Origin of the sequence: Pseudomonas sp. BN515 (genome assembly GCF_029873155.1) — a bacterium.
Taxonomy (GTDB): Bacteria; Pseudomonadota; Gammaproteobacteria; order Pseudomonadales; family Pseudomonadaceae; genus Metapseudomonas.
Map to the genome: position 1 here is coordinate 114,718 of NZ_SSOH01000093.1, position 56,959 is coordinate 171,676.

Genomic DNA, 56,959 nt, shown 5'->3' on the forward strand with positions numbered 1-56,959 from the left:
CAGGACTACGACATTCTTACCCATAACACTTGTCCTCTTCGCAGAAGCTCGATGCCGGCAGCCGCCGGCGGAAAACACGGAAACTCGTTAGTGGCCGGCAGTCTCACACCGGCCATGAAGCCACTTCCTAGGAAAGCGCTGCCACTTGCCAGCGCCCGTCACGCAGGAGCAGCTGGCGATCGCAACCCGCTTCAGACGCACTTGCAACTTCCTGCCCCGGCAGGGCCTGCACCACGCGCTGCCCATCGGAACGCAGGCGTTTGACCTCGTACCACAGATAAGGGTCGTGGCTGTCCGGCGCCCAGATACCGGGAATCGGCTGGTCCAGCGCCATGTTGCCCAGGGTCACCAGGGTCTTCAGGTCGGTAGAGAAACCGGTGGCCGGACGGGCGCGACCGAAATCAGCGCCGATGTCGTCATAGCGGCCGCCCTGGGCGATGGACTGCCCGACGCCCGGAACGAAGGCGGCGAAGACCACCCCGGTGTGATAGTGGTAGCCGCGCAGCTCGCCCAGATCGAAATAGAGCGGGAGTTCGGGATAGCGCAGTTCCAGGGCGTCGGCGATGGCGATCAGCTCGTCCAGCGCGCGATGCACATCTTCCGGCGCATCCATCAGCACGCCCTGGGCCAGATCCAGCACTTCGCGGCTGCCACAGAGCTCGGCCAGGGAGCGGAGCATGGAAGCCAGCTCGTGCGGCAGGTCTGCGGTCAGCTCGGCAACTTCGTCTACTGCCTTGCGCTGCAGGGCATCGAACAGGCTGCGCTCGACTTCACCGGAAAGACCAGCAGCCCGGGCCAGGCCACGATAGATACCGACGTGACCGAGGTCCATGTGCACGTCCGGCACAGCAGCCAGCTCGAGCATTTCGAGCATCAGGCTGATGACCTCGACGTCGCTCGCCGGACTGGCGTCGCCGTAAAGCTCGGCACCCAGCTGGATCGGGCTGCGCGAAGTGGACAGTGCGCGCGGCTTGGCGTGCAGCACGCTGCCGGCGTAGCACAGGCGGTTCGGGCCTTCACGGCGCAGGGTATGGGCGTCGATACGCGCCACTTGCGGCGTGATGTCGGCACGGAACCCCATCAGGTGGCCCGACTGCGGGTCGGTCACCTTGAAGGTGCGCAGGTCGAGGTCCTGACCGGCGCCGGTCAGCAGGGACTCGAGATATTCGATATGCGGAGTGACTACGAAGTCATAGCCCCAACGCTGGAACAGATCCAGCACCTGGCGGCGGGCTGCCTCGATGCGTGCCGCCTCGGGCGGCAGTACTTCTTCGATACCGTCTGGCAGCAGCCAGCGATCTACCGTTGCCATTTCGCCAATCCCCTCTCAACCGGGCGGCAAGCCATCAGTGAAGCAGATAAAGGAGGCCAGTCCCCAGCAACATGCTGGACAGGCCCATCAGGCGGAGATGGCGGTCCTTGAACTCCGCCAACCCAAGCACCGCGGCGCGCCAACGGCGCGGATAGAGGAAGGGCAGGATGCCTTCCAGCACCAGCATCAGACAAAAGGCAATGCCGAGTTCCTGCCACATGATTCCCGCGGACGCAAAAAAGCCGGGATTTCCCGGCTGACCCATGATAACACGTTTTCCCTGACGGTCACCCCGGCGGACGATGAGCGTCCACCGGGGGCCTTACGTCAGCGTGCAGCCTTGTCCAGATAGCGGAAGAAATCGCTATTGGGGTCCAGGACCATCACGTCGCTCTTGTTGGCAAAGCTTTCGCGATAGGCCTGGAGGCTGCGGTGGAAGGAGTAGAACTCCTGATCCTGACCGTACGCCTTGGCATAGATTGCGGCCGCCTTGGCATCGCCATCACCTCGGGTTTCCTCGGCTTCACGATAGGCCTCGGCCAGCAGCACGCGGCGCTGACGATCGGCGTCGGCACGAATGCCTTCAGCCAGTTCCGAACCCTTGGCACGGTGCTCGCGAGCTTCACGCTCACGCTCGGTGCTCATCCGCTCGAACACGCTGCGGTTCACTTCCTTGGGCAGGTCGATAGCCTTCACCCGCACATCCACCACCTCGATGCCCAGCTCCTTGCTGGCCATGCGATTGAGGGCAGCCGTGATGTCCGCCATCAGCGCATCGCGCTCACCGGATACCACTTCGTGCAGGGTGCGCTTGCCGAACTGGTCGCGCAGACCGGCCTCAAGACGACGGGACAGACGCTCGTCGGCAATCTGCTTCATGCCGGAAGTCGCGGTATAGAAACGCTCGGCATCAGCCACGCGCCACTTGGCGTAGGCATCCACCATCACCGCTTTCTTCTCCAGGGTGAGGAAGCGCTGGGTCGGCGAGTCCAGGGTCAGCAGACGCGCGTCGAACTTGCGCACCTGGTTGACGTACGGAATCTTGAAGTGGATGCCGGGCTGGACGTCAGCCTCAACGATGCGGCCGAACTGCAGGAGCACCGCCTTCTCGGTCTGCGACACGATGTACAGGCTGCTCCAAAGGAGCAGTGCCACCACCACGCCGCCGATCAGGGCAAACAGCGATTTATTGCTCATCAGCGACTCTCCCTGGAACGCAGATTGCGCTGCTGCAAGTCAGTGGCGACGCGCGATCCGAGGTCGCTGCCGCTCGCGGCAGCCGATGCTGCCGGCGCTACCGGCGCCTGGCTGGAGCCACGGTTATCGATCATCTTGTCCAGCGGCAGGTAGAGCAGGTTGCTCTGGCCGTCCTTGCCGGAAACCAGCACCTTGCTGGTATTGGCCAGCACATCCTGCATGGTTTCGAGGTACAGACGCTGGCGAGTGACTTCCGGTGCCTTGTGATACTCGACCAGCAGCTTGCTGAAGCGATCGGCTTCACCCTGGGCACGAGCAATCACTTCATCGCGGTAGCCGTTGGCGTCCTCGATGATGCGCTGGGCCTGGCCACGAGCCTCGGGCACCACGGCATTGGCGTAGGCTTCAGCCTGGTTCTTGGCGCGCTGTTCGTCCTCACGGGCGCGGATCACGTCGTCGAAGGCTTCCTGCACTTCACGCGGTGCTGCCGCGCTCTGCACGTTGACCTGAGTAACGGTGATGCCGGTGCGGTAGGTGTCGAGGAAGCGTTGCAGACGCTCCTTGATCTCGCTCGCCATCAGCTCACGGCCCTCGGTCAGCACCTGGTCCATCTCGGTAGAGCCGACGACGTGACGCAGAGCGCTCTCGGTGGCGTGCTGCAGGCTGACTTCAGGCTGGTCGACGTTAAGGACGAAGTCCTGAAGGTTGCTGATCTTGTATTGGACGGTGAGCGGCACTTCGACGATGTTTTCGTCCTCGGTGAGCATCTGCCCCTGCTTGCTATAGGCACGCTCGCGGGTGACGTTCTCCTGGAACTTGCGATCGATCGGCGGGAAGTAGATGTTCAGGCCGGGGCCGACAGTCTCGTAGTACTTGCCGAAGCGCAGCACCACGGCCTGCTCCTGCTCATCCACCACATAGACCGCGCTGTACAGCCAGACCACGGCAAGCAGGGCCAGGCCGATGCCGAGCAGGCCGAAACCGCCCGATCTGCCGCCGCCATCATCGCCGCCGCCGCCACGTTTCTTGCCGCTGCCGAACAATCCGTTCAGGCTGTCCTGCAGCTTGCGGAAGGCCTCGTCCAGGTCCGGTGGCCCTTTGCGGTCGCCACCACGGCGTCCACCCCAGGGGTCCTGGTTATTCGAGTTGCCACCCGGCTCGTTCCAAGCCATAGCGCTCTCCATACTGATAAAGCAAAGACGCGCCCACGGCGCGCCCGCCCATGCTACCCAAGCCCGCGGCCCGCCGCAAAATCACCTAAACGGGCTTTATTGCAAAGTGTGTTGCTCTAGAAACTCGCTCGGCTGCCAGCCTTCACGACTGACCAATCGATTCAACTCAACGCGCGGCAAACGCACTGCGAGGAGAATCTCACCGGCCTCGTTGTGATCCTCGGTCTGCACCGCGCCAAGGGCAAAGAACTGGGCCCGCAACCGGCCGAAACGCTGCGGCAGGCGCAGGGTACCCACGAACAGGTCCTCACCCAACAACTCGGCTACCGCCTGTTCCAGCAGCTCCAGGCCGCTGCCGTCGCGCGCAGACAGCCAGACCCGTTCGGGTTTGCCATCTCCGTCGCGCTGGATATGCGGCTCGACGCTTTCCAACAGGTCGACCTTGTTATAGACCTCCAGCATAGGCAGGCCTTCAGCGCCGATCTCGCCCAGCACTGCCAGCACCTGCTCGATCTGCGCCATGCGCTCTGGCTCGTGGGCGTCGATCACATGCAGCAGCAGGTCAGCGCTGGCAGACTCTTCAAGGGTAGCCCGGAAGGCCTCCACCAGCTTGTGCGGCAGGTGACGAATGAAGCCTACGGTGTCGGCCAGCACGATCGGACCCAGGTCATCCAGCTCAAGCCGGCGCAGGGTCGGGTCGAGGGTGGCGAACAACTGGTCAGCGGCATAAACCTCGGAAGTGGTCAGCGCATTGAACAGCGTGGACTTGCCAGCGTTCGTGTAGCCGACCAGGGACACGGAGGGAATATCCGCACGCTTGCGCCCACGACGGGCCTGCTCGCGCTGGCTGCGCACCTTCTCGAGACGCTGCTTGATCTGGCGAATACGAATTCGCAGCAAGCGACGGTCGGTTTCCAACTGGGTTTCACCCGGACCACGCAAGCCGATACCACCTTTCTGGCGCTCAAGGTGAGTCCAGCCACGCACCAGGCGCGTGCTCATATGGTTGAGCTGGGCCAGTTCGACTTGCAGCTTGCCCTCATGGGTACGGGCACGCTGGGCGAAGATGTCGAGAATCAGACCGGTACGGTCAAGCACCCGGCACTCGAAGGCGCGCTCGAGGTTGCGCTCCTGGCTGGGTGTGAGGGTGTGATTGAAGATGACCAGTTCAGCCTTCTCGGCCCTCACCAGGTCATGCAATTCATCAACTTTGCCGCTGCCGATCAGGTACTTGGCCGTTGGCTGGTGACGGGTAACGGAGACAAATGCCACCGTGTCCGCACCGGCCGAACGTGCAAGTTCCAGGAATTCCTGCGGGTCTTCGCGCGCCTCGGGATCTTGACCTTCCAGATGAACCAGGATGGCCCGTTCACCACCACCAGGGCGTTCGAAAAACAAAGCAGTCTCCTATCAGGCGTTACCCGGCTCAGGCTGCTCCTGCTCGGAGGCGCTGGGCAGGCGTACCGGACGACTCGGTACAACGGTGGAAATGGCGTGTTTGTAGACCATCTGGCTGACAGTGTTCTTCAGCAGAATCACGAACTGGTCGAAGGATTCGATCTGGCCTTGCAGCTTGATGCCGTTTACCAGATAGATGGAAACCGGTACGCGTTCCTTACGCAGGGTATTGAGGTAAGGGTCTTGTAGCGAATGCCCTTTTGACATGTGCCGCTCTCCTTTAGGGATCAATCGTTTTAGTTTTCAAATGACAAGAAAAGATGACTGGTATCCGCCCTACCCCCAAGGATAGACGGTAACCGGTGAGGTCTCAGCTCAATATGGAGACCGACCTCAGGTATTTCAAGGTACGCGGCAGATTGTCGCAAGCCAGGCTGTCCAACCAGTACAGATCGGACCAACTGCGTAACCAGGTGAACTGTCGCTTGGCGAGTTGACGAGTGGCGATGATGCCTCGCTCCTCCATCTCGTCCCGGGTCAGCACGCCATCCAGGTAATCCCAGGCCTGGCGATAACCGACCGCCCTTATAGACGGCAGTCCCGCATGCAAGTCACTTCTGCGGCGCAGCGCTTCGACCTCTTCGATGAAGCCCTGTTCCAGCATCAAGCGAAAACGTTGCGCAATTCTTTCGTGCAGTACCTGGCGATTCGCCGGCGCAATGGCCAAGTGCGCGACAGTATACGGCAAATGCGCCGTTCCTGGCGTGTTCCCGGCCGTATTTTGCGCAGCCTGGCGCTGTCGATGGGCGGTCATGGTGAGCCCGCTGACCTTGTAGACCTCAAGTGCGCGGGTCAGCCTCTGGGGGTCGTTGGGATGGATACGCGCGGCAGATTCCGGGTCGACCGCTGCCAGCTCCCGATGCAGAGCATCCCAGCCTTCGCGGGCGGCACGGGCTTCCAGCTCGGCGCGCACCTCAGGGTCGGCGCTGGGCATATCCGCCAACCCCTCCAGCAACGCCTTGTAATACAACATGGTGCCACCCACCAGCAGCGGAATCCTCCCCCGGGCGGTGATTTCCGCCATGGCAGCCAGTGCATCGGCGCGGAACTCAGCGGCGGAGTAGCTTTCGGCCGGATCGCGGATATCGATCAGCCGATGGGGAAATTCGGCCAGGGTGGCCTTGTCCGGCTTGGCGGTGCCGATGTCCATGTCGCGGTAGATCAATGCCGAATCGACACTGATCAATTCGCAAGGCAGCGTGCGCGCCAACTCCAGCGCCAGGTCAGTCTTGCCGGCGGCAGTGGGCCCCATGAGAAAAATTGCCGGCGGCAGCCGTTCAGTCATGATCAGCGACCGCGCAGGAACAGCTTGTCCAGGTCATCCATGCCCAGCTGCGTCCAGGTCGGACGCCCGTGGTTGCACTGGCCGCTGCGTTCGGTGTGTTCCATATCTCGCAGCAGGGCATTCATTTCCGGCTGGGTCAGACGGCGATTGGCACGCACGGCGCCATGGCAGGCCATGGTGCCCAGCAATTCATTCAGGTGCGCCTGGATACGGTCACTGGTGCCGTATTCCAATAGATCGGACAGGACGTCGCGCACCAATTGCGAGGCCTCTGCCTGTCTCAGGAGGGCCGGAATCTGGCGAATAGCCAGGGTTTCCGGACCAAGGCGCTGCAATTCGAAGCCCAGGCGGCGGAACCACTCGCCGTGCTCCTCGGCGCAATCGGCTTCGCGCTGGCTGACGGCGATGGATTCCGGCACCAGCAACGGCTGCCCCTTGAGCCCTTCACTGGCCATCGCGACCTTCAGCCGCTCGTATGTGATGCGTTCATGGGCCGCGTGCATATCTACCAGCACCAGCCCCTGGGCATTCTCGGCCAGGATGTAGATGCCCTTGAGCTGAGCCAGGGCGTAGCCCAGCGGCGGCACATCACCCTGGGCTTCCGGCAGCGCGGCAGGTGCGGAGGCGGCGGGCAGCGGCGCGAAGTATTCGCGATAGGCGCCCTGGGCCTCGGCGATCGGTACGGCAGGTTGCGGACGCGGCGCCTGGTAACCCCCTGTCGGCGGGCGCCAGGCCGGCTCGGCGGCAGGCCGTTCCAGCACATTGGCCGCGAGACTCATCTCACCCTGGGGACCAAACTCGCCAGCGGCAAGGCCGGTCGGACGCACGACGGCATCGGTGGCAGCCGGCGCAGCCAGTTGGTCTTCAGGACGCACCTCGCCCAAGGCGCGGTGCAGAGTGCCATAGAGGAAGTCGTGGACCATGCGACTGTCACGGAAGCGCACTTCGTGCTTGGTCGGGTGCACGTTGACGTCGACGACCGCAGGATCGACTTCGAAGAACAGCACGAAGGTCGGGTGCCGGCCGTTGTACAGCACGTCGCGATAAGCCTGGCGCACCGCGTGGGCGACCAGTTTGTCGCGCACCATGCGTCCATTCACATAGAAGTACTGCAGATCCGCCTGGCTGCGGGAAAAAGTCGGCAGGCCAACCCAGCCCCAGAGATGCAGGCCGTTACGCTCCACCTCGATGGGCAGTGCCTGCTCCAGGAACGCCGGCCCACAGACCGTGGCAACGCGGCGGGCGCGGGCAATGGCGTCGCGCGCCTCATGGAGGGCGAAGATGGTCTTGCCGTTATGGCGCAGGTGGAACGCCACATCGAAGCGGGCCAGGGCCAGGCGCTTGATGACTTCCTGCAGGTGATCGAATTCGGTCTTCTCCGCACGCAGGAACTTGCGCCGCGCCGGCGTATTGAAGAACAGGTCTCGCACTTCCACCGAGGTACCGACGGGGTGGGCGGCAGGCTGCACCCGCGCCTCCATGTCACGACCTTCGGTCTCCACCTGCCAGGCCTGGTCGGCGTCGGCGGTACGCGAGGTCATGGTCAGGCGCGCAACGGAGCTGATGGAGGCCAGCGCTTCGCCACGGAAGCCCAGGCTCATCACCCGTTCGAGGTCTTCAAGGTCGCGAATCTTGCTGGTGGCGTGACGCGCCAGGGCCAGCGGCAGGTCCTCGGGCGGAATACCGCCGCCATCGTCGCGCACCCGCAACAACTTGACGCCGCCCTGCTCCACCTCGACGTCAATGCGCCGGGCACCGGCATCCAGGCTGTTCTCCAACAGTTCCTTGATGACCGAGGCGGGACGCTCGACCACCTCACCGGCGGCGATCTGGTTCGCCAGCCGCGGAGTGAGCAGCTGGATACGCGGCAAGTTGCTCATGGCTGGGCCGCCAAGGTCGCGGCGGGAATGTTGAGGACCTGGCCGACCTTGACGTTGTCGCTGGACAGCGAGTTGGCTTTGCGCAGTGTCGCGACGCTCACCTCGTAGCGCTGGGCAATCAGCGCCAGGCTCTCGCCGGAGGTCACGACATGCTCGCGCGGGCCAATGGCGATCTTGCCCTGGTCACGCAGCCAGGCGATGTAGGTGCCGGGCGGCGGGTTCTGCTGGAAGAACTGTTTGACGCCAGCCTTGATCGAGCGCGCCAGTGCCTGTTGGTGGCCCGGCGAAGCCAGCTTCTGTGATTCGTTATGGTTGGAGATGAAGCCGGTCTCCACCAGGATCGAGGGGATGTCCGGCGACTTCAGCACCATGAAGCCGGCCTGCTCCACCCGGCGCTTATGCAGCGGGGTGACCTTGCTGACGTTGGACAGCACCTTCTGGCCAACATTGAGGCTGGAGGACATGGTCGCGGTCATCGACAAGTCGAGCAGAACGCCGGCGAGCATGCGGTCCTTGTCGTCAAGGCTGACACTGCCATCTCCGCCAATCAGGTCGGAGCGGTTTTCGTTGTCAGCCAGCCAGCGCGCGGTTTCCGAGGTTGCACCGCGATCGGACAGGGCGAATACCGAAGCACCGAACGCGCTGCGACTGGGCGCGGCATCGGCGTGAATGGAAACGAACAGGTCAGCACCCTTCTTGCGGGCGATCTCGGTGCGCTTGCGCAACGGGATGAAGTAATCGCCGGTACGTACCAGCTCGCCACGGAAGCCCTTCTCCTGGCTGATCTGGCGCTGCAGTTCCTTGGCGATGGCCAGGGTCACGTTCTTCTCGTGCTGGCCCTTGGGCCCAAGGGCGCCCGGGTCTTCACCGCCGTGGCCGGCGTCGATGGCGACCACGATGTCACGCTTGCCGCCCGGCACCGGCGGCAGCTTGCTGGGCGCCGGCTGGGTCGGCGTAACCGGCGGCTGCGGCGTGCTCGGCGCGGTGGCCACCTGGGGCGCACTGGCTTCGCTGGCGGCCGCTTCCGGGTCGAACAGGTCCACCACCAGGCGGTTGCCGTACTGCTGGTTGGGCGCCAGGGAGAAGCTCTTCGGCGTCACGGCGGACGACACGTCGATCACCACGCGCAAGTCGGTAGGGCTGCGCTGGGCGGAGCGGACACTGGTAATCGGGGTGTTGCTGAGGGACAACTGCTCCAGCTTGGTAGCCAGCTGGGCGCCATTGATATCGATGACGATGCGGTTGGGAGCCGTCAGGGTGAAGACGGAATGCTGCACCGGTCCGGATAAATCGAAGACCAGGCGGGTATTGTCAGGCGCGCGCCAAAGCCGCACCCCGCGGACCTCCGCGGCAGCCAGGACATCAGCGGCGAACGCCGCAAGTAGAACCCCAATCCCGGCAAACAGTGCGCGCGAGCGCATACCCCACCCCATCTTTATTTTCATGCTCCCAAGGCCAGGGCGGCACACCATGCTTCGCCACGTTTGGTATGTGGCGAAAAACGCAGCGAACGGCCGCCCGCTTGCGGCGTAATGTTAATGTCCAGGTCGGCCTTTGGCAAAATGCCGGCGCCCCGCTGGGGCCACTCGATCAGGCACAACGCATCGCCTTCGAAGTAGTCGCGGATACCCAGAAATTCCAGTTCTTCCGGGTCGGCCAGACGGTATAGATCGAAATGGAAGGCGCGCTTGTCACCTATTTCATAAGGCTCGACCAGGGTGAAGGTGGGGCTTTTCACCGCACCGGCATGACCCAACCCCCGCAGGAGGCCGCGAGATAGCGTGGTCTTGCCCGCTCCAAGATCCCCGTGCAGATAGAGAATGCCGTGCCCTTCGGTCAGGGTCGCGAGACGAGCGCCGAGGGCCATCATGGCGTCCTCGCCTTCGGCATACAGGATCACTTCAGGCACGGTGCAAACTCCTCGAGCAACTGACGAATGGTCGGAATGAGATCACTGGCTGCCAGCCCCCGGCCGCCCCGGGCCAGGCTCTCGCCCGCGCAGGCGTGTAGCCAAACGGCCAGGCAGGTGGCCGAATAGGCGTCCATCCCCTGGGCGAGCAAGGCACCTATCAACCCGGCAAGTACATCGCCGAGCCCGGCTCCGGCCATTACCGGATGGCCACGATCACAGAGTGCGAGACGGCCATCGGGGGCCGCCACCAGACTGCCGGCGCCCTTGAGCAGGACAACGGCATCGAATTTCTGCGCCAGCGCAAGCACTGCGCGCGGCCGGTCAACCTGAACCTCGGCAGTGGAAATTCCCAGCAGGCGCGCAGCCTCGCCCGGATGAGGCGTGATCACGCTGCCCGCAGGCAGGCGGACGTGCTCGCCCGCCAGCAGATTGAGCGCATCGGCGTCCCACACCTGGAACGATTCCAGGCCTGCGAGGACGCTGAGCAGGCTGCGGCCCCAGGCGTCCTGCCCCAGGCCGGGCCCCGCCACCAGCACATCAGCCCGGTCCGCCAGGGCCAACAGCTGGTTGGCCGAACTCACGCCGGTACACATCACTTCCGGACGCCGCGACAGCGCGGCCATCACGTGCTCCGGCCGGGTCGCCAGCGACACCAGCCCGGCCCCGCTTCGCAGCGCACTCTCCGCCGCAAGCAGCGCCGCGCCACCCAGCCCACGGTCGCCGCCGACCACCAGCAGGTGGCCGAACTGCCCCTTGTGCGCGGTGCGCGGACGCGGCGCCAGGCGCCTCAGGCTGCCGGCCGCCATACGTTCGGCGATGCGGGGCGTCACCGCGACCAGGGCGGGATCGGCCTGCAGATCGTCGAATACCAGCTCGCCCACCTGGTTCGGAGCATCGGCGGTAAACAAACCCAGCTTGAGTCCGATGAAGGTCACCGTCAGGTCCGCACGCACTGCCACGCCAAGCACGCGACCGGTGTCGGCGCAGACGCCGGATGGGATGTCCACGGCCAGTACCGGCAGGCCACTGGCGTTGAGCAGGCGGATGGCCTGGGCGTAGGGTTCACGCACATCGCCAGACAGCCCAGTGCCCAGCAGGGCGTCCACCACCACGCCCTCAAGGACGGTGCATTCGCTCCAGGGCTGAATGGTGACGCCTACGGCGGCGGCCTCATCTCGCGCCAGCGCCGCGTCGCCGGTCAGCGCATCGGCAGCGCCCACAGCCAGCACCTTCACCTGCCAACCGGCACGCTGGGCCAGGGCCGCAACCAGATAGCCATCGCCGGCATTGTTACCCCGCCCGGCCAGCACGCTGAGGCAGCCGGCTTCCGGCCAACGCCGACGCAGGGCGCGCCAGGTCGCGTGGGCGGCACGCTGCATCAACTCGAAGCCGGGCGTGCCGGCGGCGATAAGGCGCGCATCGAGGTCCCGCACCTGGGCGGCAGAATGGAGCGAAATGGGCAGGTCGTCGCGGTAAGAAAGCATGGGATTCGGTTGCAGCAGCGAGGTCTGGCAGAATTATATCCACCTCGACACCGGTTGCTCGCACCAGCATGACCCTTTCCACGCAAGATCTCGCCACGCTCGCCCAATCCATCAAGGAGTGGGGCCGCGAACTGGGCTTCCAGCAGGTGGGCATCACCGGCGTGGACCTCGGCGAGCATGAAGGCCACCTGCAACGCTGGCTGGAGGCCGGCTATCAGGGCGAGATGGACTACATGGCCGCCCACGGCAGCAAGCGTTCTCACCCGGACGAACTGGTACCCGGCACGCTGCGGGTGATCTCCCTGCGCATGGACTACCTGCCCGGCGACACGCGCATGGCCAAGGTGCTGGGGCAACCGGAGAAGGCCTATGTCTCGCGCTACGCCCTGGGCCGCGACTACCACAAGCTGATCCGCAAACGCCTGCAGCACCTGGCCGAGCGCATCGAGCAGGCCATAGGTCCGTTCAGCTACCGCGCCTTCGTCGACAGCGCGCCGGTACTGGAGAAGGCCATCGCCGAGCAGGCGGGCCTCGGCTGGATCGGCAAGAACACCCTGGTACTCAACCGCAAGGCCGGCAGCTACTTCTTCCTCGGCGAACTGTTCGTCGACGCCCCGCTGCCGGTGGACGATCCCCATGGCAGTGAGCACTGCGGCCGCTGTTCGGCCTGCATGGACATCTGCCCGACTGCCGCGTTCGTCGGCCCCTACCAACTGGATGCGCGGCGCTGCATTTCCTACCTGACCATCGAGTACAAGGGCAGCATTCCCGAAGACCTGCGTCCGCTGATCGGCAATCGCGTGTTCGGCTGCGATGACTGTCAGATGGTCTGCCCCTGGAACCGCTTCGCCCGTCCTTCCGGCGAAGGCGACTTCCAGCCGCGCCATGGCCTGGACAATGCAGAACTGGCGGAACTGTTCCGCTGGAGCGAAGAAGAGTTCCTCAGCCGCACCGAAGGCTCACCCCTGCGCCGCGCAGGTTATGAGCGCTGGTTGCGCAACCTGGCAGTGGGACTTGGCAATGCGCCTTCGAGCATTCCGGTGCTGGATGCCCTGCGGCTGCGCCGCGAGCATCCGTCGGCGCTGGTGCGCGAGCATGTGGAGTGGGCGCTCGCCCGCCATGGGGTAAGCGCGGCCTGAATCAGATCTTGAAGAAGTGTTCCCGGTAATGCTGCAGCTCCGCGATCGAGTCGCGGATGTCATCCAGCGCCAGGTGGCTGCTGCTCTTCTTCACCCCGTCACGCACTTTCGGCGCCCAGCGTGCAGCCAACTCCTTCACGGTGGACACATCGAGGTTGCGGTAGTGGAAATAGGCTTCCAGCTGCGGCATGTGGCGGTAGAGGAAGCGGCGGTCCTGGCAGATGCTGTTGCCGCAGATCGGCGACTTGCCCTTGGGCACCCACTGCTCGAGGAAGGTCAGGGTCTGAGCCTCGGCTTCCGCCATGCTGATCTGGCTTTCGCGCACTCGCTGGGTGAGGCCGCTCTGGCCGTGCTGGCGGGTGTTCCACTCATCCATGCCGGCGAGAATCTCGTCGCTCTGGTGGATCGCGATGGTCGGCCCCTCGGCCAGCACGTTCAGATCGCTGTCGGTCACGATGGTGGCCATCTCGATGATCACGTCCGTGTCCGGGTTCAGGCCGGTCATTTCCAGATCGATCCAGATCAGGTTCAGGGCATTCTGCATATTCGGTCTCCAGGGCAAGACGCGCATTCTAGCTCAGAGCCTATCCACCGATCTGCTGCGCGTCGCCCCTGCTGCGTTTAAAGCAGGCTCGGGTGCTCATTTACCGCTCGTAAACTCCGCGCCCTCGCCTATTTGATTCGCTGGCGCTCACCCTGCGGGCCAGCCTACGGCTGTTACTCCCGTTGGTCGTTGTGCCTTGCATGACTCTAGCTCGCGATATCGTGAACAGGCTCTCGGAGCCTGAAGTTGTAGGCTGCGTGCTAAACTCGCGCGGTTTTTTCCAAGCGGACCCACCATGGCCAAACGCCAACTGACCCGCCGGCAAAGCTGGCGCATCGAGAAGATTCAGGAAGAACGCGCTGCTCGCGCCGCCAAGCGGGAGACGCGCGCGCTCGAAGAGCTCGAGGGCGGCGATCTCGGCCCGGAGCAGACCGGCCTGGTGATCGCCCACTTCGGCGTACAGGTTGAAGTCGAGGCCCTGGAAGGCGAGCTGGCTGGCCAGATCATGCGCTGCCACCTGCGCGCCAACCTGCCGCCGCTGGTTACCGGCGACCGCGTGGTCTGGCGCGCCGGCGCCCAGGGCAGCGGGGTGATCGTCGCCCAGCTGCCACGCAGTTCGGAGCTGTGCCGCCCGGACATGCGCGGCGTGCTCAAGCCGGTGGCGGCTAACGTCGATCAGATCGTCATCGTCTTCGCTCCCCTGCCCCATCCCCACGCCAATCTGATCGACCGCTACCTGGTAGCAGCCGAACACGCGGGCATCCACCCGCTGCTGCTGCTGAACAAGGCCGACCTGGTGGATGACGAGAACGGCGCCATGCTCGACGAACTGCTCGGGGTCTACCGGCAGCTGGGCTACCCGCTGCTGGAAGTCTCGGCACGCCAGGGCGGCGGTATGGAGGACCTGATGGCCAGGCTCGACGGCCATATCAGTGTCTTCGTCGGCCAGTCCGGGGTGGGCAAGTCGTCACTGGTCAACAGCCTATTGCCGGGGGTGGACACCCGCGTCGGTGCTCTTTCCGAACTGACCGGCAAAGGCACCCACACCACCACCACCGCGCGCCTGTTCCACTTCCCGGGCGGCGGCGAGCTGATTGACTCCCCCGGTATCCGCGAATTCGGCCTGGGCCACGTCAGCCGCGACGACGTCGAAGCCGGCTTCATCGAGTTCAATGAACTGCTGGGGACCTGCCGCTTCCGCGACTGCAAGCACGATCGCGAACCGGGCTGCGCCCTGCTCAAGGCCCTGGAAGACGGCCGCGTGCATCCGCAACGGATGGCCAGTTACCGGCATATCCTTTCCAGCCTGCCGGTGGACGAATACTGAGCCGGCAGCCGCCCGGCAACGCAAAAGCCGCGTAAGGCGCGACTTCTGCTCGGCATCCGCTAGGCGTCAGCCCGACACGGCCTCGATACCGGGATGCGCATAGGGTGGGAGGACGGGCGCCGGCAAGGTCTCGACACCGTCCAGGGAGTGGACGGTCAGCCCGGCGGAGAGCGGGAAGTGCAGACTGTGGGTGAGCAGTCCGGTGCGTTCCCGGGCAGGCAGGTGACAGAGCGCCAGCGCCGTCTCGGCCAGGTATTCCACCCGCTCGGTGGGGTACTCAGCCGGGATATAGCGGGCGGCACCCGGCGTGAGAATCGCGGTACTCGGCGCAACCAGGTTGACCGCGATGTTATCGGCTTCCAGCTCGGCCGCCAGCCCCTGGGTGAAGCGCGCCAGAGCGGCCTTGGCCGCGGCATAGACACTGATACCGCCTACCCGGGCGAAGTCGTCGTAGGGTTTCAGCGGCGGCAGGGCGGTGACCGAGCCGAGGTTGACTATCCAGCCGGCGCCGCGCGGGCGCATCAGTGGGATCGCAGCCTTGCAGAGGGCAAAGGGAATGCGCAGGTAGTGGTCCAGCGTGCGTTCGTACACCTCCAGCGGCATGTCCTCCACGCGACTGTAGTCCGCCACTCCAGCATTGTTCACCAGGATGTCCAGCCCGCCTGCCAGCTGCGCCGCGCGGGCCGGCAGCGCATCGCGCTCGGCTGCGTTGCACAGGTCCACGGCGAGCGGGATGGCGCGGCCACCAGCCTGCTCGATCAGACCCACCGTTTCGGCCAGGGTGCCGCTCATGCTCGCCGAGTGCTCCAGGCTGCGCGCCGCGACCACCACAGTGGCGCCTGCGGAGGCGAGACGCTGGGCGATGGCGCGGCCGATGCCGCGGCTGGCACCGGTCACCAGTGCGACCTTGCCGGCGAGTTCGGGCTTGCGGGGATGGGACATGGTTCATCTCCTCAGGGGTTGGATGAACCGATTGTGTGAGGTCCGCCTGCGGACAACCGTCGCCCTGTCACTCAACACGCGCTACCGGATCGCTCACTGCGCGTTTCGGTAACGGCTGGGTGGATGGCCCGTCAGCCGCACCATCGCACGGCGCATCGCGGCGGCGTTGCTGAACCCCAGATAACCGGCTACCCGCTCGATGGGCCACTCGGTATTGCGCAGGTAATGTTTCGCCGCTTCCAGCAGGCAGGCCTCGCGCAGGACGCGGTAGCCAGTGCCTTCGGCGTGCAGCCGGCGGCGCAGCGTGGCCACGCTGAGGGACAGCGCGGCGCCGAGTTCCTGCTGGGTCGGCAGCGGCGCCTGCCGCGCCAGGGCGGCATCGATGAAACTGCGCACCTGCTGGGCCAGCGGAACCTGCGAGGCCGGCTCGCCGGCCGCCAGACGAAAGGGGAAGTCCACCAGGAAGGCCTCGAGCTCCGCAGGCCGACGCCGCACCGGACGCGCCAGCAGCGCGGCGTCGAAGACGAAACCGTAGGTCGGTTGCCCGACCTCCACGGGGCGGTCGAACAGACTGAGGAAGGGAATGGCGTCCTCGCGATTCGGATGGCCGATAAAGTTGCGCAGCGGACGGATGGGTTCGCCGATCAGCCAGGTGAACAAGCGCTGGTAGAACAGCAGCCCGGTGACATCCACCAGGCAGGCCGCCGGGCTGTGCCGGCGGCGCAGCGAGTCCATGCGAAAAACCGCGGCACCCTGATCGGTGGAAAGGCTCAACGCCCCCGCTCGCGGGTTCAGCATCGCGCAGAAGTCGGCGGCGCAGTGGATGGCATCGACCAAGGTCCGGCAGCTCAGCAGACAGCGGCAGAGCAAGTCCACCTCGCGCTTGCGCATCGGTGGGTGGCCGTCGCCCTGAGCAACCTGGGCCTCCAGGTGCTCGATGGCCGAACGGTACAGCGTGGCGAATGCACCGGCGGACAGGTGCCCGGCCGCGTCGGCCATTGCCGCGCTGTCAGCACCGCTGCGGCGCAACTCGTCCAGCAGCCGGGTACCAAGACCCGGGGCAGGTGGAACTTCGGCGGAACGGGATCGCGGCATACAGCCCAGCCTGAGCGTTCTAATGGCGTTGGGTGATCGGTCGGGTAGCGGTCCGACCGGGTATGAGCATGCAAGATGTCCATCGAATTTGGCAAAGGGCCCGATCGATGATTCACCTTCTTGACGAACTCACCCTCGACGCCAGCGACGTGAAACAGGTGCTGGCGCTGCTCGACGAGGAATTGCTGCCGGGCCGAGCGGAACCCGTTCCGCACCTGCTCAACCGCTGGGTCTCGCCGCCGGTGGTGGTGCCGGGTGTGTCCACCACGCTCTGGCTGCTCTGGCAGGTCCCCGATCCGCCGGCCTATTACCGGATGCGCGGTAACCCCGGTTCGACGCCAGCCGTCTGGCCGAAGCTGGACCGTCTCTGCCGCCAGCGGCAGCGCCACATCCTGACTGACGCGGAGGCGGTGCTGCCGTTGCCGGGGGAGTTCGATCATGCAGGCTGAAGTCGCTCAGGTTTACCTCGCTGGCGATGCCGACCAGCCCGCGTTCGAGCAGGCCCTGGTGCGCTGGTGCCAGTCCCATCCCGGTGCCTTCGGCGGCCGCAATCTGCCGGGCTGCTGGGGCGCGGGGGACTTCAGCGTCGAGTCGCGCGGGAACGGCTTGGCCAGTCTTGAAGACTTGCCCGGAGTAGCGCGGGTGGATCGGCTCGGCCATAGGCGCATCGGCGGCGGCACCCGAGCACCAGGCCTGACCGGCGGTGTCCTGCGCACCTTGCTGCTCCGGGTGCGTACGGATGTTGCGGCTAGCCACGTGGAGGCGCTGGAGCGCGAACTGCTGGCCATGCCCAACTACATGGCGGGCATCCGTAACTGGCAACTCGGCCGCGTCACCTCCGACAGCAGCTGGACCCACGTCTGGCAACAGGAATTCGCCGAGGTGGGTGACCTGCATGGCGAATACCTGATGCACCCCTACCACTGGGGCTGGGTCGACCGCTGGTTCGACCCGGCATTCCCCGAGTGGACGGTCGAGGCCATCTGCCATGCGTACTGCCCGCTGCCGGCGAGCATCCTGGCGGCGGACTGAGCGAGCGCCGCGCAGCAGTCGCCACGGACGGCGATTATTCAACCCGGCGCGGCCTGCGCACGGCAGCGGCCTGCAGCCACATGCCCAGCGGCGAGGCGCTGGGTCAGGTGGAAGTTCTGTCGCGGGCCTTGACTGGCCGGCGGCAGGACGGGACACAGCCATAAAAAAGGCCACGCATTGCGTGGCCTTTCAGTTTCCCGGATGGATCACTGCCCCTTGGGCTGGTCCATCTTCAGCACCCCGTCCTCGAAGATGTTCAGCTTCTCCCGCAGCTCACGCGGCTGCACGGGTGCGGCCGGATCGCCCGCCGGGGTAGCCGGAGCCGACGGCGCGGCATCACTGGCGGGAGGCGGGGGCTGCTGCCCTTCCTCAGGCTTGGCACCGTCGCCCTGCTCACCCTCGATGGCACGCTGGGCCTTCTTGGTGAGGACGATGATGTCGATGCGGCGATTGACCGGGTTGAACGGATCCTTGCGGTCGAACAGTGCCGACGAGGCATAACCCACCACCCGCGCCACCTGGTCTTCCGGGTAACCACCAGCGATCAGGGTGCGACGCGCAGCGTTGGCACGACCGGCGGACAACTCCCAGTTGCCGAAATCGCCAGCGCCGGCATAGGGCTTGGCATCGGTGTGGCCGCTGATGCTGATCTTGTTCGGCACCGCCTTGATGGTCTCGGCGAGGATCAACAGGATGTCTTCGAAGTACGGCTGCAGGCGTGCGCTGCCGAGGTCGAACATGGGACGGTTGGCGGCATCCATGATCTGGATGCGTAGGCCGTCCTGGGTGATTTCAAAGAGGATCTGGTCCTTGAACTTGCGCAGCTCAGGGTTCTCTTCGACCTTGTTCTGCAACTCCTGCAGCAACAGCTCCAGGCGCTCGCGCTCGATCTGGTCGGCCAGAGTTTCCACCTGGCTGGCGTCCACCTGGGTCTTGTCCGAGGAGTCGGCCGCCGATTCCTGGGAATCGGGGGCGTCCTTCAGCTCGGGATTCAAGGTGCGGTCAGGCGCGGGCGTGGGCGTGCCGCCCAGGTCGATGACATACGGGCTGGCGCTTTCGGTGAAGCCGATGGGGTCCTTGAAGTAGCCGGAGATGGCTTTCTTCTGCTCCGGGGTGGCCGAGGACATCAGCCAAAGCACCAGGAAGAACGCCATCATCGCGGTGGCGAAGTCGGCGAAGGCGATCTTCCACGCGCCGCCGTGGTGACCGGCGGCGTAGCGTTTGACGCGTTTGACGATGATCGGCTGGTTGTTCTCCATGACTCAGCCTTCAGCTGCCGCGTACGGCCTGCTCCAGCTCGCTGAAGCTCGGGCGGTGGGCCGGGAACAGCGTCTTGCGACCGAATTCCACCGCCAGCGACGGCGGCATGCCGGATGCCGAGGCCACCAGGCAGGCCTTGATCGCCTCGAATACGTTCAGTTCTTCACGGGCATCGTGTTCCAGGGACACCGCCAGCGGACCGAAAAAGCCGTAAGCCGCGAGAATACCGAGGAAAGTACCCACCAGCGCCGCCCCCACGTGCTGGCCAAGGGCGGCCTGCTCGGCTTCGCCCAGCATCGCCATGGTGACCACGATGCCAAGTACCGCCGCGACGATACCGAAGCCCGGCAGGCCGTCGGCGATGCGGTTGACCGCGTGTGCCGGGTGCTCCAGCTCTTCCTTCAGGCTGGCCAGTTCCATGTCGAACAGGCCCTCGAGCTCGTGGGGCGCCATGTTGCCGGAGGACATGATGCGCAGGTAATCGCAGATGTAGGCGGTCATCCGTTCATCCTTGAGGATGCCCGGGTACTTGCTGAAGATGGGGCTGGCGGGGGCGTCCTCGATGTCGGCCTCGATGGCCATCATCCCTTCGCGACGGCTCTTGTTGAGGATTTCGTAGAGCAGGCGCAGCACTTCCAGATAGAAGCCGTGGGTGAAGCGGGTGCCGAACATCTTCAGCGACTTCTTGAACACGATCATCGTCGTGCTGCCGGGGTTGGCCTGGAGGAAGGCGCCCAGCGCCGCACCACCGATGATCATCACCTCGAAGGGCTGGATCAGCGCGGCAAGCTTGCCGTGAGACAGGATGTATCCACCGAGCACGCTGGCGAATACGACGATGATGCCGATGATTTTTGCCATAGGAAGGAAGCTTGAAGAGTCAGTAGAAAGGGTTATGAAAAGAGCCCCTTCTAATTATCGGAAGATATGCGCCAGACTATAGCCTGTTCAGGCGAAAAGCCAGATTGGCGGCCCCCTATGTCAACCGCAAAGCCCGTGCCACGCAGTCTCGACAGCTGGATCAAGCACCTCGACGGGGTGCGCCTGCCCGTCCCCGCCGCCGCCCATGAAAAAGTCCGCCGCGCTTTGGGTGATAGCCGTCGCTCCCTGCGCGATATCGCCGACCTGACCCAGGACAGCCCCGCCCTCGCCCTGAGCCTGCTGCGCGAGGCCAATGCCGCCGGCAACATTCTGAGCAGCCCGGCGGAAAGCCTGGAAGTCGCCCTCAGCCGCCTGGGTCTGAAGCGCGCGGAAGTCCTGCTCAATCGCCTGCCCGCCGTCCCCGAGGACGACATCCCGCAGTCGCTGCGTCAGCTGCAGCTGATCAGCCAGCACGCGGCGCAGCAAGCCAACGGCCTGTTCGCCGCCCGGCTGGCCCGCCTCTGGCAGGAAATCCACTGGTGCAGCCTGCTGTTCCTCTCCCCCCTCTGGCCGCTGCTGGCCAGCCACCCGGAGCTGTTCGATACCTGGGAGAAGCGCGTATTGGGCGATGGCGAACCGGCTGCCAAGGTCGAACGCGAACTGCTCGGCGTCCCGTTGTTGCGCCTCTGCCAGGCCCTCGCCGAGCACTGGAAGCTGCCCGACTGGATCATCCAGGGTTATCGCCTGCTGAGCGACGACCGCCGCATGCTGGTCAAGGCCCTGCACATTGCCCGCGACAATGGACATCCGCTGCAACAAACGCAGCAACTGGACGCCGATCCCATCTTGAGTCGCTGGCTGACCCAGCCCGGCAACACCGTCCTGCTGGCGAACGGCCTGGCAGTTTCCGCCCATGTCGGCTGGGGAGATGGACACAGCCTGCGCTGGCAGCGCCTCACCGGACTGTTCATGAAGGTGCCACTGGACGAACTGCAGCAGCAGGTTCACCAGCACGCCGCACACAGCGGACGCCTGCATGCCCGTGGCGACCTCTGGCACCCCGCCGAAGCCCTGCTCTGGCCGTGGAACCAGCACCGCCTGCGCCGCGAACCGGTTGCAGCACCGCCCCCTACCGCCGACGCCCTGGAAGACTGGCGTCGCTACTGCGGCGAGCTGCTCCGCGAACCGAGCCCCTTCGCCAACGTGGTGCAGCTTTCCGCCTGCGCCCGCGACGCCTTGGAAAGTAGCGGCATGCGCCGGGTCCTGGTGCTGCTGGCCGACCGCACCCACAGCCGCCTGCTCGCCCAGCAGCAGGCGGGCCTGCCCAAGGAAGCCAACGGCCTGCAGCTGGACCCGAACCAGAGCCAGGTGCTGCGACGCCTGCTCAGCCAGCCGGTCCAGCTACGCCTGGGACCGGACAACATGGCGCAGTTCTCCGCCCTGCTGCCCGGTCAGTTGAAGAGCCTGTTCCCGGGGCACCACCTTCTGCTGCGCTCGATTGCCGTGAACGGTCGGGTGGCCATGCTGGTGGTGGCCGACCAGGACGGCGCGCCCTTCGCCGAAATCAGCCTGCGCGCCTTCGCCAAGACGGCCCAATGCATCGAGCGTGCGCTCGCCAGCTTCGCCAGACGCGGCCGTTAGGCTTTCCTATACAATCTGCCACTTTGCCCATTACTGGAGGCTTCCATGTCTGCCTTCTCCAACCTGCCGCTGGTGATCGAACCGGCCGAGCTGGCGCCCTTGCTTGGTGCCGACGAGCTGATTCTGGTCGACCTCACCAGCGCCGCCCGTTACGCCGCCGGCCACGTGCCGGGCGCCCGTTTCGTCGATCCGAAGCGCACCCAGCTCGGCCAGCCGCCGGCACCGGGCCTGCTGCCCGCCAAGGCCGACCTCGAAGCACTGTTCGGTGAACTGGGCCATCGCGCCGACGCCACCTACGTGGTGTACGACGACGAAGGCGGTGGCTGGGCCGGCCGCTTCATCTGGCTGCTGGATGTGATCGGCCATCAGCGTTACCACTATCTGGACGGTGGCCTGCACGCCTGGCTGGCTGAAGGCCGGGAAACGAGCGATACCGTACCCGCAGCGGTCGGCGGCCCGATCCCCCTGACCCTGCACGATGAGCCCACCGCCACTCGCGAGTACATCCAGAGCCGCCTCGGCGCCGCCGACCTGGCCATCTGGGACGCCCGCGGCCCCGGCGAGTACAACGGCACCAAGGTCCTGGCCGCCAAAGGCGGGCACATCCCCGGCGCGGTCAACTTCGAGTGGACCGCCGGCATGGACCCGGCCCGCGCCCTGCGCATCCGCACCGACATGGCCGAGATCCTGCAGTCCCTGGGCATCACCCCGGACAAGGAAATCGTCACCCACTGCCAGACCCACCACCGCTCGGGCTTCACCTATCTGGTGGCCAAGGCCCTGGGCTACCCGCGCGTCAAAGGCTACGCCGGCTCCTGGTCCGAATGGGGCAACCACCCGGACACCCCGGTCGAGAGCTGAAGCGCCCATCAAGGAAATCCAATGAAAGAACGCCTCTTCATCATCAGCCAGTACCTGCTGCCGCATCACCTGCTGTCGCGCTTGGCTGGCTGCATCGCCGAATGCCGCGTGCACTGGTTCAAGAACGCTTTCACCACCTGGTTCGCCAAGCGCTACCAGGTGAACATGAGTGAAGCGCTGGTCGAGGATGTCACCGCCTACGAGCACTTCAACGCCTTCTTCACCCGCGCCCTCAAACCCGGCGCGCGTCCGCTGGACGAAACACCCGGCGCCATCCTCTGCCCGGCCGACGGCGCCATCAGCCAGATCGGCCCGATCGAGCACGGCCGCTGCTTCCAGGCCAAGGGCCACAGCTTCAGCGTGCTGGAACTGCTTGGCGGTGACGCCGAGCGCGCCGCGCCCTTCATGGGCGGCGAGTTCGCCACCGTCTATCTGTCGCCGAAGGACTACCACCGTGTGCATGCGCCCCTGGGCGGCACCCTGCGGGAAATGGTCTATGTGCCGGGCCGACTGTTCTCGGTGAACCAGAGCACCGCCGAGAACGTGCCGGAGCTGTTCGCCCGCAACGAGCGCGTGGTGTGCATCTTCGACACCGAGCGCGGCCCGATGGCCGTGGTATTGGTGGGGGCGATGATCGTCGCGTCCATCGAAACCACCTGGGCGGGCCTGGTTACGCCGCCCAAACGTGAACTGAAGACCTTCAGCTACGACGAAGCGGCGCGTGCGCCGATCACGCTGGAAAAGGGCGACGAACTCGGCCGCTTCAAGCTGGGTTCCACCGCCATCGTGCTGTTCGGTCCGGACCAGGTACGCTGGGCCGAAAGCGCGTGGCCCGGCAGCCAGGTGCGGATGGGTCAGCTGCTGGCCATGCCGAAGGACGCCTGACCGGATGCCATCCCGGCCGAACCCCAGCGTTCGGCCAGGACTGGATCAGGAAGTTGGCACGCCCTGGCGGGAATCTGCCAACGCCTCTACAGCCCAGCCATGGATAGGCTGCCACTGTGCAAGGATGCTGATAGAGTGCTGAAATTCAATCCATTACCTCACGCGAGATGTCGGAGAACTCGACCCGGATGGAGCACCAGAGCCCTCACCTGCTGTTGCGCGTACCCGCCCCTAGCAAACAGAGCCTGTCCTTCTGCGATGCCACCCCACGTGAGCTGAAACGCTGGATCGCCCATCTGCCCAAGGCCAACCTTGGGGAAACCGCCCGTCAGCTCTATCAGGCCCTGGTGGAACTCAACCAGCTGGTCACTCCGACTGACAACCGTCTGCAACTGCTGGAGCTGATTCGTCCGGAAGTACATTTCGTCTGCCAGCACCTGGAAAGGCACTTCCTCAATCAATCCATCGTCCTGGACGAGCGCCCGCGCAAGGTCGCCAATCTCTGCCAGGCCCTGCAGAACCACCTGGCCATCGGCTACAAGCTGATCATCGTGCAGGAATCGTCGCGCCCCAGCCGTGATCGTGACCGCGCCCAGCTCCTCGCCCTTGCCCTGCAACGGGCGACGCACAGCCTGAACGGCCCCTTGATCCGCTCCAGCCAACTCTATTGCCCGGTCCCCGAAGGTCTCTGGCTGGAACTGCACCAGCTCTACCAACTGGCCGAAAGCCGCCAGCTCCACCGCGTTGTCGTGCGTGATCCGCTGGCCCGCCATACGCAAGGGCTGAGCACCGAGCAGAGCTACCTGGCCGCACTGCTGCTGGGCTGCGCCCGCTGCAACCAGATGCGCCAGATCGGCATTGCCCGCCTGGCTGAAGTCCTCGCACCCTGGAGCGCCCTGGTGCGGCTTCAGTCCGCCGAGCTGTCGTCCAGTCTCTTCGCGGTGGCGCCGCAGCTGGACGGTCCCCCCCGCTACAAGTCGCTGTTCCAGGAAGTGGAGCCGCGCACCCTGCTGGGCCTGGACCCGCTGCCGCTGGTGGACGCCATCAAGGAATACCTGCTGCTGCCGGTCGAGCAGCGTGCCCAGTCGCGCCTGCAGGTGCCGGAGGGCATGACCCTCGATCTGCTGCAGCACGTGAGTTCGGCCTGGGGCGACATTTCCGAGCGCACCTTCCAGCGTAATCCCGGCCAGGGCAGCCTGACCCTGTGCATCGGCATGAGCGCCCTGCACTTCTTCCTCGCAGGCAGCCGTCCCTTCAGCGATGTGCTCAAGCTCCCGCAGGAAACCGGTCAAGCGGTATTCGACACTTTCGGCAAGCCAGCAGCGAAGGATGTCTGGGCCAACGCCTTCGACGCCCAGCCTACTCAGGGCTGGCAGCGCGGCATACCCCTGGAGGAGATCGAGTACAGCCGGCCGGTTTCCGCAAACAGCGCGCCGCCGCCCCAGGTCAGCGCAGGCCCGGAAAGCTATCCGACCTTCAACGTCGCTGTGGTCAACCACAGCCCCGGGGGCTATTGCCTGAGCTGGCCCAAGGAAGTCCCCAGCCAACTGCAGGCCGGCGAGCTGCTCGGCGTACAAGACGCACCCGGCCAGGGCTGGAGCATCGCCGTGGTGCGCTGGATCCGCCAGGTGCGCGGCGGTGGCACCCAGATGGGCATCGAACTCGTGGCCCCCCAGGCGCAATCCTGCGGTGTACTGCTGATGCGCAAGGGCGAGCAGAACAGCCATTACCTGCGCGCCCTGCTGCTGCCGGCAATTGGCGCGATCTCCCGCCCGGCCACCCTGATCACCCCGCGCCTGCCCTTCCAGGAAGGCAACAAGGTGCAGATCAATCTTCACGGCGACGAGCATCGCGCCGTGCTCACCCGGCGACTCACCAACACTGGCAGCTTCAATCAATTCGAATACCGGGTGTACGAGCAGCCGACACCGCCACGAGGGAAACCGGTCACAGGTCCGGGAAGCCAGCCACAAGGCGGCGAGGAAGACTTTGACTCACTCTGGAAGTCGCTGTAGATTCCCGACGAATCCACCATTCGTCGCCTATTCGCGCTCGTTCGGCGCTAAGCACAGGCCATGGCCATCGAAAAGAAAACGATCCGTCTGCTGATCCTGGAAGACTCGCAGAACGAAGCCGAGCGACTGGTCAGCCTTTTCCGGAATTCCGGTCGCGCGACTCGCGTCCACCGCATCCTTTCCGCCGACGACCTCAATGAGGCCCTGCAGCAGAGCTGGGACCTCCTGATCGCGTCCCCCAGCAGCGAATATCTCGGTCCCAGCGAAGCCCTCAACAGCATCCGCCGCCAGTCCAAGGACATTCCGTTCATCCAGCTGGTGCAGGACAACGACTCCGACCTCATCACCGAAGCCCTGGCACTCGGCGCCCAGGACGCCCTGCCCCAGGGCGAGGACGAGCGCCTGGTGCTGGTGGCCAACCGCGAACTGGCCAACCTCGAACAACGCCGCGCCCGCCGCGCCGCCGAGGTCAGCCTGCGGGAAGCGGAAAAACGCTGCCAGTTGTTGCTGGACAGCTCCGTGGACGCCATCGCCTACGTCCACGACGGTATGCACATTTATGCCAACCGCGCCTACGTGGAGATGTTCGGCTACGACGATGGCGACGAACTCGAAGGCATGCCGATGATCGACCTGATCGCCGGCACCGACCAGGCCGGCTTCAAGGACTTCCTGAAGAACTACCGCGATGGCGAAGGCGCTGGCGAGCTCACCTGCAGCGGCTGCAAGGTCGACGGCCAGAGCTTCCAGGCGCGGATGAACTTTTCCCCCGCGTCCTATGACGGCGAGCCCTGCATCCAGGTGGTGATCCGCGCCGAAACCGGCAGCGCCGAACTGGAAGAGAAGCTGCGCGAAATCAGCAGCCAGGATCTGGTCACCGGCCTGTTCAATCGCTCCCACTTCAACGAAATGCTCGACGTTTCCGCCGAGCGCGCCGTAAAGGCCGGCCAGCCGTCGAGCCTCGCGTACGTTCGCGTCGCACGCTATTCCAGCCTGCTGGCCGAAGTCGGCATCGCCGGCGTCGACTTGCTGCTCACGGACCTCGCCAACCTCCTGCGCGCCCACTTCGCCGGCGACGCCCAGCTTGCCCGCTATGGCGACGACGTGTTTGGTGTCCTGCAGCAGGGCGTCACGCCTGAGCAGGCGACAGAAAGCCTGCAAAGCCTGCTGAAGAAGATCGATATCCATCTCTTCGACGTCAGCAGCCGAACCGTGCAGGTCAGCCTGTGCGTCGGCGTCGCCGGGCTCAGCGAAACCACGCCCAAAGCCCAGGATGTGGTGGATCGCGCCCATCGCTGCTCCGACGAACTGGGCGACCAGAACGGCCTCAAGCTGTACGACCCGGCCGAAGAACTGGCCGCTGCGGCCAACCGTGGCAACCTGGTGGCCATGGTTCAGCAGGCGCTGGAGAACAACAGCTTCCGCCTGCTGTTCCAGCCGATCATCAGCCTGCGTGGCGACAACTTCGAGCATTACGAAGTGCTGCTGCGGCTGCTCAATTCGCAGGGCGAGGAAGTGCCACCCGCCGATTTCCTCGATGCCGCCAAGGACGCTGGCCTGGCCGAGAAGATCGACCGCTGGGTGATCCTCAACTCCATCAAGTTGTTGGCCGAGCACCGTACCAAGGGTCACAACACCCGACTCTTCGTCCACCTCTCTGGCGCCAGCCTGCAAGACCAGACCCTGCTGCCGTGGCTGAGCGTTGCCCTGAAGGCCGCGCGACTGCCCTCCGATGCGCTGATCTTCCAGTTCAGCGAGCCGGATGCCATCGCCTATCTGAAACAGGCCAAGGCGCTGACCCAGGGGCTGGCCGAGCTGCATTGCCAGGTAGCGCTGAGCCAGTTCGGCTGCGCACTCAACCCGTTCAACACGCTCAAGCATCTCGCCATCGATTTCGTGAAGGTGGACGGCTCCTTTACCCAGGACCTGGGCCGCGCGGAGAACCAGGAGGTTCTCAAGACCCTGCTGGCGAGCCTGCATGCCCAGGCCAAGCTGACCATCGTGCCCTTCGTCGAAACCGCCAGCGTCCTCGCCACACTCTGGCAGGCCGGCGTCAACTACATCCAGGGTTACTACCTGCAAGGCCCCAGCCAGGCGATGGACTACGACTTCTCCTCTGGAGACGAGTAAGGGCGAGCCCGGTCTCAAACGCCATCCACGAAAAAGCCGCCCGAAGGCGGCTTTTTCATTTCCGGTCAGACACTCATTCCCTGCCGTCGCGGTCGCGGAAGCCGAGCAGGTAGAGAATGCCGTCCAGGCCCAGGGTGGAAATGGCCTGTTTGGCGGACTGTTTGACCAGCGGCTTGGCGCGGAAGGCCACGCCCAGGCCGGCCAGAGCCAGCATCGGCAGGTCGTTGGCGCCATCGCCGACGGCGATGGTCTGCTCCAGGCGCAGCCCTTCCTTCTGCGCCAGCTCGCTCAGCAGGTCCGCCTTGCGCTGCGCATCGACGATGGGCTCGATGGCCACGCCGGTCAGCCTGCCGTCGACGATCTGCAGCTCGTTGGCGAACACGTAGTCGATGCCCAGCTTGGCCTGCAGTTGTTTGGCGAAGTAGCTGAAGCCACCAGAAAGAATGGCGGTCTTGTAGCCCAGGCGCTTGAGCTCGGCGAACAGGGTTTCCGCCCCTTCGGTGAGTCGCAAGGAGGCGCCGATCTCTTCCAGGACGTCCTCGGACAAGCCCTTGAGCAGGCCCAGGCGCTCCTTGAAGCTGGCACGGAAATCCAGTTCGCCACGCATGGCGCGCTCGGTGATCTCGGCGACCTTGTCGCCCACACCCGCAGCCTTGGCCAGTTCGTCGATCACCTCAGCTTCGATCAGGGTCGAGTCCATGTCGAACACCGCCAGTCGGCGGTTACGGCGGAACAGCGAGTCGCGCTGGAAGGCGATGTCGACGTTCAGTTCCTGGGCCACACTGAGGAACTCAGCACGCAGGGCTACCGGGTCGGCCGGCTCGCCACGTACGGAAAACTCGATGCAGCCCTTGCCCTGGTCGGCCGGCATATCCAGCGGCATGCGACCCGACAGACGGTCGATATGGTCGATATTGAGGCCGTACTTGGCGGTGATGGAACTGACTCGCTGCAGTTGCTCGGCGGTGACCTTGCGGGTCAGCAGGGTGACGATGTAGCGGCTCTTGCCCTGACCGTCGACCCACTGCTGGTAATCTGCCTCGGGTACCGGAGTGAAGCGCACCTGCTGATCCAGCTTGTAAGCCGTGAACAGCACGTCCTTGAGCACCGCCGAGCCTTCGGCGTTATCCGGGATTTCCACCAGGATGCCGAACGACAGGGTGTCGTGGATCACCGCCTGGCCGATATCCAGGATGTTCACGCCACCCTGGGCCAGGGCACCGGTAATAGCCGCGGTCAGGCCGGGGCGGTCCTCGCCAGTGATGTTGATCAGGACAATCTCGCGCAAGTCGCACCTCACTCAGCGCATGAAAAGGCGCACATTCTACCCACTTTCGCGGCGCCCGCAGCATGCTCGGCGCTTTGCCCTGCAAGGGGCGCTCGCTATACTGCGCCACAATTTCGTCCGAGAAGAGCCGCGCTCTGTGAACCGGCCCACGCCTGTCAAACCCGACAATTTCTTCCTGCTGATCTTCCATGCCCTGCGCCAGCGGCGCGTGCCGATCGCCTTGCGCATCGCCAGCCACAGCTTGCTGTTGGTGGCTCTGGCGCTGGTGATCTACGCCTGGGTCATGGGCATGCAGTTCAAGCAGGCCATGCAGCAGCAGGCCGACGCCCTGGGCCAGAGCCTGACCGCGCAGACCGCTGCGTCAGCCACGGAGTTGCTGGTGTCCAACGACATCCTCAGCCTCAACGTGCTGCTCAACAACCTGGTGAAGAACCCGCTGGTGGCCCACGCGGCCATCTACAGCGTGGACAACCGCATCCTTGCCGAGGCCGGTTCGCGGCCCAAGCAGGGGCTGCTGGGCGAGGCCGAAGGCCTGTATTCGACGCCTATCACCTTCCAGGAAGTGATCGCCGGCCATCTGCGCCTGAGCCTGGACATGGAGCAGTTCCAGCAGCCCATGACCATCAGCCTGCAGAGCATGGGCCTGCTCAGCCTGATCCTGCTGGCCCTTACCCTGTCCCTGAGCCTGCGCCTCGGCCGACACATCTCCACGCCCCTGCTGCAACTGCGTGTCTGGCTGCGCGACCCGGACGACCCCGCGCCCGGCGCCGGCCGCCAGGACGAAATCGGCGACCTGGCCCGTCAGCTCCAGGCGCGCCTGGTACCGGAGAAACCGGAACCCGAGCCTGAGCTCGACCCCATCCCGGAAGAAGACTACGCCGAGGCCGACGAGGACTATCTCGAGGACGAGCAGGGCGAGCAGGACGATCCGGATCATTTCGAGGTCCGCGACCTGCGTGACGACAGCTTCGACGGCGAGGAAGAGACGCCGAGCACGCTGTTCACGCCGGATGACGAAGATCCCTTCTCCGAACTGCGCGAGGAAATGGCCGAAGACGAGCCGGCCCCTGCTCCAGCCCCCGCTGCTCAGGAAGAACCGCAGAACAGCGCCGTGCTGGCCATCCAGCTTGGCGCCCAGGACCAACTGCGCCGACTGCCGCGTGCACGCCTGATGGACCTGCTGCAGCGCTACCGCGACTGCCTCGATCAGGCCGCCCGCCTCTACCACGGCCAATTGCTGACCCTGAACGACGGCAGCAGCCTGATGCTCTTCCACAGCAAGGACAGTGACGAGGACTACCTGACCCACGCGATCTGCTGCGGCGAACTGATGCGCGCCCTGGGGCACGCCCTGCAGATCGAGGTCGCCGACAGCGGCATCACCCTGCAGCTGCAGCTCGGCCTGACCCACGGCGAGGACCTCTCCGGTCTCAGCCAGGGCGACCTGCTGCTCAATGACAGCACCCAGAGCGCCCTGGCCCTGAGTCAGCACAGCCGCAACCTGCTGCTGGTGGAACGCGCCATTGCCGAGGACGACCTGGTTCGCCAGCGTGCGCGCATCCGCGCCATCACCAGCCCGGAAGGCGCCTGCTGCGTTGAACGCCTGCTGGAGCCCTATCCTTCGCTGCTGGAACGCCAGCTGTCGCGGATGCATGAAGCTCGCGCGCACTGAATGCACGAATAACGAAAAAGCCCGCCGATGCGGGCTTTTCTTTGCCTGCGACGCTCTCAGTGGACGATTGGGTTCAGCCGGGAACGTAGGGCGCGCTGTGCGCACCGAGGCTTCGATTCCCCGTCAAATGGCGCCGGTGCGCACGGCGCACCCCGCCGGATTGGCTCCACCCTCGGGACGAAGAACTCCCGACGAACACGCATGAAAAAGCCCGCATCAAGCGGGCTTTTTCACAATCCAGCGATCAGAAGCGGAAGACTTCCACGTCGGTGCGCACTGGCGCCGCCATGGGGATCTTCGGCGGCTGCGGCTCCTTGGCCTTGGCCGGCTGATTGGCCGCTGACGGCTTGCGCGGCGCCTCGACTGCAACCGGCTGGCCTTCCAGCGGCTTCACGGCAGCGGCCAGTTGCTCGGCCAGTTGCTGCAGCAGCTTGCTCTGGGCCCGCACCTGGTCGGCGGCGGTTCCGGCATGGGGCTCCTCAAGGCGCACCAGGCGGCTGTCACGCAGCTGACCGGCACGATCCAGCAGGCGCCATTGCGCCTCCAGCACGGCCGGGCGCTGGGGGCCGGAGTCAAGACGGCTGATGGTCAGCAGCACCTGTACTTCCGGAGTGAAACCGGGGTTGCCCGGGGCCAGCACCAGGCGCTGGCTGTCCAGGCGCCAGGACAGCTGACGCAGGAGAACCTGGTCGATATCCGCAGCCAGGCTGCCGGCCCAGCGACCGTCCGGGGCAGCAGTCAGGCTGCCGTCGGCCTGGCGTTGCAGGAGGGTCTCACGCTGAAGGTAGTCGGCCACGGTCACCGGGCCGAGCAGTACTTGCATCCCAGCCTTCTTTGACGGCACCTCCGGGGTGCCTGCATCCAGCTGAAACATGGGAATCGGTGGGCTATGTACACAACCGGCCAGGCCCAGGAGGCTCGCCAGCATCAAAGCCAGGGAAAAACGCACGCTCATCAATCTCACCCACGGCCGCCTTGTGGGCAGCCTGCAGTCGAATTCATTCGTCCTTGCCATCATCAGGGAACGGCAAGGGGACATATCATCCGTCAATGTGACGCAGGACTCCATAGCCCCACGTCAATTCGCCGTCGCCACCGTCAGGCGAGCGGTTCCACCTGCAGCGCGTCAACCCGCTGGAAGCCGCGTGGCAGCTTGTTCCCACGGCGTCCGCGCTCGCCCTTGTAGTGCTCCAGGTCATCCGCCTTGAGCGACAGGGTGCGCTTGCCAGCCTGCAGGACGAGGGTTGCACCGGCAGGTAGCACCGCCAGATCGGTGAGGTACTCCTCGCGGCTTGCAACGCGATCGCCAGGGATACCAATGATCTTGTTGCCCTTGCCCTTGGCCAGCTGCGGCAGGTCGGCGACCTTGAACAGCAGCAAGCGGCCCTCGGTGGTCACCGCTGCCAACCAGTCTTCTTCGACGCTCTGCACCAGACGTGGCGGCACTACCTTGGCGCCGGACGGCAGGCTGAGCAGCGTCTTGCCGGCCTTGTTCTTGGCCTGCAGGTCGGCGCCCTTGACCACGAAACCGTAGCCGGCGTCCGAGGCGATGACATAGGTGGCGTCATCCTCGGGCAGCAGCACGCAGTCGAAGTTGGCCCCCGGTGGCGGCGTCAGCCGGCCAGTGAGCGGCTCGCCCTGGCCACGGGCCGAAGGCAACGAGTGGGCTGCCAGCGAGTAGCTGCGGCCGGTGGAATCGATGAACACCGCGTACTGATTCGAACGGCCCGGTGCCGCCGCCTTGAAGCCGTCGCCGGCCTTGTAGGACAGGCCGGTTGCGTCGATATCGTGGCCCTTGGCGCAACGCACCCAGCCCTTCTCGGACAGCACTACGGTCACCGGCTCGGTGGGCATCAGCTCGGTTTCCGACAGGGCGCGAGCCTCGGCGCGGGCGACGATGGGGGAACGGCGGTCGTCGCCGTAGGTTTCGGCGTCCTTGATCAGTTCCTCGCGCACTAGCTTCCTCAGCTTGGTGTCGCTGCCCAGCAGGGCCTGCAGTTTCTTCTGCTCTTTCAGCAGTTCCTCCTGCTCACCACGGATCTTCATCTCTTCCAGGCGTGCCAGTTGGCGCAGACGGGTATCGAGGATGTAGTCGGCCTGGATCTCGGTGAGATCGAAGCGCTCCATCAGCACCTGCTTGGGCTGGTCCTCGGTCCGGATGATGTGGATCACCTCATCCAGGTTGAGGAAGGCGATCAGCAAACCGTCCAACAGGTGCAGGCGCTTCTCCACCTTGTCCAGGCGGAACTGCAGACGACGGCGCACGGTGCCGATGCGGTAGGTCAGCCACTCGCTGAGGAGGGTACGCAGGTCCTTGACCTGGGGCTTGCCATCCAGACCGATGACGTTGGTGTTGACCCGGTAGCTGGACTCGAGGTCCGTGGTGGCGAACAGGTGCTGCATCAGTTCGTCGGCATCCACGCGGTTGGAGCGCGGAATGATGACGATGCGAGTGGGGTTCTCGTGGTCCGACTCATCGCGCAGGTCCGCCACCATCGGCAGTTTCTTGGCCTGCATCTGGCCGGCGATCTGCTCGAGCACCTTGGAGCCCGAGACCTGGTGCGGCAGCGCGGTGACGACGATATCGCCGTCCTCCACACGGTACACGGCACGCATGCGCACCGAGCCACGACCGGATTCGTAAATCTTCAGCAGTTCGGCACGGGGAGTGATCACCTCGGCCTCGGTGGGGAAATCCGGGCCGAGAATGTGTTCGCAAAGCTGCTCCACCGTCGCGTTCGGCTCATCCAGCAGGCGCACACAGGCTGCGGCCACTTCCCGCAGGTTGTGCGGCGGAACGTCGGTGGCCATGCCCACGGCGATGCCGGTGGTGCCGTTGAGCAACAGGTTCGGCAGACGCGCCGGAAGGGTTGCCGGCTCGTTGAGGGTGCCGTCGAAGTTCGGCACCCAATCCACCGTGCCCTGGCCCAGTTCGGACAGCAGGACTTCCGAATAGCGCGACAGGCGCGCCTCGGTGTAACGCATGGCAGCGAAGGACTTGGGATCGTCCGGTGCACCCCAGTTGCCCTGGCCGTCCACCAACGTGTAGCGGTAGCTGAAGGGCTGGGCCATCAGCACCATGGCCTCGTAGCAGGCGGAGTCGCCGTGGGGATGGAACTTGCCGAGCACGTCGCCGACGGTACGCGCCGACTTCTTGTGTTTGGAATCGGCATCCAGGCCCAGTTCGCTCATCGCGTAGATGATGCGGCGCTGTACGGGCTTCAGACCGTCGCCGATATGCGGTAGGGCGCGGTCCATGATCACGTACATGGAATAGTTGAGGTAGGCCTGTTCGGTGAAGTCGGCCAGGGAGCGGCGCTCAACGCCTTCCAGGCTCAGATCGAGGGATTCGCTCATGCGTGCCTCACGGAGAAGTGACTTGGCGCAGCACCAGAGTGCCGTCGCGCTGGGTGAATTCGAGTTGTTTCAGGGCGCTCATGCCGAGCAGCACCTCTTCGCCGTCCATGCCCGGCACGATGATCGCCGGCACCTGGGTCAGGCGTATGTCACCCAGGCGCAGGTCCTGCAGCTGGGTGCGGTGGCCGGTGACGCGGCCGTTGGCGGTACTCAGGGTGACCGCGGCGCCGGGCGCCAAGCCAAGGCGCTCGGCAACCCGTGCCGGCACCGCCACCTGGGTGGCGCCAGTGTCGAGCAGGAAGGTCACGGCCTGGCCGTCGATGCGGCCATCCAGCAGGTAATGCCCCTGGCGGCTACTGGCCAGGCGCACTTCGACGTAGCCGTCGCCGTGCACCGACTCGGGCGCGCGATTGGGGTTGTGCTGGCGGTCTTCCCAGACGCCGAAGTAACGCGTGGCCAGGATCAGGCCGATGCCCCAGGCGAGCACCAGCATGACCCTTCCCGCGCGTTTGCCCGGCGTCTGTGTGGTCATTTCGCGCTCCAGCCGCCTTTCGGCGCAGTGAAGCGCCAGACGATGGGCCGCCGCTCGCCATCAGCGCGAGCCTTGCCGCCGTTGTCGAGACCTACCCAGGCCCCGTCAGCATCTATCCACAAGGCCTCGGCCACGCCGAAGGGCACGCCATAGCGACGGGTATCGGCCAGGGCTTCCTCAGCGAAGGACCAGCAGCGCTCCACTTCGCCACTGCTCGGCTTGCGCCGGCAGATCTGGTGCGCCAGGCGCTCCAGGGTGAAGAGTTTTTCCTCGAAGAAGGCGAGGTCGGAGAAGTCGCGCGGCATCTGCTGCTCGCTGCCGATGGGGGCTGGCGGCGGCTCGGTGCCGGCTTCACTGAAGATCACGCAGCCGCCGGTGCAGCGCCAGGTGGATTGCTGCTTGTGCACCACCATCAGGCCACGGCGCTCACGCTCGGCGGCGAGCCACAGGCGTTCGCCCTTAGGATCGACGGCGACGCCCTCGAGCAGGGCATTGAAGTGCAACAGCATGCCGCTGGCGCGAGCCTGGCGGATCAGGTTGTCCGGCAGCAGCAGCCAGTTCGGATCGCCGGCCACCGGCAGCTGCAGCACGGCCGCATTGGCCTCGCTGACCAGATAGCGGTTGCCGGCCGCATCGCAGCTGATACCTTCAAAATCGAGCTCATTTCCCCGCAGCATGCTGATGGCCCAGGAGCGCGCACGGACGCCCCAGGGCAGGCTGCTCGGCGGTGGCGGCGGCGCATGGAACACCTCCGCCTGAGCCTGGAGCACACCGCCGATGGGCTTGAGCCGGTACAGCTGGTTATCCACACGATCGGACACCGCTAGCAGGTCTTCCCCGCAGCGGGCCAGCCCGGAGAGGTTGCCCTGAGGCATACCGTCCACCGGGTACTCGGAGGCGAGGCGCAACTGCTCGGCGTCGTCGGCGGCCCAGAGTGGTGTGGAAAACAGCAGGGCAAGGAGAATCAGGGCTCCCCTCACACCATGACCTCGGCCAGGTTGCCCTTGGACTCCAGCCAGGACTTGCGGTCGCTCGCGCGTTTCTTCGCCAGCAGCATGTCCATGATTTCCACCGTGCCCTCGGTGTCTTCCAGTGTCAGCTGGACCAGGCGGCGGGTGTTCGGATCCATGGTGGTTTCGCGCAGCTGTGGCGGGTTCATCTCGCCCAGGCCCTTGAATCGGGTGACCTGGGGCTTGCCACGCTTCTTCTCGGCCACCAGGCGGTCGAGGATGCCGTCGCGCTCGGCTTCGTCCAGGGCGTAGAAAATTTCCTTGCCCAGGTCGATGCGGTACAGCGGAGGCATGGCGACGTAAACGTGCCCGGCTTCCACCAGGGAGCGGAAGTGGCGAACGAACAGCGCGCACAGCAGGGTAGCGATGTGCAGGCCGTCGGAGTCGGCGTCGGCAAGGATGCAGATCTTGCCGTAGCGCAACTGGGAGATGTCCGCGGCGCCCGGGTCAACGCCGATGGCGACGGCGATGTCATGCACTTCCTGGCTGGCGAGCACTTCGCCACCGTCCACTTCCCAGGTATTCAGGATCTTGCCGCGCAACGGCATGATCGCCTGGAACTCCTTGTCCCGCGCCTGCTTGGCCGAACCGCCGGCGGAGTCACCCTCCACCAGGAACAGTTCCGAGCGCATCGGGTCCTGGCCCGCGCAATCGGCCAGTTTGCCGGGCAGCGCCGGGCCCTGGGTAATGCGTTTGCGTTCGACCTTCTTGCTGGCTTTCAGACGACGACCGGCGTTGCTGATGGCCAGTTCGGCCAACTGCATGCCCAGATCCGGGTGAGCGTTGAGCCACAGGCTGAAGGCGTCCTTGACCACGCCGGAAACGAAGGCCGCTGCCTCGCGGGAGGACAGGCGCTCCTTGGTCTGACCGGAGAACTGCGGTTCCTGCAGCTTCATCGAGAGGACGAAGGCGATGCGTTCCCAAACGTCTTCCGGAGCCAGCTTGACGCCGCGCGGCAGCAGATTGCGGAACTCGCAGAACTCACGCATGGCATCCAGCAGGCCCTGGCGCAGGCCGTTCACATGGGTGCCGCCCTGGGCGGTGGGGATCAGGTTGACATAGCTTTCCTGGACGCTGTCGCCACCCTCGGGCAGCCAGAGCAGCGCCCAGTCCACTGCTTCCTTGTTGCCGGCGAGGCTGCCGCAGAACGGCTCGCTCGGCAGACGCTCGAACTCGCTGACGGCGTCCACCAGGTAGGAGCGCAGACCGTCCTCGAAGTGCCACTCGACACGCTCGCCGCTGGCCTTGTCCTCGAAGGTGACGGACAGCCCCGGGCAGAGCACGGCCTTGGCCTTGAGCACGTGCTTGAGGCGGCTGACGGAGAACTTGTGGGAGTCGAAATACTTGGCGTCCGGCCAGAAATGCACGCTGGTGCCGGTGTTGCGCTTGCCGACGCTGCCGATGACTTCCAGCTCGCTGGCCTTGAAGCCGTCGGCGAAGGTCATCATGTATTCGCTGCCCTCGCGCTTGACCCGCACTTCGACGCGGGTGGACAGGGCGTTCACCACCGAGATACCCACGCCGTGGAGGCCGCCGGAGAACTGGTAGTTCTTGTTGGAGAACTTGCCGCCGGCATGCAGCTTGGTAAGGATCAGCTCGACGCCGGGCACCCCTTCCTCGGGGTGGATATCCACCGGCATGCCACGGCCATCGTCGATGACCTGCAGCGAGTTGTCCTCATGGAGAATCACCTGGACGCTGCGGGCGTGGCCAGCCAGGGCCTCGTCCACACTGTTGTCGATGACTTCCTGGGCCAGGTGGTTGGGTCGGGAGGTGTCGGTGTACATGCCCGGGCGCTTGCGCACCGGGTCGAGGCCGGAGAGGACTTCGATGGCATCCGCGTTGTAAGTAGCCATGGATTCCCTTTCAGTCAGAGGTCGGAAAAGTCGATGTCACGCCACAGCTGCGCGGGAAAGCCGGCAAAGGCCAGCAAGGCGGGCAGATGGGCGGGGAAGTTCTGGAAACCGTGATCGCCGCCGGCCTCGATGCGCAAGGCACAAGCGCGGTAGTAGCGCTCCGCCTGGCGGTAGTCGAGGGTTTCGTCGGCCGTCTGCAACCAAACCTGATAGCGGGCAGGGTCCTGTGGTGGTGGCACTTCCAGTTCGGCCAGCGCCATCACATGCTCCGCCGTCAGCTCCCAGATTTCGTCGCTGTAGTAGTTCTTCTGTGGGCCGAGCCGGCCATCGAACAACCGGTGCGGGGCTACCGCAGGGTTGATCAGCACGGCCGAAAGACCGTGGCGCTCGGCCAGGTGGGTCGCATAGTAGCCGCCCAGGGAGCTGCCGACCAGCACCGGGCGCCCCAGCTCGGCGATGGCGTCCTCGAGCTGGCCGATGGCCAGGCGTGGATGATGGTGCAGGGCGGGAACCCGCAGGCGATCAGCCAGCCCCAGACGCTGCATGAGCGCGTCGAGCTGGCGCGCCTTGTGTGAAGACGGCGAGCTGTTGAAACCGTGGATATATAGAAGGCTGGGTTGCGAGCTGGACACGCGGCTTCCTGGCAGGTCGAGGGAAAGTTGTACTTCTTGCCGTGCCGCGGCGCGAAGGTCAATAACCCTTGACGCTGTAATCCACTTCGAAAGTGATTCCAGTTACCCGCGAAACCCCAGTTTCAATGGCGCCATCACGCCCCAGACGCAACCAGCGATAACCCGGTGCTTCGTTGCCCACGCAGAAGTCCTCGCTGCCCGGCGCGAACTGCACGCAAGTGGATGGCGATGCCAGCAGGCGCACGCCGTTGCGGAGCTGATCGAACTCCTGGTGGACGTGGCCCCAGAGCAGCGCCCGCACCTGTGGATAGCGGTCCAGCACGGCGAACAGGCTTTCGGAGTTGCGTACACCGATCGGGTCCATCCAGGCACAGCCGATGGAAACAGGATGGTGGTGGAAGCTGACCAGCACGTGGCGCTCGCCGGCGCCTTCGAGGGCTTGCTCCAGCAGGGCAAGTTGTTCCACGGGGAAATGGCCGGGAACAGCACCGGCGATGGTGGAATCCAGCAGCACCACCCGCCAATGGGGGAAATCGACGATTGGCTCCAGGGCCGAAGTGCCGGCGCAGACATCGCGCATCACCGGGACTTCGTCGTGGTTGCCGGGGAACCAGCGGGCAGGCGCGGGGATGTTCGCCACCAGCTCGCGGAAAGTTTCGTAGGACTCGACCGAACCGTCCTGGGAAAGGTCGCCGGTGGCCAGCACCAGATCGATACCCGACTGCTCTTCCAACACCTGGTCAATCACCCGGCGCAGGCTGTCGCGGGTTTCCATGCCCAACAGCTTGCCGTCCGCTTCGGCGAACAGATGGCTGTCGGATAGCTGCACCAGCAGCACCGACTCGTCAGCAGCGGGGAGGACTGGATTGGGCAAGGCCTTCTCCTTGGGCAAGGTGTTCCGATTATGGTTGCTGCGCGCGCAATGGGTAAACCCGCGAAGCGGGAATGGTTCACAGTTAAGGGTTGCGGATCGCGCCGCACCGACCAGTCGCAGTTCGTTACGAACGCAACTAGAGGACGACCGGCTCCAGCTCGTGACCACAGGCCAGGCAGTGGCTCAGCCACTCGCCGAGGAAGAGATTGAGCTGGCTCTTCTCGTCGGGCTGGTGCATGTCGGCATTCGGATAGGAATACACACTGCGGAAGCGCCGTGCGTTCTCGGCACCGACCACTTCAGCCATGCGCGCGTCATGGTAGACGCGCACTTCCAGCTGCGGCGACGGCAGCCAGGGCAGGCTGTGCTCCTGGCGCACCTGCAGGGTGGTGGTATAGGGGCAGGCTTCGACCACTTCCAGGGCCAGCACACCGAGCAGGCGCTCGCCCTGGCTCAGCGCGACACGCCGGGAACCGCGCACCTCGCGCATCTGCGGGAGCAGACGCATCAGGCGCGCGTAGTTCGCCTCGCAGGCTGCTTGCAGCCCAATGAGGTCGACCCGGTAGCGATCGCGCAGCAGATTCACGTCCACAACCCCCTGACTTCGGTACGGTTCAGCGCCAGCCACTGCAGGGCCAGCATGGTCGCGGCATTGTCCAGCCGCCCTTCACGCATGAGGGCCAGGGCGTCTTCCAGCGGCAACACGTGCACGCGGATGTCTTCGCCCTCCTCCGCCAGCCCGTGTACGCCGCCCGCACCGCTGCTGTCGCAACGCCCGAGGTACAGATGCACACGCTCGTTGGAGCCCCCTGGTGAAGGATAGTAGGTGGTGATCGGCCAGAGCGAAGTCAATTGCAGATCGGCCTCTTCGACGGCTTCCCGACGGGCGACCTCTTCCGGCTCCTCGTCCTTGTCGATCAGCCCGGCCACCAGTTCCAGCAGCCACGGGCTCTCGCTCTTGCCGTAGGCGCCCACGCGGAATTGCTCGATCAGGACCACCACATCCCTCTGCGGATCATAGGGAAGTACGCAGACAGCATCATGACGAACGAAGAGTTCCCGATGGATGACCGGCCCCATGTCGCCGGAAAACAGTCGATGGCGCAGGCTCAGACGGTCCAGGCGATAGAAACCCTGGAAACAGGTTTCTCGCTCGACGATTTCGACGGCGTCCGGGCCCGGCTTGAAGGTTTCGGTCATGGGAAGGTCTCACTGCTGCGGAAGGCTTCGATCCGCGCATCCTACCCCTTGGTTGCACAGGGCGCAGCCTCTTTGCAGATGGGTCGCGGGCTGGGAAGATGCGCGGCGAAAGGCTGCCCGTGGAGCGCGAACTCATGGCCTCTGCGGCAGTCGAAGCCTGCACTTTTTTCCGGAATCCGCCCCCGAAGATGAAGCCGATGCCCCTCGCCAGACTCCTTGCCGCCGCCTGCCTCGGCACCCTGCTCAGCGCCTGCCAGATGCTGCCCGGCGGCAGCGGCAAACTGGAGCCGCAGCGCCATGCCTGGGAACACCTGAAACCCGGTTGCCAGGGCGAGACCTGCCCGCTGGTGAACATCGACACCATCAGCTTCGCCGACGAACCGCAGCTCAATGCGCTGATCAACGAGCGCCTGTTGCGCATGACCCAGGACGCCCCGGGCTCGCCGCTACCAGCATCGCTCGAGTCCTACGAGAAGGATTTCCTCGCCAGCGCAGAACCGGGCTGGAGCAGCTACCTGCAGGCCAAGGTGCTGGAGCAGCACGACAACCTGGTGCTGGTGGAGCTGTCCAGCTACCTCTTCACCGGCGGCGCCCACGGCATGCCGGGACGCGGCTTCATCAACTACGACCGCAAGCTGGAGAAGCCCCTGAGCCTTGGCGACATGCTGCTTCCCGGCCAGGAAGAGGCTTTCTGGAAAGTCGCCGAGCAGGCTCACCTTCGCTGGCTGGCGACCAACAAGCTCGACCAGGACCCCGACTTCATCAAGACCTGGCCGTTCGAGCGCACCGCCAACGTGGGCCTGGGCTACGGCGCCATGCTGCTGAAGTACGACGTGTACAGCATCGCGCCCTACTCCAGCGGGCATCCGGAAATCCGCATCCCCTACCCGCAACTCAACGGAATACTGAAGCCCCAGTATTTCCCCGGACGCGGCTGAAGCGTCCCAGCAGAAGCTGCAATACGCCGGCAGCCAGCAGTGCCGGCAGGGTCGCCCCCAGATCCGGCCAGTGGTTAGCCAGCAGGTGGTAGATCGCCACGCCGCAGCCCCAGGCCACCAGCGTGTCCCAGCGCAACGCCACGCGCGGCGCGAGTTCCGCGCGGCGGCGGCGCAGGATGAAGTGATCCACCAGCACCACGCCGAACAGCGGCGCGAAGACCGAGCCGATCAGCAGCAGGAAGTTCTGGTACTCGGCCAGCGGCGCGAACCAGGCTATCAGGGTACAGAGCGCCCCGATGGCCAGCGCCAGATGCTCCACCTTCAGCGGCAGCAGGATGCCGCTGGACACCGCGGCCGAGTGGATATCGGCAAAGGCCTTTTCCGACTCGTCCAGCAGGATCAGCAGCAGCGGGATACCCATGCCCGCACCGGCCAGGGCCAACAGCAGGGCATTGGCGTCGCTGCCCTCGGCAAAAGCCAGGGTGTAGGCCACGCCAAGGCCCATCAGCCACAGGCAGCCGATGAAGAAGCCCAGTGCGGAACCGAGGAACACACCGCCGCCACGACGGCCGAAGCGCGAGTAGTCGGCGATCAACGGCAGCCACGACAGCGGCATGGCGATGGCGATGTCGAAACCCAGGGCGAAGGACATGGAACCATCACCGGCACGCGCCATCAGCGCAGAGAAGTCGGCGCGATTCAGCAGGTCCCAGGTCAGCCAGACGCAGGCACCCAGCAACAGCCAGATCCCCCAGCGACGCAGGATCCGCCGCACGAAGGCGAGCGGACCGGCCACTGCCAGCAGGGTGGCCAGGGCGCCGAACACCAGGGTCCAGAGCACCGGCGAGGCCCACAGGCTGCCTTCACCCAGGCCTCGGGCGACCAGCAGGCTGGCGGCGTCACGCATCACGATGATTTCGAAGGCGCCCCAACCCACCAGTTGCAGCAGGTTGAGGAACGCCGGCACGGTCGCACCGGCCGAACCGAGGCTCAGCTTGAGCGAGGCCATGGCGGCGAGACCGGTGTCGCTGCCGATCATCGCCGCCGAGCCCAGCAGCAGCACGCCGACGCCGGTACCGAGCAGGATGGCCAGCAGCGCATCGCTGGTACCGAGGCCCGGCGCCAGCAATGCGCCGGTCTGCAACACCATCAGGCCGAGGCCGAGGGAAAACCAGAGGGAAAACAGGTCGCGCGTGCCGAGTACGCGCTGGTCGAAGGCGACCGGGATGGACGGCGAATAGCTGGTTGGGGTGTTCACGATGGCAGATGCCCTGAAAGGACTGTAGTTATGGTTTGACCACAAACCGCAAAGCCGGGCACGAGGCCCGGCTTGCGGTGTGGTGAGACAGGGCCAGGCCTGTCCGGGGTCACGCGGCGGGTCGTCAGACCTGCTTGTAAATCATCGAACCTTCTTCCTTGAAGCGCCCGGACTGCTCGGCGAAACCGGCCTCGATGGCCTTCTGCTCGTCGGTCAGGCCGTTCTCCTTGGCGTAGTCGCGCACTTCCTGAGTGATCTTCATGGAGCAGAACTTCGGCCCGCACATGGAGCAGAAGTGCGCCACCTTGGCCGATTCCTTCGGCAGGGTCTCATCGTGGAAGGCACGCGCGGTATCCGGGTCCAGGCCGAGGTTGAACTGGTCTTCCCAGCGGAACTCGAAGCGCGCCTTGGACAGTGCGTTGTCGCGAATCTGTGCGCCCGGGTGGCCCTTGGCGAGGTCGGCAGCGTGGGCGGCGATCTTGTAGGTGATGATGCCGGTCTTCACGTCATCCTTGTTCGGCAGGCCCAGGTGCTCCTTCGGGGTCACGTAGCAAAGCATGGCGCAACCGAACCAGCCGATCATCGCGGCGCCGATGCCGGAGGTGATGTGATCGTAGCCGGGGGCGATGTCGGTGGTCAGCGGGCCGAGGGTGTAGAAAGGCGCCTCGTCGCAGCATTCCAGTTGCTTGTCCATGTTTTCCTTGATCAGGTGCATCGGCACGTGACCGGGGCCTTCGATCATGGTCTGCACGTCGTGCTTCCAGGCGATCTTGGTCAGCTCGCCGAGGGTTTCCAGCTCACCGAACTGTGCAGCGTCGTTGGCGTCGGCGATAGAGCCCGGACGCAGGCCATCGCCCAGCGAGAAGCTGACGTCGTAGGCCTTCATGATTTCGCAGATTTCCTCGAAGTGGGTGTAGAGGAAATTCTCCTTGTGGTGGGCCAGGCACCACTTGGCCATGATCGAGCCGCCACGGGACACGATGCCGGTCACGCGCTTGGCGGTCAGCGGCACATAACGCAGCAGCACGCCGGAGTGGATGGTGAAGTAGTCCACGCCCTGCTCGGCCTGCTCGATCAGGGTGTCGCGGAACAGTTCCCAGGTCAGGTCCTCGGCGATGCCGCCGACCTTTTCCAGGGCCTGGTAGACCGGCACGGTGCCGATCGGTACCGGCGAGTTACGGATGATCCACTCGCGGGTTTCATGGATGTGCTTGCCGGTGGACAGGTCCATGACCGTGTCCGAGCCCCAGCGGATGCCCCAGGTGAGCTTGGCCACTTCTTCTTCGATGGACGAACCCAGTGCCGAGTTGCCGATGTTGCCGTTGATCTTCACCAGGAAGTTGCGGCCGATGATCATCGGCTCCAGCTCCACGTGGTTGATGTTGGCCGGGATGATGGCGCGGCCGCGGGCCACCTCCTGGCGCACGAACTCGGGGGTGATTTCCTTCGGAATGGCTGCGCCAAAGCTGTGGCCGGCGTGCTGTTCCTTGAGCAGGCCGGCTTCGCGCGCTTCGGCCAGCTTCATGTTTTCGCGGATGGCGACGAATTCCATCTCGGGCGTGATGATGCCCTTCTTCGCGTAGTGCATCTGGGTGACGTTCTGGCCGGACTTGGCGCGGCGCGGGTTGCGCACGTGGGCGAAGCGCATGGCGGCCAGTTCGGCATCGGCCAGGCGGCGCTGGCCGAACTCGGAGGTCAGGCCCGGCAGGCGCTCGGTGTCGTTGCGGTCGTCGATCCAGGGCGAGCGCACATCGGCCAGGCCCTTGCGCACGTCGATGCTGACGCTCGGGTCGGTGTAGGGGCCGGAGGTGTCATAGACGGTGACCGGGGCATTGATCTCGCCACCGAAGGCGGTGGGGGTCACATCCAGGCTGATCTCGCGCATGGGCACGCGGATGTCCGGGCGGGAGCCCTGCACATAGACTTTCTGCGAACGGGGGAAAGGCTGGATGGATTGCTGGTCGACCTGGGCGCTCTCGCTCAGGTTCTTTTGTTGTTTTGCGGTCATCGGGCTGGCTCCTGGGATGATGTCGGAGCGAACCTGAAAGAGAGTGCACCGGGACCGGTGCCGAGAGGAGCCTCCCGGAATGCGGGCTGGGGAGGCACATCTTGTTCCCTACGCAGGCCTTAACCTGATCAGGTTCAACGGGATCCGGAACTATCCGATCTCAGCCTCCGATTCGAGGCACCCCGACAAGAACCCGGGCAGTCTAAACAAGCTCGGCGGAGAAAACCAACCCGGTGGTCAGAATATCGTGACCAGTACGTCGGGAAGTGACGCAGCACCGATAACAAAAATCGATTGTTGCACGCAGGAAACATAGCTTGTCGCAAACTACACTCAGGCCGCCGGTGGGGCGTCTTGACCCGCCCCCAGCGGCCCCGTAGCCTTGCCCGACACCTCAGAATCCAGGATTGATCATGCTGCGCAGACTCTCGCTGGCCATCGCCGTGGCATCCGCCTTTGCCGGAACCGCCTGGGCCGTAGATGCCCCCCTGTCAGCCAAGACGGACCTCGTGACCGTCTACAAGGACGCTGTCGACAACAACGCCGACCTCGCCGCCGCTCGCGCCAACTATGAAGCGCAGCGCGAGGCCGTACCCCAGGCTCGTTCCGGCCTGCTGCCGCAAATCAACGGCGGCGCCACGTCCAACGACACCCGGACCAAGCTGGACGACCCCTCCAACACCTTTTCGCGCAGCGGCATCGCCTACCAGGCGACCCTGAGCCAGCCGATCTTCCGTGCTGACCGCTGGTTCCAGCTGAAAGCCGCCGAGTCCAGCACAGAGCAGGCTGCCCTGGACTTCTCCGCGACCCAGCAGAACCTGATCCTGCAGACCGCCGAGACCTATTTCGCCGTGCTGCGCGCCCAGGACAACCTGGCCTCGACCAAAGCCGAAGAAGCGGCGTTCAAGCGCCAACTTGACCAGGCCAATGAACGTTTCGACGTCGGCCTCTCGGACAAGACCGACGTACTGGAAGCCCAGGCCGGCTACGACACCGCCCGTGCCAACCGGATCATCGCCGAGCGCAACGTGGAAGACGCCTTCCAGGCGCTGGTGACCCTGACCAACCGCGAGTACGCCTCGATCGAAGGCATCCTCCACACCCTGCCGGTCGTGGTGCCCGCCCCCAACGACGCCAAGGCCTGGGTCGATACCGCCGCCCAGCAGAACCTGAACCTGCAGGCGGCCAACTACGCCGTCGATGCCGCCGAAGAGACCCTGCGCCAGCGCAAGGCCGGCCACGCGCCGACCGTCGATGCGGTAGCCAGCTACCAGAAGGGCGACAACGACAGCCTCGGCTTCAGCAATAACGGCTCCACCCTGCCCGGCCAGGATCCGTTCAGTGGCGACGTGGAGCAGCGCAGCATCGGCCTGCAGCTGAACATCCCGATCTACAGTGGCGGTCTGATCAGCTCCCAGGTTCGCGAGTCCTACCAGCGCCTGAACCAGACCGAGCAGCAGCGCGAAAGCCTGCGCCGCACCGTGGTGCAGAACACCCGCAACTTCCACCGTGCGGTGAACACCGACGTGGAGCAGGTGAAGGCGCGCCGGCAGTCGATCATCTCCAACCAGAGCGCCCTGGAAGCCACCGAAATCGGCTACCAGGTCGGTACCCGCAACATCGTCGACGTGCTCGATGCCCAGCGCCAGCTGTACAGCTCGGTACGCGACTACAACAACGCTCGCTACGACTACATCCTCGACAACCTGCGCCTGAAGCAGGCTGCCGGCACCCTGAGCCCGGCCGATCTGGAAGCCCTGGCCGGCTTCCTCAAGCCCGACTACAACCCGGACAAGGACTTCCTCCCGCCGGACCTGGCCAAGGCTGCAGAAGCCAGCCTGAAAGGCGACCCGGAATACTGAGTCCCGCTTCACACGAAAAAGCCCGGCATCACTGCCGGGCTTTTTTATTGGATTTGTGGGAGCGAATTCATTCGCGATGGTCACGTTGGTCGCGAAGCTGGGCCACGCAGGCCGACGGCCTGCTTCGCGAGTAAACATCCACGTTCGTAGAACATGGACTTGCGGTAGCCCCCTGGAAGGGGGCGAATCCACTACCGAGCACAACGCCGACCTCTTTCGCCCGGTCTGGACCGTAGGGTGCGCTGTGCGCACCGACTTCAGGACCCGCTTCGGCACCAGGCCAAACCGCCGGTGCGCACGGCGCGCCCTACCCGATCGCCTTCATCCTGCTAGCCCAAGCAGTCGAATCGTCACAGGCAGAGCCGATGACTCATGACCACGTCCTCAGGACGTGGTTTCCCAAGTTCAAATGAATTCGCTCCTACTTTGCCGCCCAGGCGTTGAAGCGCTGCTCCAGGTCTTCGCCGTGGTCAGTCCAGAACTCCACATCCATCGGCAGGGCCTGCGCCATGTTCTGCGGCGCGCTGGGCAGCCAACCGGTCAGCGCCGGGTCGAGGCGCTCGAAGGCCTGCTGGTTGACCGGCCCGTAGGGAATTCGTTTGACGTAGTCGGCCTGGTTGTCGGCCTTGTTGATGAAGGCGATCAGTTGGTGGGCGCGGTCGACGTGCTTCGAGCCCTTGATGATTGCCCAGTAGTCCATGCCGTAAAGGCTATCCGGCCACACCACGGCGAACTTGTTGCCTTCCTGGTGGGCCGCGGCGATGCGCCCGCTGTAGACCGAAGTCATGGTCACGTCACCGGCGGCCAGCCATTGCACGGGCTGGGCCCCCGCCTCCCACCACTGGATATGGGGCTTGAGCTGATCCAGCTTGGCAAAGGCCCGCTCCACCCCTGCCGGCGTAGCCAGCACCTTATAGACATCCTCGCGCTTTACACCATCGGCCAGCAGCGCGAATTCCAGGTTGTACACCGCCCGCTTGCGCAGCCCGCGCTTGCCGGGGAAGCGCTGCACATCCCAGAAGTCCGCCCAGGACTTCGGCGCCTCAGCCAGCTTGCCGGCGTCATAGGCCAGTGCCACGCTCCAGACCATGGTGGCCGACCCGCATTCCTGGGCTGCATCGGCAATCAACTGATCGGCACCGCCTATGCGCTGCCAATCCAGGCGCTCGAACAGGCCTTCCTCGCAGCCACGCACCAGGTCAGGCGCCTCGATCTCAACCAGATCCCAGTCGACGCTGCCGGTATCGGCCATCACCTTGATCCGCGCCATCTCGCCGTTGTATTCGCCCTCCGTCAGCGGGGCTCCGCTGGCCGTGGCGAAGGGCTTGAAGAAGGCGTCACTCAGGGCTTTCTGCCCTGCCCCGCCGTAGCCCACCACCACCATGGTGTCAGCCGCCTGGACGCTTCCCAGGCTACAAGCGAGCGCCAAGCCGGCGAGCAGACGGCCCGCGTGGCTGGAAGCAGGAACGGAACAAGGATGTGAACGGTTGCTCAGGTGAGGGACGAATGACTGCCGCATTGGTGCTTCTCCTCTTGTTGTTGTCATGAAGCCTGCCCAGCTCGGGCTGACACGAAGCTAAGCCGGGACAAAGTAAAAAAACAAGTTGATTTTTTACTGAAGGTAAATTTCCATGGCTCAACAAGAACAAGCGGGCCGCCAGGCCCTCAGGAGCCTCCATGTCCAGTGCCACCTTCCCGCTCCTTTTCGAGCCCCTGGAAATCCGCGGCAAACGCCTGAAGAACCGGATCATGTCCAGCGGACACGACACCTCGATGCCCGCCGACAACCTGGTCAACGACCAGCTCGTCGCCTACCACCGCGCTCGCGCCAGGGGTGGAGTCGGCCTCATCGTCCTGCAAGTGGCCGGGGTGCATGACAGCGCGCGCTACACCTCCCATGTGCTGATGGCCACCGACGATGCCTGCATCGAGGGCTATCGCCGCCTGGCCGACGCCTGCCATGCCGAAGGCACGGTGGTGCTTTCCCAGGTCTTCCATCCGGGCCGGGAAATCATGGAGTCCAGCGATGGCCTGCTGACGGTGGCCTGGTCCGCGTCGGCTTCGCCCAACGAGCGTTTCCGCGTGATGCCGAGAGCCCTGGACCAACGAATGATCGACGAGATCGTCGCCGGCTACGGCGCAGCCGCCCGCCGGTTGTCCGAGGCGGGTCTGGACGGCGTGGAGATCGTCGCCAGCCACGGTTATCTGCCTGCGCAGTTCCTCAACCCGCGCGTGAACCGCCGGGAAGACGCTTACAACGGCGACCTGGACGCCCGCCTGCGCTTCGTCCGCGAAGTGATACAGGCCGTGCGCGCCAACTGCCCGGAAGACTTCATCGTCGGGATGCGCATCTCCGCCGACGAACGCGACCCGGAAGGCCTGACCGAAGACGAATCCCTGACCGCCGCGCTCGCCCTGCAAGGGCAACTCGACTACCTGCACCTGGTGGCCGGTACCTCCGCCTCCATCGGGGGCGCCATCCATATCGTGCCGCCCATGGCCATCGAAGCGGCCTACCTGGCTTCCACCGCTGGGACCTTCAAGTCACGCCTGGACATCCCACTCTTCGTCACCGGACGGATCAACCAGCCCCAGGAAGCCGAGAGCATCCTCGCCCGCGGCCAGGCGGATGTCTGCGGCATGACCCGCGCACTGATCTGCGACCCGCAGATGCCGAACAAGGCCGCCAATGGCCGCAGCGACGATGTGCGTGCCTGCATCGCCTGCAATCAGGCGTGCATCGGCCACTTCCATCGCGGCTATCCCATCTCCTGTATCCAGCACCCGGAAACCGGTCGTGAACTGACCTACGGAGAACCGAAACCTGCTGCCGTGCGCAAGCGCGTGATGGTGGTGGGCGGAGGGCCGGCGGGCATGAAGGCCGCCGCCGTGGCGGCCCAGCGCGGCCATGAGGTAACCCTCTTCGAGGCGGGTAACCAGCTCGGCGGGCAAGTGTTGCTGGCCCAGTTGCTGCCGCGCCGCGCGGAGTTCGGCGGGGCCGCCACCAACCTTCAACGGGAGATGGAACTGGCTGGCGTGCAAGTGCAGCGCAATGTCCGCGTCGACCGCGCCCTGGTGGAGCGCGAGCGTCCCGACCTGGTGATCCTCGCCACCGGCGCGAAACCCTACTGGCCGGCCTTCGAGCGCGGCGGCGAGTTGCAGGTGGTCGACGCCTGGCAGGTCCTGCGTGACGAAGTGCAACTGGGCCGTTCGGTGGTGGTTACCGACTGGCGCGGCGACTGGATCGCCCCCGGCATCGCCGAACGCCTGGCGCGCAATGGCCACCAGGTGCGCCTGGCGGTAAGTGGCACTCATTGCGGCGAGAGCCTGCCCCTTTACGTGCGTGACCAGATGGCCGGAGAGCTGCACAAGATGGGTATTCCGATCACGCCCTATGCACGTCTTTACGGCTGCGACGACAACACCGTGTACATGACGCATGCCGCCTGTGGCGAACCGATGCTGTTCGAAGAGGTGGACACCCTGGTGCTCTGCCAGGGCCACCAACCGGTGGACGACCTGGGCAGTGAGCTGGAAGGCCTGGTGGAATTTCGCCGGATCGGCGATTGCCTGGCGCCTCGCACGGTGGAGGAGGCGATTTACGAGGGACTGAAGCTGGCCTGGAGCATCTGAGTGTCGCCGGCGATCGCGGCTGCAATACAATGCCGCGATCCTGTCCCATGGAGGGAACCATGAGCCCCAGCCTGCCATCGCCGAACGCCAACGCCGAGAGCCAATTCCTCGGCACGCGCATCCGCGCGCTGCGCAAACGCCGCGGCCTGACCCTCACCGAGCTGGCCGAACAGAGCAAGCTCACCGCCGGCTACATCAGTCAGCTGGAACGCAACCTGGCCTATCCCTCGATTCCCGCGCTGTTCAATATCGCCCGCAGCCTGGGCGTGACCATCCAGTGGTTCTTCGCCAGCGAAGCGCCCACTACCGAAGCCGATCGTGGTTACGTCGTGCGCCGCAACGCCCGCACCAGCCTGCACTACGAAGACGGAATCACTGACGAGCTGCTCAGCCCGCAGCCACTGCGCCAGCTGGAGATGCTCCATTCGCGCTTCCCGCCGGGTACCTACAGTGAAGAGAGTTACAGCCACGAGGGCGAAGAAGCCGGCTACGTGCTGAGTGGCGAATTCGAACTCTGGGTCGGCGACCGGCACTTCCACCTGCAGGAAGGCGACAGCTTCAGCTTCTCCAGCCAGGAGCCGCACCGCTATGGCAACCCCGGCGAGAAGGATGCGCTGATCCTCTGGGTGATCACCCCGCCGACGTTCTGATTCGCGCAATCGTTCAGGGACTTTTCCTGTAGGGGCGAATTCATTCGCCAAGCAGACCGAAGGTCTGCCCTTCAAACACCTATGGGGCGGCTACGCTACCCTTGGCGATTGAAATCGCCCCTACAGCAGCCGCGCAATCCCGCCCAGCAGACGCTCCAATGCACCCTGATTGGCCTTGAGCACGCCCAGGCCCGCGTCGCGCATCGCTGCTGCACGCCCCGGCTCGGCCCAGAGCCCGCCAACCTGTGCGGCCAACGCTTCGGCATCTGCCACTTCCGCCAGTGCCCCCGCGTCACGCAGCTGCGCGGCGATTTCGAGGAAGTTGAACAGGTGCGGGCCGCTGAGCACGGGCTTGCCCAGGGCTGCCGGCTCCAGCAGGTTGTGGCCGCCATTGGGCACCAGACTACCGCCCACGAAGGCGATATCGGCCAGCGCGTAGAGGAACAGCAACTCACCCATGGTATCGCCGACCAGCACCGCATCCGTCGCGGCGACAGGCGCGCCGGTGGATCGGCGCACCGTTGCCAGCCCTTCGCGACGACTCAGCTCGAATACCGAACCGAATCGCTCCGGGTGACGCGGCACCAGGATCAGCAGTGCGTCCGGCCGCTGCTTCAACAGTACCTTGTGGGCAGCCAGGACGATTTCATCCTCCCCGGCGTGGGTGCTCGCGGCAATCCACACAGGCCGCGAATCGGCGCCCCATTGGCCACGCAGCTCCGCTGCGCGCTGGAGCAGCGCCGGGTCGATGCGCAGGTCGAACTTGATCGAACCGGTCACGCCCACGCATTCAGGACGTGCACCAAGCGTGCGGAAACGCTCGGCTTCGGCTTCCGTCTGCACCGCGATCCAGCTCAGTTCGGCCAGCATGGGCGCGGTGAGCTTGGCCAACCGCGCATAACCACGCGCCGAGCGCTCGGACAGCCGGGCATTGGCCAGCACCACCGGGATGCCGCGACGGGCGCACTGGTGGATGTGGTTCGGCCAGAGTTCGGTTTCCATGATCACCGCCAGCTTCGGCCGCACCTTGTCGAGGAAGCGGGCAGCCGCCCAGGGCAGGTCGTAGGGCAGGTAGCAATGCTGCACCTTGTCGCCGAACAGCGCGCGGATGCGCTCGGATCCGGTGGGCGTCATGCAGGTGATGGTGATGGGCAGGTTTGGGTGGCGCTCCAGCAGGGCGCGGACCATCGGAGCGGCGGCGATGCTCTCGCCCACCGATACCGCATGGACCCAGATACCGCCCGGCTTGATCGATGGCTGGCCAAAGGCAAAACGCTCGCCGATGCGCCGCGCGTAGGCGGGCGCACGCCAAGCGCGCCAAGCCAGGCGTACCGCTACCAAGGGCAGACCGAGATGGAACAGCAGGGTATAGAGGGTGCGATTCATGGGCGCGGAGCTTAGCGTGACTCGCCGTCGATCGCACTAACCCATGGCCTGCAGGTGCTCCGCCAGGCTATCGGCCAGCCAGAGCGCCGCCGGCCCAAGTGCCGAGTCGCGACGGCAGACCAGTTCCACCACCAGCGATGGCGGCGTCCAGTCGCTGCGCAGCTCCACCAGTTGCCCCTGGTAAGCCGGGTACTGGGCCACATGGCGCGGCAGCCAGGCCCAGCCGAGTCCGCGCATCAGCAATTCCGCCATCACGTAGAAGCTGTCGGCACGCCAGACCTGCGGACCGATCTGCTCGCCGCCCGGGTAATGGCTGTCCTGGGGCGACATGAGGATCTGCCGGTGACGCGCCAGTTCGCTGCGGTCGGCGTAGGTTTTTTCGGCCAGGGCGTGGCCGGCACCGCAGACCGTGACCATTTCGATGGTGCCCAGGCGCTGGCGCTCAAGGGCATCGGGCATCTGCTCGTGGTGGAACAGCAGCCCAAGATCGGCGCGGCGCTCCAGCAGCTTGCGAGCCACCTCACCCTGGGCACTGGTGGTCAGTTGCACCTCCAGCAGCGGAAATGCCTTGCCCAATGCTTCCAGGCTGGCCAGCACGGGCTGATAAGGCATGGCTTCATCCTGGGCCAGGCGCAGGCGCGCTTCTTCGCCCTTCGCCAGCCCCAGGGCCTTGCCGTCCAGGCGCTGACACTGCCGCAGGACTTCCCGAGCTTCCTCCAGCAAGGCCACACCCGCCGCCGTCAGGCGCGGTTGGCGACCACTGCTGCGGTCGAACAGCTGCACACCAAGGTCCTCTTCGAGCATGGCAATGCCACTGCTCACCGCTGACTGGGCGCGCCGCAACCTGCGCGCGACCGCCGAGAAGGACTGACCTTCCGCAACTGCAACGAACAGGCGGATCTGTTCCAGGTTCCATTGCATGGCGGGCAACCTATCTTCAATTCAGATGGGAAATGACTTTATCCCATCAGCCGAGAACTTAGAATTCGCGTCATTGCACAGGAGGTCCGACCATGACCGGCTACATCTATCTCGCTATCGCAATTGCCGCCGAAGTGATCGCCACTACCTCGATGAAGGCCATCGACGGCTTCAACAAACCGCTGCCCCTGATCCTGGTAATCGGCGGCTACGCCATCGCCTTCTGGATGCTGACCCTGGTGGTGCGCAGCATCCCCGTGGGCATCGCCTACGCCATCTGGGCCGGCCTCGGCATCGTGCTGGTGAGCGTCGCCGCGCTGGTGCTCTATCAGCAGAAGCTGGATGCCCCCGCGGTGCTCGGCATGGGAATGATCGTCTCGGGCGTGGTGGTCATCCAGCTGTTCTCCAACAGCACCGGCCACTGAGAGCTGGCTGCACGGTTCTCGACACGGGCTGTAGGTCGGCATCACAACAGGGGCGCTATACTGCGCCCCTGTTTTTTTCGAGGCGCCTGCACCCATGGCCGAATCCCTTTCCACTGATGTGCTCATCCTGGGCGGCGGTATCGCCGGCCTGTGGCTCAATGCCCGCCTGCGCCAGCAAGGCTTCGCCACGTTGCTGGTGGAAAAGGCCAGCCTTGGCGGCGAACAGAGCGTCAAATCCCAGGGGATCATCCACGGTGGCGCCAAGTACGCCCTGCACGGCGCCCTCACCGGCGCCTCTGAAGCCATCGCCGACATGCCCCGCCGCTGGCGCGAGGCCCTGGCCGGTAACGGCGAGCTGGATCTTCGCGGGGTACGCCTGCTCTCTGACGCCCACTATCTCTGGTCCCCCGGCACCCTGGCCGGAAATCTCACCAGCTTCTTCGCCAGCAAGGCGGTGCGCGGCCGCGTCGACCAGGTCAAGGGCGATGCCTTGCCGCCGGCGCTGCAACACCCGAAGTTCAAGGGCAAGGTCTATCGCCTGGCCGAACTGGTGCTGGACGTGCCCAGCCTGATCAGCCGACTGGCGGAGCTCGCGGGCGACAGTCTACTCGCGGGCCGCGAAGTCGCCCCCTTGCGGGAGGACGGTCAACTCGTCGGGCTGGTCATCGACGGTCGTGAAGTCCGCGCGCAACGCATCGTGCTGAGCGCCGGTGCGGGCAACCAGGCACTGCTCGAAGCCCTGGGCCTCAGCCAGCCGGCCATGCAGCGCCGTCCGCTGCACATGGTGATGGTCAAGGCGCCCAGCCTGAAACCGCTGTACGCCCATTGCCTGGGTGGCGGACCGAAACCGCGCGTCACCGTGACCAGCCACCCGGCCACCGACGGCCAATGGGTGTGGTACCTGGGCGGCGACCTGGCCGAGGCCGACGGCGTGGCCCGCAACGAAGCGGAACAGATTGCCGCAGCCGAGCAGGAGCTGCGCCAGTTGCTGCCCTGGATCGACCTCTCCGCCGCGCAATGGGCGACCCTGCGGGTGGACCGCGCCGAGCCGGCCCAGAGCGGCCTGGTTCGTCCGGACAATGCCTTCCTCGCCGAACAGGACCGCTTGCTGGTGGGCTGGCCCACCAAGCTGGCCCTGGCGCCGGACTTCGCCGACCGCGTGCTGGCCGCCTTCGAGCGCGACGGCGTGCGGCCATCAGCCAATCCGCCGCTGCCTGCCCTGCCCCGCCCGACGGTGGCGCAACCGGCCTGGGAGGAACTGCTGGGATGAACAACCTGCACGGTCTACATCGCCCCCTGGGCAGCACCGGCCTGATGGTTTCCCCGCTGGGCCTGGGTACCGTCAAGCTCGGCCGCGACCAGGGCGTGAAGTACCCCAGCGGCTTCACCATTCCCGACGACGCCGAGGCCCGGCAACTGCTGGGCCTGGCCCGCGACCTCGGCATCAACCTGATCGACACCGCGCCGGCCTATGGCCGCAGCGAGGAGCGTCTCGGCCCTCTTCTACGCGGCCAGCGCCAGGACTGGGTGATCGTCAGCAAGGTGGGCGAAGAGTTCGAGGGCGGCCTGTCCCGTTTCGATTTCAGCCCCGAACACACGCGCTTCTCCGTCGAACGCAGCCTGAAACGCCTGGAAACCGACTTCATCGACCTGGTGCTGGTGCACTCCGACGGCAATGACGTGGCCATCCTGCGGGACAGCGGTGTCTACGAGACCCTCGCCGAGCTCAGGCAAGCCGGCAAGATCCGCGCCTTCGGCCTCTCCGGCAAGACCGTCGACGGCGGGCTCCTGGCGCTGGAACAGGGGGATTGCGCCATGGTCACCTACAACCTCAATGAACAGGGCGAGAAGCCGGTACTCGACTTCGCGGTGCAACAGAACAAGGGCATCCTGATCAAGAAAGGCCTGGCCAGCGGTCATGCCTGCCTCGACACCGGCGTGGACCCGGTCCGCGCCAGCTTCGAACTGATCTTCGGTCATCCGGGGGTGACCAGCGCGATAATCGGGACCATCAATCCGCTGCATCTGTCCCATAATGTCGCGACGGCTGCCGCCGTCATCGGAGCCCATCGCCACTAGCCGACCCCTAGCCCAGGAGCCGACATGCCGCGAATCCTCGCCCGCAAGGACCCCAGCGCGTTCAAGACCCTCCCGCTGCATGTCGAAGCCAGCGCCGATGCCCTGAGCTACCAGAGCCTGGGGCTGCCGCTGAACTTTACCCAGATGCTGGAAAGACGCCGCCCGGTCAGGGTGAACGACAACCAGCGCTTCGCGGCGGAACTGGCGAATCTCGGCGTCTCGGTTCGGCTGACCCTGGCGCTGCAAGGGCGCGACTACTGGCTGCTGGTGCGCCAGCGCCGCCAGGATCGCGGCGATACGGTGCTCAAGCTGATTTCCGGCTACGTCCCCGCCCACGAGCTGAACCTGCCGTTGCTCACCGCCATTCAGGAAGTGGCCGAGGAATGCCTGATCGAGACGCCGGAAGGCTGGCTCGCCGGGCGTTTCGGCGACACCTGGCTGCCGACCCCCTACCAGCGGCAACTGCGCTATCGCGAAACCAGCCACTTCCGCCTCAGCCCGCTGTCCGGCGCCGCACGCCCGGTGACCAACGGCAAGCTGACACTGCTGGAGCGGCCCGAGGCCTACGTGCACCTGCCCACCGCTTCCCTGCAACTGGTCTACGACCTGCGCCTGGAGCTGCCGAAGGATTGCCACCAGATCAGCCTGTTCCATGTGGATGAAGTGCTGCAGGACGGCAAACTGGTGGCCAGCCTGGAGCGACGCCGGCCCGACATCTACCTGCTACCACTGCATCAGGGCCTGCCCACCGGCGACCTGCTGACCCTGCGCAACGGCGAATTCAAGGCGGCCAGCACCCGTGGCGTGTGGCTCTCGGAGAGTTTTGCCGAACAGGATGGCTGGCTGGTTCACGAGGAACGCGTGCGCTGGCGAGACTGGCTGGCCCGGGTAGGAACGGCCCGCCCGATGGGAAAGAAGATGGCCTGCTGAAAGCTGGGGCGCCCAAGAAGTCGCCCCATCGCCATTAAGCGTACCCCCTACGGCATCACTTCAGTTCACTGGAGCTCTTGCCCAGCAGCCGTCGCGCCACGATCAGCAACTGGATCTGTTGGGTACCTTCGAAGATGTCGAGAATCTTCGAATCCCGCGCCCATTTCTCCAGCAACTCGTCCTCGCCGTAACCCAGGGCGCCGGCCAGCTCTACGCATTTCAACGTGATCTCGTTGGCCACGCGTCCGGCCTTGGCCTTGGCGATGGACGCTTCCTTGGAGTTGGGCAGCCGGTTGTCGGCCATCCAGGCCGCCTTCAGGGTCAGCAGGCGCGCTGCCTCCCATTCCGCCTCCAGGCGATAGAGCGAGGCCTCGGCATGGCTGACGGCCAGCAACGGCTTACGGTAGTCGAACCGGCAACCGGCCTTGGCCAGCAGTTCGCGGGTCCGGTCCAGGACGGCCTTGGCGACACCCACTGCCATGCCAGCCACCAACGGGCGGGTGTTGTCGAAGGTTTCCATCACTCCGGCAAAGCCCTTCTGCACGTCAATCTCGGCATTGCCCAGCAGATTGGCCGCCGGCACTCGACAGTCGTTGAAGCTGATGGAGGCGGTATCCGACGCCTTGATGCCGAGCTTCTTCTCCAGGCGGGTCACGCTCATGCCGGGCGTGCCCTTCTCCACCACGAAGGACTTGATCGCCGCGCGCCCCAGGCTGCGATCCAGGCTGGCCCAGACCACCACCGCATCGGCACGCTCGCCGGAGGTGACGAAGATCTTCTCGCCATTGAGCACGTAATGGTCGCCATCCTTCACCGCCGTAGTGCGAATGGCCGCCGAATCGGAACCGCAACCGGGCTCGGTGATGGCCATCGCCGCCCAGGTACCGCGAAAGCGCACGAGCTGTTCCTCATTGGCCACCGCAGCGATGGCGGCATTGCCTAGCCCCTGGCGCGGCATGGCCAGAGGCAAGCCGACATCGCCCCAGCACAGCTCCATGACACCGAGCAGCGCAGAC

51 protein-coding genes and 1 riboswitch (2 of these 52 running past the window's edge) are annotated in these 56,959 nt (G+C 65.2%); of the genes, 18 read left to right on the forward strand and 33 right to left on the reverse strand.

Annotation, left to right across the window (positions count from 1 at the left end; translation table 11 throughout):
• The 12 genes from E8E91_RS28250 to E8E91_RS28305 form a co-directional block, all read right to left on the reverse strand.
• On the reverse strand, positions 1-24 hold the start of the coding sequence (locus E8E91_RS28250) for an adenylosuccinate synthase (protein ID WP_280380516.1). Its footprint begins 1,272 nt before the window's first position; only the first 24 of its 1,296 coding nucleotides appear in the window; the start codon lies at positions 22-24; its stop codon lies off the left edge, out of view.
• 103 nt (positions 25-127) lie between these two features.
• A complete protein-coding gene (locus E8E91_RS28255; protein ID WP_190831457.1) occupies positions 128-1,312 on the reverse strand; it encodes an ATP phosphoribosyltransferase regulatory subunit in 1,185 nt (394 codons plus the stop codon).
• A 34-nt stretch (positions 1,313-1,346) separates the two neighbouring features.
• Positions 1,347-1,532, reverse strand: a complete 186-nt coding sequence (locus E8E91_RS28260) for a DUF2065 family protein (RefSeq protein WP_003453007.1) — start codon at positions 1,530-1,532, stop codon at positions 1,347-1,349.
• Between the two features lie 107 nt (positions 1,533-1,639).
• Positions 1,640-2,509 (reverse strand): protease modulator HflC, encoded by an 870-nt coding sequence (gene hflC, locus E8E91_RS28265; protein WP_280380518.1) that lies wholly within the window; start codon positions 2,507-2,509, stop codon positions 1,640-1,642.
• Entirely contained in the window at positions 2,509-3,681 is a 1,173-nt protein-coding gene (hflK, locus tag E8E91_RS28270; protein ID WP_280370457.1) for an FtsH protease activity modulator HflK, read from the reverse strand. The genes hflC and hflK overlap by 1 nt, the downstream gene beginning before the upstream one ends.
• Positions 3,682-3,777: 96 nt before the next feature.
• The gene (hflX, locus tag E8E91_RS28275) at positions 3,778-5,079 is read right to left on the reverse strand and encodes a ribosome rescue GTPase HflX (protein WP_280380520.1); all 1,302 of its coding nucleotides are present in this window, start codon (positions 5,077-5,079) and stop codon (positions 3,778-3,780) included.
• Positions 5,080-5,091: 12 nt separating this feature from the next.
• Positions 5,092-5,346 carry an RNA chaperone Hfq gene (gene hfq, locus E8E91_RS28280; RefSeq protein WP_003453015.1) on the reverse strand — a complete coding sequence of 85 codons (255 nt, stop codon included), beginning with the start codon at positions 5,344-5,346 and terminating at the stop codon, positions 5,092-5,094.
• A 103-nt stretch (positions 5,347-5,449) separates the two neighbouring features.
• On the reverse strand, positions 5,450-6,424 hold the full coding sequence (miaA, locus tag E8E91_RS28285; protein ID WP_280380522.1) for a tRNA (adenosine(37)-N6)-dimethylallyltransferase MiaA: 975 nt from the start codon (positions 6,422-6,424) through the stop codon (positions 5,450-5,452).
• Between the two features lie 2 nt (positions 6,425-6,426).
• Positions 6,427-8,304, reverse strand: coding sequence for a DNA mismatch repair endonuclease MutL (gene mutL / locus E8E91_RS28290; RefSeq protein ID WP_280380524.1), 1,878 nt, complete (start codon positions 8,302-8,304; stop codon positions 6,427-6,429).
• The gene (locus E8E91_RS28295; protein ID WP_280370646.1) at positions 8,301-9,737 is read right to left on the reverse strand and encodes an N-acetylmuramoyl-L-alanine amidase; all 1,437 of its coding nucleotides are present in this window, start codon (positions 9,735-9,737) and stop codon (positions 8,301-8,303) included. Before E8E91_RS28295 ends, mutL begins: the two co-directional genes overlap by 4 nt.
• Positions 9,738-9,745: 8 nt before the next feature.
• Positions 9,746-10,213: a tRNA (adenosine(37)-N6)-threonylcarbamoyltransferase complex ATPase subunit type 1 TsaE gene (tsaE, locus tag E8E91_RS28300; RefSeq protein WP_179062430.1), complete on the reverse strand. Its 468-nt coding sequence runs from the start codon at positions 10,211-10,213 to the stop codon at positions 9,746-9,748.
• Positions 10,201-11,700 (reverse strand): NAD(P)H-hydrate dehydratase, encoded by a 1,500-nt coding sequence (locus E8E91_RS28305; RefSeq protein WP_280380526.1) that lies wholly within the window; start codon positions 11,698-11,700, stop codon positions 10,201-10,203. Before E8E91_RS28305 ends, tsaE begins: the two co-directional genes overlap by 13 nt.
• A gap of 68 nt (positions 11,701-11,768) precedes the next feature.
• Between E8E91_RS28305 and queG the strand changes: the two genes are divergently transcribed.
• The gene (gene queG / locus E8E91_RS28310) at positions 11,769-12,839 is read left to right on the forward strand and encodes a tRNA epoxyqueuosine(34) reductase QueG (protein WP_280380528.1); all 1,071 of its coding nucleotides are present in this window, start codon (positions 11,769-11,771) and stop codon (positions 12,837-12,839) included.
• A 1-nt stretch (position 12,840) separates the two neighbouring features.
• On the opposite strand, the gene orn is transcribed toward queG, so the two are convergent.
• Positions 12,841-13,383 carry an oligoribonuclease gene (gene orn / locus E8E91_RS28315; RefSeq protein ID WP_280380530.1) on the reverse strand — a complete coding sequence of 181 codons (543 nt, stop codon included), beginning with the start codon at positions 13,381-13,383 and terminating at the stop codon, positions 12,841-12,843.
• 295 nt (positions 13,384-13,678) lie between these two features.
• Here orn and rsgA point away from each other — a divergent pair, with 295 nt between their 5' ends.
• Positions 13,679-14,710, forward strand: a complete 1,032-nt coding sequence (gene rsgA, locus E8E91_RS28320; protein ID WP_280380532.1) for a small ribosomal subunit biogenesis GTPase RsgA — start codon at positions 13,679-13,681, stop codon at positions 14,708-14,710.
• Positions 14,711-14,776: 66 nt separating this feature from the next.
• Here the strand turns inward: rsgA and E8E91_RS28325 are convergent, their stop codons facing one another.
• On the reverse strand, positions 14,777-15,652 hold the full coding sequence (locus tag E8E91_RS28325) for an SDR family NAD(P)-dependent oxidoreductase (protein WP_280380534.1): 876 nt from the start codon (positions 15,650-15,652) through the stop codon (positions 14,777-14,779).
• A 93-nt stretch (positions 15,653-15,745) separates the two neighbouring features.
• On the reverse strand, positions 15,746-16,747 hold the full coding sequence (locus E8E91_RS28330; RefSeq protein WP_280380536.1) for an AraC family transcriptional regulator: 1,002 nt from the start codon (positions 16,745-16,747) through the stop codon (positions 15,746-15,748).
• 107 nt (positions 16,748-16,854) lie between these two features.
• On the opposite strand from E8E91_RS28330, the gene E8E91_RS28335 reads away from it, so the two are divergent.
• Positions 16,855-17,196, forward strand: coding sequence for a hypothetical protein (locus E8E91_RS28335; RefSeq protein ID WP_271471544.1), 342 nt, complete (start codon positions 16,855-16,857; stop codon positions 17,194-17,196).
• Entirely contained in the window at positions 17,186-17,779 is a 594-nt protein-coding gene (locus tag E8E91_RS28340; protein WP_280380539.1) for a Dabb family protein, read from the forward strand. The genes E8E91_RS28335 and E8E91_RS28340 overlap by 11 nt, the downstream gene beginning before the upstream one ends.
• A 206-nt stretch (positions 17,780-17,985) precedes the next feature.
• On the opposite strand, the gene motB is transcribed toward E8E91_RS28340, so the two are convergent.
• Both motB and motA read right to left on the reverse strand, forming a co-directional pair.
• A complete protein-coding gene (gene motB / locus E8E91_RS28345; RefSeq protein ID WP_280380541.1) occupies positions 17,986-19,038 on the reverse strand; it encodes a flagellar motor protein MotB in 1,053 nt (350 codons plus the stop codon).
• A gap of 10 nt (positions 19,039-19,048) precedes the next feature.
• Positions 19,049-19,900, reverse strand: coding sequence for a flagellar motor stator protein MotA (gene motA / locus E8E91_RS28350; RefSeq protein WP_190831435.1), 852 nt, complete (start codon positions 19,898-19,900; stop codon positions 19,049-19,051).
• 117 nt (positions 19,901-20,017) lie between these two features.
• On the opposite strand from motA, the gene E8E91_RS28355 reads away from it, so the two are divergent.
• The 5 genes from E8E91_RS28355 (at position 20,018) to E8E91_RS28375 (ending at position 27,432) form a co-directional block, all read left to right on the forward strand.
• Positions 20,018-21,541 (forward strand): HDOD domain-containing protein, encoded by a 1,524-nt coding sequence (locus E8E91_RS28355; RefSeq protein WP_280380543.1) that lies wholly within the window; start codon positions 20,018-20,020, stop codon positions 21,539-21,541.
• Positions 21,542-21,586: 45 nt separating this feature from the next.
• Entirely contained in the window at positions 21,587-22,402 is an 816-nt protein-coding gene (gene rhdA, locus E8E91_RS28360; protein ID WP_280380545.1) for a thiosulfate sulfurtransferase, read from the forward strand.
• Between the two features lie 21 nt (positions 22,403-22,423).
• The gene (gene asd, locus E8E91_RS28365) at positions 22,424-23,287 is read left to right on the forward strand and encodes an archaetidylserine decarboxylase (RefSeq protein WP_280380546.1); all 864 of its coding nucleotides are present in this window, start codon (positions 22,424-22,426) and stop codon (positions 23,285-23,287) included.
• 188 nt (positions 23,288-23,475) lie between these two features.
• Positions 23,476-25,302, forward strand: a complete 1,827-nt coding sequence (locus E8E91_RS28370; RefSeq protein ID WP_280380548.1) for a molecular chaperone — start codon at positions 23,476-23,478, stop codon at positions 25,300-25,302.
• A gap of 60 nt (positions 25,303-25,362) precedes the next feature.
• A complete protein-coding gene (locus tag E8E91_RS28375) occupies positions 25,363-27,432 on the forward strand; it encodes an EAL domain-containing protein (protein ID WP_280380550.1) in 2,070 nt (689 codons plus the stop codon).
• A gap of 73 nt (positions 27,433-27,505) precedes the next feature.
• Here the strand turns inward: E8E91_RS28375 and serB are convergent, their stop codons facing one another.
• On the reverse strand, positions 27,506-28,720 hold the full coding sequence (serB, locus tag E8E91_RS28380) for a phosphoserine phosphatase SerB (RefSeq protein ID WP_280380552.1): 1,215 nt from the start codon (positions 28,718-28,720) through the stop codon (positions 27,506-27,508).
• Positions 28,721-28,856: 136 nt separating this feature from the next.
• Here serB and E8E91_RS28385 point away from each other — a divergent pair, with 136 nt between their 5' ends.
• A complete protein-coding gene (locus E8E91_RS28385; protein WP_280380554.1) occupies positions 28,857-30,392 on the forward strand; it encodes an AhpA/YtjB family protein in 1,536 nt (511 codons plus the stop codon).
• Between the two features lie 244 nt (positions 30,393-30,636).
• On the opposite strand, the gene E8E91_RS28390 is transcribed toward E8E91_RS28385, so the two are convergent.
• From E8E91_RS28390 to E8E91_RS28430, 9 genes are all read right to left on the reverse strand, one after another.
• Entirely contained in the window at positions 30,637-31,347 is a 711-nt protein-coding gene (locus tag E8E91_RS28390) for a PqiC family protein (protein ID WP_280380556.1), read from the reverse strand.
• Positions 31,348-31,490: 143 nt separating this feature from the next.
• A complete protein-coding gene (gene parC / locus E8E91_RS28395; RefSeq protein ID WP_280380557.1) occupies positions 31,491-33,749 on the reverse strand; it encodes a DNA topoisomerase IV subunit A in 2,259 nt (752 codons plus the stop codon).
• Positions 33,750-33,756: 7 nt separating this feature from the next.
• On the reverse strand, positions 33,757-34,281 hold the full coding sequence (locus E8E91_RS28400; protein ID WP_280380559.1) for a TIGR02281 family clan AA aspartic protease: 525 nt from the start codon (positions 34,279-34,281) through the stop codon (positions 33,757-33,759).
• Positions 34,278-35,231 (reverse strand): esterase-like activity of phytase family protein, encoded by a 954-nt coding sequence (locus E8E91_RS28405; RefSeq protein ID WP_280380757.1) that lies wholly within the window; start codon positions 35,229-35,231, stop codon positions 34,278-34,280. The genes E8E91_RS28400 and E8E91_RS28405 overlap by 4 nt, the downstream gene beginning before the upstream one ends.
• Positions 35,232-35,257: 26 nt before the next feature.
• Positions 35,258-37,147: a DNA topoisomerase IV subunit B gene (parE, locus tag E8E91_RS28410; protein WP_280380561.1), complete on the reverse strand. Its 1,890-nt coding sequence runs from the start codon at positions 37,145-37,147 to the stop codon at positions 35,258-35,260.
• Between the two features lie 14 nt (positions 37,148-37,161).
• Positions 37,162-37,779, reverse strand: coding sequence for a YqiA/YcfP family alpha/beta fold hydrolase (locus E8E91_RS28415; RefSeq protein ID WP_280380563.1), 618 nt, complete (start codon positions 37,777-37,779; stop codon positions 37,162-37,164).
• A 58-nt stretch (positions 37,780-37,837) separates the two neighbouring features.
• Positions 37,838-38,653 carry a 3',5'-cyclic-AMP phosphodiesterase gene (gene cpdA, locus E8E91_RS28420; RefSeq protein ID WP_280370427.1) on the reverse strand — a complete coding sequence of 272 codons (816 nt, stop codon included), beginning with the start codon at positions 38,651-38,653 and terminating at the stop codon, positions 37,838-37,840.
• 136 nt (positions 38,654-38,789) lie between these two features.
• On the reverse strand, positions 38,790-39,245 hold the full coding sequence (locus E8E91_RS28425) for a DUF1249 domain-containing protein (RefSeq protein ID WP_044870743.1): 456 nt from the start codon (positions 39,243-39,245) through the stop codon (positions 38,790-38,792).
• Entirely contained in the window at positions 39,236-39,853 is a 618-nt protein-coding gene (locus E8E91_RS28430) for an NUDIX domain-containing protein (RefSeq protein ID WP_190831412.1), read from the reverse strand. The genes E8E91_RS28425 and E8E91_RS28430 overlap by 10 nt, the downstream gene beginning before the upstream one ends.
• Before the next feature lie 197 nt (positions 39,854-40,050).
• On the opposite strand from E8E91_RS28430, the gene E8E91_RS28435 reads away from it, so the two are divergent.
• Positions 40,051-40,791: a DUF3298 and DUF4163 domain-containing protein gene (locus E8E91_RS28435; protein WP_280380565.1), complete on the forward strand. Its 741-nt coding sequence runs from the start codon at positions 40,051-40,053 to the stop codon at positions 40,789-40,791.
• On the opposite strand, the gene cytX is transcribed toward E8E91_RS28435, so the two are convergent.
• Positions 40,748-42,052 carry a putative hydroxymethylpyrimidine transporter CytX gene (gene cytX / locus E8E91_RS28440; RefSeq protein WP_280380759.1) on the reverse strand — a complete coding sequence of 435 codons (1,305 nt, stop codon included), beginning with the start codon at positions 42,050-42,052 and terminating at the stop codon, positions 40,748-40,750. The genes E8E91_RS28435 and cytX overlap by 44 nt on opposite strands.
• A 121-nt stretch (positions 42,053-42,173) precedes the next feature.
• The gene (gene thiC / locus E8E91_RS28445) at positions 42,174-44,057 is read right to left on the reverse strand and encodes a phosphomethylpyrimidine synthase ThiC (protein WP_280370421.1); all 1,884 of its coding nucleotides are present in this window, start codon (positions 44,055-44,057) and stop codon (positions 42,174-42,176) included.
• Positions 44,058-44,145: 88 nt separating this feature from the next.
• A riboswitch (TPP riboswitch) is annotated at positions 44,146-44,252 on the reverse strand.
• A gap of 218 nt (positions 44,253-44,470) precedes the next feature.
• On the opposite strand from thiC, the gene E8E91_RS28450 reads away from it, so the two are divergent.
• Positions 44,471-45,919, forward strand: coding sequence for a TolC family outer membrane protein (locus E8E91_RS28450; RefSeq protein ID WP_190831409.1), 1,449 nt, complete (start codon positions 44,471-44,473; stop codon positions 45,917-45,919).
• Between the two features lie 421 nt (positions 45,920-46,340).
• Here the strand turns inward: E8E91_RS28450 and E8E91_RS28455 are convergent, their stop codons facing one another.
• Positions 46,341-47,438: an ABC transporter substrate-binding protein gene (locus tag E8E91_RS28455; protein WP_280380567.1), complete on the reverse strand. Its 1,098-nt coding sequence runs from the start codon at positions 47,436-47,438 to the stop codon at positions 46,341-46,343.
• 158 nt (positions 47,439-47,596) lie between these two features.
• Here E8E91_RS28455 and E8E91_RS28460 point away from each other — a divergent pair, with 158 nt between their 5' ends.
• Entirely contained in the window at positions 47,597-49,552 is a 1,956-nt protein-coding gene (locus E8E91_RS28460) for an FAD-dependent oxidoreductase (protein WP_280380569.1), read from the forward strand.
• A gap of 29 nt (positions 49,553-49,581) precedes the next feature.
• Positions 49,582-50,202 (forward strand): cupin domain-containing protein, encoded by a 621-nt coding sequence (locus tag E8E91_RS28465; protein ID WP_190831407.1) that lies wholly within the window; start codon positions 49,582-49,584, stop codon positions 50,200-50,202.
• Positions 50,203-50,322: 120 nt separating this feature from the next.
• Here E8E91_RS28465 and waaA read toward each other — a convergent pair whose 3' ends face one another.
• Positions 50,323-51,588, reverse strand: a complete 1,266-nt coding sequence (gene waaA / locus E8E91_RS28470; protein ID WP_280380571.1) for a lipid IV(A) 3-deoxy-D-manno-octulosonic acid transferase — start codon at positions 51,586-51,588, stop codon at positions 50,323-50,325.
• A gap of 36 nt (positions 51,589-51,624) precedes the next feature.
• Positions 51,625-52,509 (reverse strand): LysR family transcriptional regulator, encoded by an 885-nt coding sequence (locus E8E91_RS28475; protein WP_280380574.1) that lies wholly within the window; start codon positions 52,507-52,509, stop codon positions 51,625-51,627.
• Between the two features lie 92 nt (positions 52,510-52,601).
• Here E8E91_RS28475 and E8E91_RS28480 point away from each other — a divergent pair, with 92 nt between their 5' ends.
• From E8E91_RS28480 to E8E91_RS28495, 4 genes are all read left to right on the forward strand, one after another.
• Complete coding sequence (locus E8E91_RS28480; protein ID WP_179062461.1) at positions 52,602-52,934, forward strand: SMR family transporter; 333 nt, start codon at positions 52,602-52,604, stop codon at positions 52,932-52,934.
• Positions 52,935-53,028: 94 nt separating this feature from the next.
• The gene (locus E8E91_RS28485; protein WP_280380576.1) at positions 53,029-54,204 is read left to right on the forward strand and encodes an FAD-dependent oxidoreductase; all 1,176 of its coding nucleotides are present in this window, start codon (positions 53,029-53,031) and stop codon (positions 54,202-54,204) included.
• Positions 54,201-55,013 (forward strand): aldo/keto reductase, encoded by an 813-nt coding sequence (locus E8E91_RS28490; RefSeq protein WP_280380578.1) that lies wholly within the window; start codon positions 54,201-54,203, stop codon positions 55,011-55,013. The genes E8E91_RS28485 and E8E91_RS28490 overlap by 4 nt, the downstream gene beginning before the upstream one ends.
• Before the next feature lie 24 nt (positions 55,014-55,037).
• Positions 55,038-55,943 (forward strand): metal ABC transporter ATPase, encoded by a 906-nt coding sequence (locus E8E91_RS28495; protein ID WP_280370406.1) that lies wholly within the window; start codon positions 55,038-55,040, stop codon positions 55,941-55,943.
• A gap of 55 nt (positions 55,944-55,998) precedes the next feature.
• On the opposite strand, the gene E8E91_RS28500 is transcribed toward E8E91_RS28495, so the two are convergent.
• Positions 55,999-56,959: the 3' portion of an acyl-CoA dehydrogenase family protein gene (locus E8E91_RS28500; RefSeq protein WP_280380580.1), read on the reverse strand. Its footprint extends 245 nt past the window's final position; the window shows 961 of its 1,206 coding nt (coding positions 246-1,206); its start codon lies off the right edge, out of view; it ends in the stop codon at positions 55,999-56,001.

Excerpts from the sequence above, each read along its gene's own strand:
- E8E91_RS28255 (WP_190831457.1), bottom strand. The coding sequence starts at position 1,312 with ATGGCAACGGTAGATCGCTGGCTGCTGCCAGACGGTATCGAAGAAGTA.
- E8E91_RS28260 (WP_003453007.1), bottom strand. The coding sequence starts at position 1,532 with ATGTGGCAGGAACTCGGCATTGCCTTTTGTCTGATGCTGGTGCTGGAA.
- hflC (WP_280380518.1), bottom strand. The coding sequence starts at position 2,509 with ATGAGCAATAAATCGCTGTTTGCCCTGATCGGCGGCGTGGTGGTGGCA.
- hflK (WP_280370457.1), bottom strand. The coding sequence starts at position 3,681 with ATGGCTTGGAACGAGCCGGGTGGCAACTCGAATAACCAGGACCCCTGG.
- hfq (WP_003453015.1), bottom strand. The coding sequence starts at position 5,346 with ATGTCAAAAGGGCATTCGCTACAAGACCCTTACCTCAATACCCTGCGT.
- miaA (WP_280380522.1), bottom strand. The coding sequence starts at position 6,424 with ATGACTGAACGGCTGCCGCCGGCAATTTTTCTCATGGGGCCCACTGCC.
- mutL (WP_280380524.1), bottom strand. The coding sequence starts at position 8,304 with ATGAGCAACTTGCCGCGTATCCAGCTGCTCACTCCGCGGCTGGCGAAC.
- E8E91_RS28295 (WP_280370646.1), bottom strand. The coding sequence starts at position 9,737 with ATGGGGTGGGGTATGCGCTCGCGCGCACTGTTTGCCGGGATTGGGGTT.
- E8E91_RS28305 (WP_280380526.1), bottom strand. The coding sequence starts at position 11,700 with ATGCTTTCTTACCGCGACGACCTGCCCATTTCGCTCCATTCTGCCGCC.
- queG (WP_280380528.1), top strand. The coding sequence starts at position 11,769 with ATGACCCTTTCCACGCAAGATCTCGCCACGCTCGCCCAATCCATCAAG.
- orn (WP_280380530.1), bottom strand. The coding sequence starts at position 13,383 with ATGCAGAATGCCCTGAACCTGATCTGGATCGATCTGGAAATGACCGGC.
- rsgA (WP_280380532.1), top strand. The coding sequence starts at position 13,679 with ATGGCCAAACGCCAACTGACCCGCCGGCAAAGCTGGCGCATCGAGAAG.
- E8E91_RS28325 (WP_280380534.1), bottom strand. The coding sequence starts at position 15,652 with ATGTCCCATCCCCGCAAGCCCGAACTCGCCGGCAAGGTCGCACTGGTG.
- E8E91_RS28330 (WP_280380536.1), bottom strand. The coding sequence starts at position 16,747 with ATGCCGCGATCCCGTTCCGCCGAAGTTCCACCTGCCCCGGGTCTTGGT.
- E8E91_RS28335 (WP_271471544.1), top strand. The coding sequence starts at position 16,855 with ATGATTCACCTTCTTGACGAACTCACCCTCGACGCCAGCGACGTGAAA.
- E8E91_RS28340 (WP_280380539.1), top strand. The coding sequence starts at position 17,186 with ATGCAGGCTGAAGTCGCTCAGGTTTACCTCGCTGGCGATGCCGACCAG.
- motB (WP_280380541.1), bottom strand. The coding sequence starts at position 19,038 with ATGGAGAACAACCAGCCGATCATCGTCAAACGCGTCAAACGCTACGCC.
- motA (WP_190831435.1), bottom strand. The coding sequence starts at position 19,900 with ATGGCAAAAATCATCGGCATCATCGTCGTATTCGCCAGCGTGCTCGGT.
- E8E91_RS28355 (WP_280380543.1), top strand. The coding sequence starts at position 20,018 with ATGTCAACCGCAAAGCCCGTGCCACGCAGTCTCGACAGCTGGATCAAG.
- rhdA (WP_280380545.1), top strand. The coding sequence starts at position 21,587 with ATGTCTGCCTTCTCCAACCTGCCGCTGGTGATCGAACCGGCCGAGCTG.
- asd (WP_280380546.1), top strand. The coding sequence starts at position 22,424 with ATGAAAGAACGCCTCTTCATCATCAGCCAGTACCTGCTGCCGCATCAC.
- E8E91_RS28370 (WP_280380548.1), top strand. The coding sequence starts at position 23,476 with ATGGAGCACCAGAGCCCTCACCTGCTGTTGCGCGTACCCGCCCCTAGC.
- E8E91_RS28375 (WP_280380550.1), top strand. The coding sequence starts at position 25,363 with ATGGCCATCGAAAAGAAAACGATCCGTCTGCTGATCCTGGAAGACTCG.
- E8E91_RS28390 (WP_280380556.1), bottom strand. The coding sequence starts at position 31,347 with ATGAGCGTGCGTTTTTCCCTGGCTTTGATGCTGGCGAGCCTCCTGGGC.
- parC (WP_280380557.1), bottom strand. The coding sequence starts at position 33,749 with ATGAGCGAATCCCTCGATCTGAGCCTGGAAGGCGTTGAGCGCCGCTCC.
- E8E91_RS28400 (WP_280380559.1), bottom strand. The coding sequence starts at position 34,281 with ATGACCACACAGACGCCGGGCAAACGCGCGGGAAGGGTCATGCTGGTG.
- parE (WP_280380561.1), bottom strand. The coding sequence starts at position 37,147 with ATGGCTACTTACAACGCGGATGCCATCGAAGTCCTCTCCGGCCTCGAC.
- E8E91_RS28430 (WP_190831412.1), bottom strand. The coding sequence starts at position 39,853 with ATGACCGAAACCTTCAAGCCGGGCCCGGACGCCGTCGAAATCGTCGAG.
- E8E91_RS28435 (WP_280380565.1), top strand. The coding sequence starts at position 40,051 with ATGCCCCTCGCCAGACTCCTTGCCGCCGCCTGCCTCGGCACCCTGCTC.
- thiC (WP_280370421.1), bottom strand. The coding sequence starts at position 44,057 with ATGACCGCAAAACAACAAAAGAACCTGAGCGAGAGCGCCCAGGTCGAC.
- E8E91_RS28450 (WP_190831409.1), top strand. The coding sequence starts at position 44,471 with ATGCTGCGCAGACTCTCGCTGGCCATCGCCGTGGCATCCGCCTTTGCC.
- E8E91_RS28455 (WP_280380567.1), bottom strand. The coding sequence starts at position 47,438 with ATGCGGCAGTCATTCGTCCCTCACCTGAGCAACCGTTCACATCCTTGT.
- E8E91_RS28460 (WP_280380569.1), top strand. The coding sequence starts at position 47,597 with ATGTCCAGTGCCACCTTCCCGCTCCTTTTCGAGCCCCTGGAAATCCGC.
- E8E91_RS28465 (WP_190831407.1), top strand. The coding sequence starts at position 49,582 with ATGCCGCGATCCTGTCCCATGGAGGGAACCATGAGCCCCAGCCTGCCA.
- waaA (WP_280380571.1), bottom strand. The coding sequence starts at position 51,588 with ATGAATCGCACCCTCTATACCCTGCTGTTCCATCTCGGTCTGCCCTTG.
- E8E91_RS28475 (WP_280380574.1), bottom strand. The coding sequence starts at position 52,509 with ATGCAATGGAACCTGGAACAGATCCGCCTGTTCGTTGCAGTTGCGGAA.
- E8E91_RS28480 (WP_179062461.1), top strand. The coding sequence starts at position 52,602 with ATGACCGGCTACATCTATCTCGCTATCGCAATTGCCGCCGAAGTGATC.
- E8E91_RS28485 (WP_280380576.1), top strand. The coding sequence starts at position 53,029 with ATGGCCGAATCCCTTTCCACTGATGTGCTCATCCTGGGCGGCGGTATC.
- E8E91_RS28490 (WP_280380578.1), top strand. The coding sequence starts at position 54,201 with ATGAACAACCTGCACGGTCTACATCGCCCCCTGGGCAGCACCGGCCTG.
- E8E91_RS28495 (WP_280370406.1), top strand. The coding sequence starts at position 55,038 with ATGCCGCGAATCCTCGCCCGCAAGGACCCCAGCGCGTTCAAGACCCTC.